The organism is Brevibacillus sp. B_LB10_24, from assembly GCF_046036945.1.
Taxonomy (GTDB): Bacteria; Bacillota; Bacilli; order Brevibacillales; family Brevibacillaceae; genus Brevibacillus_C.
The window spans coordinates 1-57,671 of record NZ_JBJQOQ010000009.1; the positions used below are offsets into that span (position 1 = coordinate 1).

The following is a 57,671-nucleotide window of genomic DNA, read 5'->3' on the forward strand; positions in this document are numbered from 1 at the left end:
ACATTTGATGCAGCAGCTCCGGTAGTCTTTCCCGCGTAATCATGGGTGGTAATTTCAACGTGCTGGACACTGCCAACCCCTCCTCAATTTACGTGTTTCACAATAGGGCCAAGGTATTTGGAAAAGAAAAAAGGATCAGAAGGGAATCATTCCACATCTGACCCATGGTCCAGAGTTTGGCAACACGTACCATTAATTTTTTCTGATCTGTTCGTATTCTTCTTTTGACAATTTCTCGATGGAGATAATAAAGACTTCATCTTTCCCTTCGCAGACCAGTTTTTCGTAGTCGAACAGCTTGTAAACCTTCGTTCCGGGAGTTACTTTTTCAAGTTGTTTCATCCTTGATCACCTCCGGATTCTTTACATTTGTTCAGTGTAGTTACATCTGTAACTAATTATAAATCATCCGAAATTTTTAATCAAGGCAACTCGCTTATTCCTCGCCAAACTTGCTGTCGATTAAATTGCTCAATGCTTCAATCGCTTCTGCTGCATCCGGGCCTTCCGCCTTCAGCGTCAATACGGTCCCCTTGGAAGCGGCCAACGACATGACGCCGATCACGCTTTTGGCGTTGATTACCTTTTCGCCTTTGATCAGCGTGATTTCCGCTTGAAACTTGGACGCCGTCTTGACAAACTCCGCTGCCGGGCGGGCGTGCAGGCCTGTTTGGTTTTGAATCGTCACTTGTTTTTCCATTGTAATACCTCCAGTAATGATGTAATGGTAGTTGTTTCCTGCTGCTGTGCGGACTGAATAAAATCGGGCCGGGTAATCCATTCGTACAGTTCTTCCACTGCCATTTGGCAGTTCTCGTCAATCGCCAGCATGAAGACGAAGCGGATCCAAACGCCAGCCTCCCATTCTACGGGTTGGCTCAATCGGGCGACCGCCACAGCCGGTTTGACCGTATAGGTCGGATCGGCATGCGGGATAGCGGCAATGCCGGCAATTTGGGTCGGGCCCATCCGCTCCCGCTCCCAAACTTTTTCTTTGTACTTCTGCTGGACGCATCCCGCTTGGACCAGTTTGTCCGCCAAGTATTCGATCACTTGTTCCTTGGAGACTGCCGGCAGGGAATCAAAGCTGAGCTCAGTGGAGAGCAAATCCTGCAGATGAAGCGGCTGATTCAGCGCCTGGCCCGTCTCAATGCCTCCTTGTACGAGCAACAGACGGTTCAGGAAGGCGAGCCCGCTTTCGTCGACGATCTCCTTGAACGAGACAAACGGGATCCCGTCCAGCATGGGGTCAACCGTACCGACGACGGCGAGGATGTCGTACTGCCTGGTCCACTCCTGGTACTTTTTGCGGATCGACAGGGAACTGCCGATTAAGTAGGTGAGCCGTTTCCCCTTTTCTCCGAGACTTTCCTGCAGCAGCGCCCCCAGTCTGCGGGCGGAGCCTTCACCCGTGAGGCAAACGGCGATGATCGCCTTGGGCTTTGCCTGTTTGGCCGGCCAATCCGCGGCCACAGCAGCTTCCCCCTCGGCGGCTGTCAACTGGTCGATCGGGATCTCGCTGTAGAGGCATTTGCGCAGCACTTCGACGACGAGCGTCGTCGTCAGAGAAGGGATTACCTTGACCCGGACGCCGTACAGCTCCTGCCACTTTACCTCCTGTAAAAACTGCGCACCCATGTCTGCCAAGAGAATGACACCCGCCCCCTGGTCCGCCTTTTGCACGGCTTCCCCGATGCGGCCGACCGTTTGTTGCACCTCGTCGTCCCAGTGAAGCTCAACCGCGATCGCATGCCTTTTCTCAAACAGGCGGTGGGCCACGTCAACCATGCTTTTGCCTACCAGGCCATAGGAGGCGGCCACGACGCCGATCAGCTTGCGCGGCTGCGTGTACGTCCGGCACTGGCTCAAGTACATCGCCAAAAAGCCGATTTCCTCATCCGACAGGTTTATCCCCCAGAATGCCTGAACGACTTTGCCCATCTCTTTGGCGACGGAGAATTCAACGGTGTCTTTGTTCAATACACCCTCGCCGCCTGCTGCCAAAGCCTCGCCGGACTGCTGCCGGTCAAGGATGCCCTTCAGGTGAATCGCCAGCGCATAGGATATTTTTTGGTGGTCCAGGGTGAGATGCTTTTCGGCAATCCACAGCATCTGTTCAACTGTCTGCACGATTTTTTCGCCGACCAGCCTGACCAGCTGCTGCAGTCTGGCCTCGTGCTGCTCGCTAACGGCTCCCAGGCGGGTCTCCAGTTCCTTATGGATGATGAGCTGGATCAGTTCTTCGTTTTGCCCCTGCTCCTTCAAGCTGCGATACCGCTCCACGATCCAGTCGTACAGCAGGGCGATCGGCTGTTCGGCTTGTCCTTCCGCCTCCATAGGGTTAGCCCGCTGCCCGGGGATAAATACGTACCATTCCTTTTTCAGCAGTGCCGAATCGAGCCCGGCAGCCTCGGAAGAATAGCTCCCCGCTACGCTTGGCGGCAGATCGTGGCGCTCTACCTCCACCTCTTCCTGCCTTTCAGTCCCCATGTTTTTCAGCAGGGCACGCGCCAGCAGCACGCGGATATCGCTGTGCAGCTGCCCCGTGTTGCCGGGACATTCATAGCGGACCAGGGCGCGGGCGACCTCTCTGTTCACTTTCAGACTGCGGCCAATCCGGGAAGCCTCTTCATTCAGGAAGTGGAAGACCAGCTCCAGCCGTTCGCCTTCTGACCATTCGGATAATGGCGGCAGCTCGATCATCATGGGAATTCTCCGGCGCAGCGTGAGGAGCAGGCTTGACTCGGGGCTCTCCGTGGTCGCGCCGATGATCAAGAGGTTGGCCCTGCGTTGAAAGTCCACTTCTCCCAACCGGCGGTACAGGTTTTTGTCGATCAGGTAAAACAGGTTTTCCTGTCCTTCCGGCGGCAGGCGATGAATTTCATCAAGGAACAAAACGCCGCCGTTCGCCCTGTCCACCAATCCGGCTTTTTCCTGATCTGCTCCGGTAAACGCGCCTTTTACATAGCCGAACAGCTGGGCCAGAAGGAGCTGCGGATTCTTGGCGTAATCGGCACAGTTGAATACCACGAACGGAGCGTATTTACTCATGATCTCCCGCTCAACGGCGAAGTGGTACATCGCTTCCGCCATTCGGCTCTTGCCCACGCCCGTCGGTCCAAACAACAAGGTATGCAGACCGCCCGGCGGGTATAAGACAGCGGCCCGAGCCTGCTGTATCGCTGCTTTTAATGTGCCGTCAGCGCCAATCATCCCCGCAAAGTTCAACGTCCGCTCCGCACCTTGCCCTCCGCTTGCCTGCGGCGGGCGAGAGGCATCGCCTGTTGGTGCGAGCGCTTGCAGTTCCTTCCTGATGTTCAAAACGGTAAAGCGGGAAACGTCTATCCCGCTGGACTGCAGCTGGCTGGTCAATTCCCTGTCGGAAATGTGCGGATGCTTTTTCAGCAGGGCGGCAATTTCAGCCCGCAGGATGGGCAATCGCCTTTTCCGCGAGTCGGGTATGTTTAATTGGTGGCGAAGTAAGGTTACTTCATCGCGCCTCAGGCCTAGCCGCTGGGCGATTTGTTCATCGGTGAGCGGATTCTTTTTATCCTCCTGCCCGATGATCTCTTTGACCTGATCCTTCACCGCACTCCCCCATTTCTACCGATGCAATATTGATGCCATTAGAAACAACCTGCCGATAAAACGTTTTCAGCCGCTATCTTTACAATACCACCTCTCCACAAAAAAATCACATCTTTTTGTACATGACATTTTTTGCGGGAATGGCTGTACAAATTCTACAACGGACTGAAAGGCATGGCTGGCATACACCTTTCATTCGGACAAAACGGGAAGAGCGCGGCGATTGCCGCGCGCAGCCACATGCTCTGACTCCTGCTGCAACGTATGGGTGACTTTCCTCGTCAAAGGGTTACATATTTAAATAGAAAGGAATCGGATCCATGAACCTGAAAGCACTTCTCCCTGCAGTCGTCATCTTGTTTGCGGCTGCAGGCTGCAGTCCGGCTCCCGATGTTGGCCATACGGGCACAGAGCAACATGCGCTGCAGGAAACAAAGGCCCCGGAATCTGCTTTCGACGAAACAGAAGCAGCCGAAGCAGTACTTCGCGATCACCCGGACTTCCCCCAGCCCGGGGAAGTCAAGGAGATCGAAACGACGACCGGCGGAGAGTACCCTGGAACCAAAGTAAAAGGCACATTATCGACAAAAGTGGAACCCAGCCAAGAGCCTGACACCTATATCGTTACCTTGACAAAACAGTGGAACTTCACGATCAACGATAAGGAGCTGATCGGTACCTGGCAGTACGAGGTGACACCGCATTCGGTCCAGTTGATAGACCATGAGGACAACACTGACCTCATCGAGATTGTAAAATAGTCTCGGAACGGAACAACTACATTCTTTACTGAAGGATTACGGTAAATTTGCCAGCAGAAACCTTTGCTTAAACCAACTTAACCGGTCTTACTGGCGAGAACATGTTCTCCGGCGCCGCTCATCGCCCAGTAGTCAGCGAGTGCCTGTGATGCCGTCTTCTCTCCCGACAATATCTCCTGCAGCCGGGCAAACAGCGGCAGATCCCGTTCGATAACCAGTTTTCCCTGCGCTTCGAGGCGCTTCGCCAGCGGCCACGCCTCACGTGCCGCGGCCAGTCCCTCCACCGTCTGCCCCTGCATCCGCTCCAGTGCTTCAGCGAGCGCATGACCGCTCCCGAGCAGGGCTCCCAGCGTCCGGTTGCGCCCTCCCTGTACGGTCACGTAGAGATCGCCGATCCCGGCATTGCCGGCAATGGTTGCCGGGTCACCCCCGTAGGCGGCCACGAACCGCTGCATCTCCGCAGCGATCCGGCCGAACAGGGCCGCCTTCGGGTTATCGACTCCGGGATACAGACTGTCAGCCATCCCAAATGCGATCGCGTAGGCGTTTTTCAGCGATGCGCACAGGTCTGTGCCAGCCACGTCGGCAGAGAGTTCGCAGCGAAACTGCGGGGAGAGGAAATGGTGCCGCAGCAGTCCGGCCGCTTCCGCTGAACGGCTGGCAAACACGGCTTCCGCCGGGTGTCCGTGAGCCAGTTCATTGGCTCTAAGCGGCCCGGCCAGCTTGACGACCGGGATGTCGCTCCGCCCTTCCCGCTCCAGCGTGCGCTCCATCAATTCGGCCATCGTCGTGAGCGTCTCGCTGTCGATGCCTTTCGTGATGCTGGCCATGATGGTACCGGCGGCGGCGTATCTGCTCCATTCCGCTGTCATCTGGCTCAAGCCTTGCGAAGTCACCGCCAGGATGATGACATCTGCTCCGGCGGCAGCCTGTTCCCGTTCGGACCAGCGGTACAGTTTCAGTCCGGCCGGCAGTGCCGCCTCAAGCCGGGGGCAGCGGCAATCCGCCTGCAACCGTTCGATCATCTGGTCGTCCCACTCGGTGCCGCAAAGACGGACACTGTTTTTTTGCGTCGTGTGCCCGGCCAGATGCACGGCCAGCGCCGTCCCCATTACCCCTGCGCCAACTACCGTAACAGACAGGGTTTTTTCCGTGTCAGACCCGCTCGTCATCCGCATCTCCACTCCTTCAACCAGTTATTCTGTCTTTAGCTTTGCAAGCGTTTGATGATATCGTCAATCGCCTGATCCATCCCCATCTTGGTCAAGAACGGCACTCCGCTGACTGTGGGAATCTCGGTTTGAAATTGGTTGACGCCCATCAAGACGATCAGATCGGGGGCAACCTGGTCAAGGTCAACCTCGTACAGGTTCTCCGCCACGACTTCTACCGCTACGCCGCGCGCTTCGCACATCGATTTAATCGTCCCGGCGACTCCGTTCATCTTGTTTTGCGACGTACCCGCCGCCACCAAAATCTTTTTCATCGTCACTCACCTCTGCCTTTCATCACTTTTGTCCAAATAGCCTCGACGTTGATCCCCCGTGCAATCATCAACTGTACGTCCGCCCTCCGTCGCAGATGAGCACTTGACCCTGGATGTACCCTGACGCCTCCGAGCTCAGGAACTGGACGATGTTGGAGACATCATCCACGGTTCCCAGGCGGCGCAGCGGAATGCTCTCTTTTAACCGTTCCAGATCGGCCGGGTTGGGGTAGAGCCGGGTGAGCATCTCCGACTCGATCACCCGTGGAGCGACGGTGTTGATGCGGATGCCGTACGGGCCGAGTTCGCTGACCAATGTGCGCATAAACCCGAATGCGCCCCCTTTGGATGCAGCGTAGTGAACCCCGCCGCCTGATCCGGTAATCGCCGAACCTGAACCGATAATCACGATTGCGCCGGAACGCTGTTGGATCATCGCCGGGGCGACTGCTTTGGCTGCGTGAAACAATCCGGTCAGATTGACCGCCAGCGTTCGCTTCCACTCGTCCCACTCCAGCTGCTCAAACGGCACCCGTCTGGTAATCCCGGCGGAATAAACCAGCACGTCGACGCCGCCCATGTCCCGGATGGCCTGCTCAATCGCCGATCGGGAATCGTCCCACGAACACACGTCCATGGTATAAAAGGATGCCTGTCCGCCGCTTTCCCGCAGCTGGGCGGCCAGCTCGCCGCCGGCTTCGGCATTTCGGTCGGCGATCGCGACGATATCCTGCTGCCGGCAAAAATCTTCCGTTATCTGCTTCCCGATGCCGGCTGCTCCTCCTACGATCAAAATTCTTCTGCCTGCCAACACTCTCACCTCATTACTCTCAGGTTTTACGCGAAGGTTCTGCCTCCGTCCATTACAATCGTCTCGCCGCTCAAATACCCGGCGAACGGTGAACACAACACAGCCGTCATACAGGCGACGTCTTCCGGTGTTCCCAACCGTCCGAGCGGGATCGAGGCAGCCAGCTTGCTTCGCTGCTGTTCATCAGGGTAGCGCTCCGCCAGGAAGTCGGATTCGATCATGGTAGGCGCCAGGCCGTTGACCCGAATCCCCTTAGCCGCGTACTCCCGGGCGAGCGCCCTGGTCATCGAATCGAGCGCGCTCTTCGAAGCGGCGTAATGTGCTCCGCCTCCGCCGCCGGTCAGCGCACCGGTAGACGAGATGTTGACGACCACCCCTTCTCCCGATGCAGCCATGTGCGGCAGCACCTCTTTGCAAGTGAGAAACGGACCGTCGAGGTTGACGTTCATCACCCTGTTCCATTCCTCCGTCGTTAATTCCAGCAGCGACTTGACAGATGTAATGCCCGCGTTGTTGATCAGAAAATCGATGCGGCCAGACTCGGCGATCACCGTTTCCACCATCCCGCGCACCTGTTCCGGCTGTGATATATCAGCTTGGATCGGGACAGCGACGCCGCCTGCTGCGCCAATCTCCCTGCACAACTGTTCGGCCCGCTCTCCGCTGTGGGCGTAATTGATCCAGACCACAGCACCCGCTTGGGCAAGCTTGGAGCTGATCGCTGCGCCAATGCCGCGCCCTCCTCCGGTGACCAGGGCCACTTTTCCGCGGAAATCGATTTGCAGCATCCCGCTACACCTCCTCGGGAGTAATGACCACTTTTAAGACTTCTTCATGTGGATTGTGGGCACACAAGATGGCTTCGTGAAGCCGCGCCAGCGGGAAGCGGTGCGTGACCATCGCTTCTACATCAATGACGCCGTTTTTGAGCAGCTCCAAAGCTGGCAGGTAGTCATAGGGCGTCGACGAGTAGGTGCCGACAACGCGGATCTCATCGGCAAAGAAGCGATGAGCAGGGATCGGCACCGGTTCTTCATGAAACGGAGCGAACACCAGCACGGTCCCGCCGCGTGCGGCACATTCCATCGCCTGCGGCAAAAGCGCGCCGACTCCGGCACAGATGATGACTTTATCCGCACCGCGGCCTCCTGTCAGCTCTTTGACCCGCTCCACGACGTTTTCCCGGGCGGCGTTGATCACCGTATCGGCGGCCAGTTCCCTTGCCTTAGCCAGCCGGTAGTCGTTTACATCGCTGACGATGACCGTCCCGGCCATGCGATGGCGGGCGATCTGGGCGTGAATGCATCCGATCTGGCCCGCTCCCATGATCAGCACGCTGTCACCGCTTTGCATGCCGAGGGCATCGAAGCCGTGCAGGCAGCAGGCGACCGGTTCCACCATCGCCCCCTGTTCATAGCTGAGCGAATCGGGGATCTTGCCCATGGTGTGTTTGACATGCAGCTCCGGAACGCGGATGTACTCGGAAAAACCGCCCGGGTCAAGGTTGGTCCGGGTAAACTGCGGACAGAGCGAGTAGTGGCCGCGCTGGCAGTGATGGCAGGTAAAGCAAGGAACGTGATGGGCGACGAACACCCGGTCGCCGGGCTTGTATTCCGTCACCTTGCTGCCTGTCTGAACCACTTCACCCGCTACTTCATGACCCAGAACAGTAGGTGTGGGCACGGTCTTTTCGATGGCCTTGTGAATATCTGTCCCGCACAATCCGCAGGCCTTCATTTTGAGCAGTACTTCCGTCTCCCCGATCTCCGGGATCTCCCTTTCCTCATAGCGAAAATCGTCAATGTCGTAAAAAACAGTCGATTTCACCAGATTCCCCTCCAGTCCTTTCCAAATTCTCTCTCAATACGAACGTATGTTTCATATAAGCGGTGAGGGAAAGACCACCGCAGATAGCTGACATGTGGTCTTTCCTTTAAATCGCTCTAGTTTAAGCCCAGTGTTTCGATGATTTTTTGCACATCTTGATCTACGCCCACACCGGACAGGAAAGAGACGGTGCGGATGACCGGCGTGCTGCCGACGTCGCCGACCGGAGTCGTGGTGACGATCAAGTCGAAGCTCGCCGCTTTGGAAGGAGCTTCCGCCGCCTTGCACTGTTCGATGACGACGTCGTATCCCCGCTGCTTCATTAATTCCTCGATCTTTTTCGCTACCACCGTCGAAGTTGCAATCGCTGTCCCGCAAGCTACCAAAATACGTTTTTTTGCCATTTTTCATTCCTCCTGTACTTGTAGAAGTATCTATTTGAATTCATTGGTGTTACCGAGAGGCAGTAGTGTTTTGAGCGGATTCTGTTTCCAGGCCCATCTCCTTGGCATACTGCTTGCGGATGTCATTGCGCACCCACAGCCAGAGCAGAGCGTACAAGATGGCGGCTCCAATCGCGGCGAAGAACATCGGATTGGTCGGATCGAGCAGGCGAACGATGATCCACGGGATGACGTGGGAACCTAAATCGATACCGGAAATTTGCGAAGCCCCCTCCGGGAATTGGAAGCCGACCGCTTTCCCCATCGTGGTAGCCAGCGGAGCCAGGTTAGTAGCCAGGAACAAAACGATGGCGACCGTGAAGATACTGTTGATCAAACCGCGGATGATGTTGCCGCGGGCTGCAGCGACGGCCCAGACGACAGTAAACGGCAGCACGGCCAGGTCGGCAAACGGCAGCATGCGGTTGTACGGCAAGATCACAGCCAGCAAAATGGTGATCGGCACCATCAGGAGAGCGACTGCCATGTTGGCCGGATTCCCGATGACGATAGCAGCGTCAAGGCCAATGTAGACATTTTTGCCGGGGAAGCGTTTGGAAATGAATTCGCGGGCTCCCTCGGAAATGGGGATCAAACCTTCCATCAGCAGGGCCACCATCCGCGGCATCAGCACGAGCACGGCAGACATCTGCACGCCAAGCGTCAAAATTCCCTTCAGGTCGTACTTGCCGAGCAGTCCGATCAAAATACCTAAAATAAGTCCCATCATCACAGGTTCGCCGAAAATCCCGAACCGGCGGCTGAGCGCTTCCGGACTGGCGTTCAACTTGTTCAAACCGGGAATTTTGTCTTGAATCTTGTTCAGCGCGTACGTGATTGGCGCAAAGTTGACGGTTTCCGCGTGAGCCAGCGACACGCCCGGCATGCCGAAGTGATGCTCGACCACAGGCGCCGTCCAGTCGGCCAGCTTCAGGGTGATCGCGATGACGACAGCTCCCACAAAGAGGGCCAGGAACATGTTGTGGTACGCGTAGTAGGTAACAGATGCAGCAAATATGAAGTGCCAGTAGTTCCAGATATCGACGTTGATCGTTTTCGTAAAGTTGACCGATACCAGCACGACGTTCAGCACCAGTCCGACGACGATCATCAAGGGGGCAACGACTGTTCCGAATGAAATCGCGGCTCCAATCGGCCAGCCGACGTCGATGATGTCAAATTTCAGTCCCCATGCCTCTACCATCGCTTTCGCTGCAGGGCCGAGAGAATTGGTCAACAGGTCGATGACCAAGCCAATGCCGACAAATCCGATCCCAATCGTAAGTCCGGCGCGGAACGACTTTTTAAAGCCCTGCCGCAGCAATAGGCCGAGGATAGTCATGATGATCGGCAGCATGACTGAGGCACCCAACCCAAGGATAAAATCGACAGCCTGTTTAATCATGTGAAAACCTCCCTTGTCATTTCTTTCAGATCAGGTAAAAGTGAAATGGTATGGAACTTTCATGATTTGCTCGCCTTCGCTGGACTCACCTCCCCGGGAGCGGACAGGCCGATCTCCCGCTTGATCAACAGCATGGCTTCCTGACGAGAGGTCGCGTGTTTCAACGTGTCCATCAGTTCATCGTTCTGGAACAGGTTCATCAAGCTCTCCAGCATAAAAATCTGCTCGCTCGGTTCCTTGACGGCGAGGACGAATACGATATCGGCCATGACATCCGTTTCCGGACTTCCCATCATCTGAAATTGAACCGGCTGATCCAGGATGGCGACGGCGATCGCCGGCTCGTTGACGTGCACGACGTCGGTATGGGGGATGGCCACTCCGTATTTCTTCAGCGGAAGTCCGGTCGAGTACACTTTTTCCCGCTCTAAGAGTGCGGCGAGAAAGCTGTCTTTGACGTACCCCTGTTCCTTCAAAAGATGTGCGAGCATCGTGATGACTTCTTCTTTTGTTTCCCGAACGACGTTTATCTCGACTAAGCGTTCTTCGAAGTGCAGCTGTCTTGTCATTTTTGTTTCTCTCCTTATTTAATCTCCTAAGCTGAACGGGCCCTCCCCGCCGCCAAGAATGCGAATCACCTGCTCCGGCGGCAGACCCATGTCCAACAGCTCTCTGACATCCTCGCGCTGCATGATCTCATACAGCTCTTGCACGGCGCGCTGGCAGTTTTCTTTCAGGGCGAGCATGAACACGTATCGCACCTTTTGCCCGTCAAACCATTCTACCGGCTCATCCAGGATCGCTGCAGCAATCCCCGCGTGCACGACACAGGTCGGGTCCGCATGCGGAATCGCGGTTTGCGGTTCAAAGACGGGGGAGGCTACCTTCTCTCTCTCAACCATCAGCGGGTAGTAGTCGTCGGTTACATACCCCCGCTGTTTCAGCTGGGTGTGCAAAAAGTCAAGCAGCTCCTCTTTGGTTCCAAACGAACTGCCGAAAAACACCAGTTGTTCATGCAACAGGTCGGACAGGGTAGGAATCGGTTCCAGCTCCTGTCCGTCCGGCTGGGGTTCCGGCAGGCGCTCTTTGCTCCAGAGAGGCTGGGCAGCTTCCGTCGACTCAGCCGCCTGGCTCCACTTCAGCAAACGCCTGAGGAAGTCTGCGCCTCTACCGGAGGTGATGTCGCCGAGAGAGATGAACGGCACGCCCAAGAGTCCCGGGTCGATCGTACCGACCGTAGCGATCACATCGTACGTGGCGCGGTATTGTTCCAGCTTGTCGCAGCCGTTTTCCACGATGGCCGAAACAGGCAGAATGCTTACCTGCTCCAACAGCTCCGGCATCCTCTCCTCCAGCATCTCTTTCAGCTTGACGGCAGAGCGCTGGCCGGTGATGCATACGGTCAAAATCGCTCGTGCCTGCCGCGCTTGGCGAACCTGGCCCGGTACGTGCACGGCGGCAAAGACCGTATCCGGGTCGAGCGAGTCGACCAGTTCATCAAGCGTGATGTCGGGCAGCATCGCCTTGCGCACGCTTTCGACGACGAGCACGGTGTTGGTGCGGTGGATTGTGCGGGTGGGAATTCCTGTCCGTTCGGTGATCAAGTCGCCAAACGTGACGAGCGATCCCATATCCACCAGCAGCACGACTCCTTTCCCTTCGTTCGCTTCCTTGACGGTTTCCAACGTTCGCTCAAACGCAGCCTTCGGACTTTCGTCAAGCGACATTTCCACCGCCCTGGCGTGCTGTACGCCGAGCAGCCGGTTCGCCACATCGGCCATCCCTTGGGCGACGCTGCCGTGGGAGACGATCACCACGCCCACCTTGCTGTCGTCCGCCTGGGTGCTGCTGGTGCTGCACAGGTACATCGCGATGAAACCGATTTCATTTTCAGATAACTCGACCTCAAAATGATGGTTGACGACGCTGACCATTTCCGCAGCCACCTTGTATTCCAGCGGATGGTTTTCCTTGACCCGCTCGAGGTGCGGATTGAAGACGGTCTTGCCCTGCTGCAGCCGCTCCAGCGACGTATGAATGTGGATCGCCAGTGCGTAGTACAGTCGGTCAAAATTTTTCTGCAGCCGCTGCTCGGCAATCCAGATCATCTTCTCTACCGTTTCCACGACACTGGCCCCGACGATCTTGACCAGCTCTTCACCTGCCATCGGCTTGGTGTGCAGCTCCAGGCGGCGCATCATCTGCTGAAAGCGGGATTCCAGCTCTTCGCCGAGGATGCGATTGATCGTCTCCTTGGTCCCTCCCTGCTGCTGCAGCTCAAAGTAGCGCTGTTCAATATGCTGGTATATCTCTGCCGGCAGGCTGTACAGCGTCTCGTACAGCGGCGAGTAGTAATCCGCCTGATTGGGCGAGAGCAAAACGTCCCTCGGCACCAGCTGCTGCAGTTCCATACGGCGGTGGCTGCGATGCAAGAGGCCCCTTTTGGCGTGTTCCGGCAAATCGGCCGCCACTACCTCCATCAGCTCCCGCTGTTCTGCCACGTAGCGGAGGAACGCGCGGGCGCAGGCGACCTGGATGTCGCTGCGAAGCTGGCCGATATTGCCGGGACAATCGTACAGCAGGAGTGAGCGAATCACTTCTGCGTGCACCTTGATCCGCGCCCCGGTGCGGTTGGCTTCCTTGAGGAAGAACTGCAGGATGACTTCGTGCCGCTCGGCCACCGGCCGTTCATTGATCGTCGGCAGTTCTATAATCATCGGGATACGCCGGCGGAAGGTAATCAACAGCGATGACTCGGCACTTTCCGAGGTGGCGGCGATGATCATCAGATGGGCCGTCCGCTGCGTGTCCGTTTCCCCCAGCCGCCGGAACCTGCCTTTATCGATAATCGTAAACAGCAGCTCCTGTCCTTCCGGGGGAAGGCGGTGAACTTCGTCGAGAAACAAAATCCCGCCGTTCGCCTTTTCGATCAGCCCGGGGCGGTCGCGATCCGCTCCGGTGTAGGCGCCTTTTACGCTTCCGAACAACTGGGCCATCAGCAATTGCGGGTTTTCCGCGTAGTCGGCGCAGTTGAAGACGACGAAGGAGGCATGGGGCGGGATCCGCTCCGAGTCGAGGGCGAAATAGTACATCGCCTCTGCCATCTGGCTCTTCCCCACCCCGGTGGCTCCCAAAATCAGCGTGTGCAACCCGTGAGGGGGATAGAGCACCGCCGCCTTCGCTTGCTGGATGTGCCTCCTGAGGCTGCCCCGCGAGCCAATAATTTCGTCAAACGCCAGCTTCACCGGTTTGTTCAGCCAGTTTTCCGCACGATTGGCGCTTGCCTCTGCTCCTTGTGATTCTGTTCGATCCGGAGCTTTGCCGAACCGTTGTTCCACTCGAGTGTGACCCACTCCCGCCCCTAATGTTGACAGTTGGGACAAACCCGCTGGCAGACCGGACACTTCGGCTGACGCCCGGTCCTGGTCAAACGTGAAAGGGGACTCCGCTTCCAGTTCCTTGAGAAACTGTGTCACCGTATACCGGGACACGTTGAATCCCAATTCGGTCAATTTTCGCGTCAGCTTACGGGAGGTCCAGGCCTCATCGTTGACCAGCAGGTTCCGCATCGCCTGCAGCAGAACCGGTTTTCGCCGCTTCCGCGAATCCGGAATGCGCAGTTGACTGCGAATGCTGGTTACCTCCTCCCGGCGAATCCCCAGCAGTTCGCTGATCTGTTCGTCGGTTAAGGCATTTTTGCGATCCTCCCGCTCAATTAAACCTTTTACCTGTTCCAGCATGAGTGTCACCCCACTTGGCCTATTATTTTAGCAAGAACGATGCCAACTTCTCTGGCTGGTTTTGTAACCGCCCCTGCGGGCAGTGCCAATCCCTTGAAACCGCTTACTATTTTGCCTATTTTAATTAGATTTTTATTAGTTTAATAATAACATAATCAGCCACTGTTTTATTCGTGGCAGGTTTTGTTAAGACTATTTCCCAAACAAAAAAAGCCACTTGCGGCGCAAGTGGCTTTTTTTGTCCAAAGGGAGTATTCATTATGATCCAAACGGCAAAAGCGCTGCCTGCTAATATCTCCTAAAGGCCAGTCAGATGGTTGGTATCGTTCATGTTCACAATCACAAATTCCCGGCTGTCGCCGCGAATCTGCTCGTAACGCAAGACGCTGACCCCTGTGTTGTCCAACTCCATCAGGCGGGAATGATCCAACGGCGCTCCAAGCACATCCGACAGAAACAGGCGAATACTTGTCTTGTGAGCCACGACCAGTACATGGCTGCCTGGCTGCGATTGGTTCACGATGTCCAGCATGCTCTGTTTGAAGCGCTGTGCTACCTGGGCATACGTCTCGCCGCCGGGAAGCAGCACCTCAGAGGGGCGGTCCCGCCACAGCTGGTAGCGCTCCGGGTCACGCTGCCGGATCTCTTCCCGGGTAAGCCCCTCCCACTCGCCAAAATGGCATTCGATCAGCCCTTTTACCTGCTCTACCCGGATGCCGCGGCCGGCGGCCACCGCCTGTGCCGTCTCCACTGCCCTCTTCAGCGGGGATGCGCAAATGCGGTCGAGCCGCACGCCCCGGAACCGCTCCGCCAGGCGTTTTAGCTGTTCCCTGCCCCGTTCGCTCAAGGAAACATCCGTCCAACCGCAGTACCGGTCGTGATCCGCATTCCACACCGTTTCCCCGTGACGGATGAGATAAATCGTCGTCGTCTCGCTCATCTTTTACCCTTCTCCTCCCCTGTAACCTGACGCTGCCTATCCAACAGCTGTGCCTCCATCTTACCTGAACAAGCCGGCAAATGAAAAACCCCATGTCACCCTGGACTTCGTTCACACTGGAAATGGAACGCACGGGTTTCATGGGGAAGTTTACTCGCAGGATTCTTCAAGAAAGCTTCAATCGAAGCTTTTCTTACTGCTTGCTTTTATCGCTATCTTTCTCTTCGTAGCAATCCATGCAAAGAGACTCTTTATGTTCTACCTCGTATTCAGTCAGGCGGGTTTTGCAATTTTTGCATGTCATCTCTGTCAAAACCAGGTTCATCTCGTCCTCTCCTTTCTTGTTGCCGGGTGGTACAACTCTATTGTAATCGATAAAACTATGTTTTTGCCTAGGTTTGTGTCAAGATTCTGTGAATTTTTTATTGAATGAAATTGAAATCGCGCCCATATATACCTGTTTATGGAAAATAGGACTATAAACATACCCAATGGCTAAACTAACCACACGTAAATCACCGATAATCCCGGAAAAAGGGCAGTTCCTTTACTCCGCACATGCGCAGGTAAACAAACAACTGGCCTTTGTGGTGGATCTCATGGTCGTACATCATCGTCAGGAACATCTTCCCCGTCCCCTCGAATCCCGACGAAAAGACCCGCTTCAACTCAAGTTCCGCATCGGTTATCGACACAAACGCCGCTTTTGTCCGCTCTGTCCGTTCCGCTACAATCTGGCGCAGGTCCGCCATCGTATTGAATTCGATCGGATCCGGTGGTGTAGAGTCCCCTGTTTTTACCAACTTAACGAATACCTCGTTCCACTGGACGAGGTGCAGCGTCAGTTCGGCGAGCGGCATGGCTCCGTCCCACGGTTTGAAATGAAGATGTTCGTCCCCGACCAGTCCCAGTATTTCCTGCAGTACACTTCGATGCCTCATCCACTCGATCATCATCTGTTCTGCCTGACTCATCTTCCATCCTCCTTCTCGTGATAACCTACCTGTATGATACACGCCTTTCCCTGACAATCCCTGTCAGCGAAAAAGTCTGCTCAGCTTGCGTGCAGTCCCATCAACGCCGCGATCCCAAAGCCCGCGATGATCAAACCGGAAACGCGGTTGATCCACTTGAGAAATGATGCCTCCAGGCGAGACCGCAGCAGTCCGACCGAAACACTGAGTACGATCCACCAGGCGGCCGAACCCAAAAACACCCCGGTGACCAGGGAAACGGCAGCATAGCTGTCCCCCGGCGAACTGCCGATCCCCAGCCCGGCAAAAATGCCGACAAACGCCATCATCGTCAGCGGATTGGCCAGCGTCAGCATCCGTCCGTTTCCTTTCGATCTGAAAATTTCAAATCATTATACCAGAAACGGCGGGAATCGGGATACAAAAAAATCCGGTCGTGGCGTAAAGAGCCGCGACCGGGGCTGCAGTCCGATCCTACACGTCAAACGAGAAGTCTTCGTCGCGCAGCGGTTCGACATGGATGGTGCGGACGTATCCATTTCCCTTCTTGGAAAAAAAGTCGTGCTGCTTGGTCTGCGTCCGGATGCCGTTCAAGACGATCGGGTTTACTTCTTCCTCGGGAAACACGGGGTCGAGGCCGAGGTTCATCATCGCTTTGTTGGCGTTGTAGCGGACGTACGCCTTTACTTCTTCGGCCAGCCCGACCGATGTGTACAGTTCGTCCGTATACGCTTCTTCGTTTTGATGCAGGCGCCGAAGAAGCTCGTGAATTTCGCGGAGCGCTTCATCCTGCTCGCCGGCGCTGAGTTGTTGGAACACCTCTTGCGCGAGTACGCCTACGTACAAGCCGTGAATGCTCTCGTCGCGCAGGATCAGGTCGATGATTTCCCCGCTGCTGGTCATTTTCCCCTGACCTGCCAGAAACAGGGGATAGAAAAACCCGCTGTAGAACAGATAGCTCTCCAGAAACACGGAAGCGCACATCGCCAGATACAAGTCTTTTGCCGTCCGAATCTGGTTGTAGTAGGCGGAGATGATCTCCGCTTTGGTCTGCAGGCGCTGATTTTCTTCCACCCAGCGGAAAATCCCGTCGATCTCCTCCGTCGTCGCCAAGGTCGTAAAGATGCTGCTGTAGGACTTGGCGTGGATCTGTTCCATCATCCCCATAAAACCCAGCACCGCTTTGCGCTGAAGGCCGTCGACGTGCTCAAGGATTTTCGGCATGCCGACGCCGCCCTGGACGGTATCGAGCAGGGTGAGTCCGCCCAGCACTTTTTTGTACGTCTCCCGCTCCTCTTCCGTCAACTCGATCCACGACATTTTGTCGTCCGACAGCGGGATTTCATCATCTGTCCAGAACTGCATGATGTTCTGGTTCCAAAACGTCAAGGTAAATTCGTCGTCCGGCCTGTTCCAATTGACTGCTTTCATCTCGTCGTCCTCTCTCCTGTTCGGTCGTTAAATCGCACAGCTGATGCACTCTTCTACGGTCAGATGCTTCGTCCGCGTGTAATAAAGCGACTTCAAGCCTTTCTTCGCCGCGTATATGTAGTACCGGGCCAGCTCTCTCGTAGACACGCTGCTGTTGATGTGCAGGACGGTCGAGATGCCTTGGTCGACATGCTCCTGGATCTCCGCGATCAGGTCGATCACCTTGAACTGGTCGAGCAGGTAGGCCGACTTGTAGTAAAAGTAATTGTCCGGCGACAAGTACGGCATCGGGTAGTACGTCGTGGAGTTGGCGTAGGTCCTGGTTTCGATGTGCTCGACGACCGGCATTACGCTGGAAGTCGCGTTCTGGATGTAGGAGATGCTCTGCGTGGGTGCGATTGCCAGCCGGTAGGCATGGTACAGCCCGTGGCGTTGTACAAGCTCCTTGAGCCTGGCCCAGTCTGCCGTCGAAGGGATCTGGATGCCGGCAAACAGCTGTTTCACCTTTTCCGTCCGCGGGTGGTAATCCGTCTCCAGGTACTTGTCAAAATAGGTCCCCTTGGCGTATTCGGAACGTTCGAAACCGGCAAAGGTGACGCCGCGGTCCCGCGCGATCTCCATGCTTTTCTCCAGTGAGTAATAGTTCATCATCATGAAAAAAGTTCTGGCAAAATCTTTGGCTTCCTCGCTCTCGTAGGCGATCTTCTGCTTCGCCAGGTAGCCGTTCAGATTCATCGCGCCAAGTCCGACGGAGTGCAGCTCGCGATTGGCTTTTTGCACCCCCGGCGCGTTTTCGATCCGGGTCGTGTCGCTCACTGCCGTCAATGCCTCGATGCCTTCGTGCACCGACTCCCGCAGCTTCTTTTGCTCCATCACATTGGCGATGTTGAGCGAGGCCAGGTTGCAGCTGATGTCGCGGCGGATGATGTCTTCCAGTCCGTAATCGTTGATCGTCGAGGTCTCCTGCAGTTGAAAGATTTCCGTGCAGAGGTTGGACATCTTGATCGACCCGATCTCTTTCAAGGCGTGTGCCTTGTTGGCGTTCGACTTGTTCATGATGTACGGGTAGCCCGATTCCAGCTGGATCATCGCGATCTTGGTCAGCATCTCGCGGGCGCTCATCACGGTTTTCTTCTTGACCCGCTCGTTGGCCAGCAGTTCATCGTACATCTGGTCGAGGTCAAGGTCGTCCAGGTGCTGTCCGTATTCCCGGTAGACAGAGTAAGGCGCAAACACGGTGAGCGGCTTGTCCTGCGCCGCCAGCTGGTAAAACTTGTCCGGCACGATCAGGCCGATCGACAGCGTCTTGATCCGCGATTTTTCGTCGGCGTTGATTTTTTTGCTGTCCAAAAACTCGATGACGTCCCAACCGAAGATGTTGTAATAGGCCGCCCCTGATCCCTTCCGCTGCCCCATCTGGTCGGCGTAGGAAAACGCGTCCTCCATCAGCTTGAGGACCGGCATAATCCCCTTCGCCGCGCCTTCCACCCCTTTGATCGGCTCGCCGCGGCCGCGCAGTTTGGAGAGGTTGACGGCGACGCCGCCGCCGATTTTGGAGAGCTGCATGCAGGTGCCTAATATGTAATTGATCGAGTTGAGCGAATCGTCCATCTCCAGCAGAAAGCACGATACCATCTCTCCCCGGCGGCTTTTCCCGGCGTTGAGAAACGTTGGCGTAGCCGGCTGGAGGCGCTGTTCGATCATCGCTTGAGCCAGACGTTTGGCCCGCTCAAAATCTCCCTCTCCGAGCGAAAGAGCGACGATCGCCACCCGGTCGGGGTACTGTTCCAGGTACATCGACTTGTCATCTGTCTTCAGCGCGTAGTCTTTGTAAAACTTCGACGCCGCCATGTAGGAGGAAAACTGGAACCCGTAGCTGTGAACGGTGCGGAAGATCTCTTCCACCTGCTCCGGGGTGTACCGCTCGTATACATTTTCGTAGTACTGATGGTCGATCATGTAGTCCATTCTCGCTTTGACGCTGTCAAACTGCATCGTGTTCGCGCGGACTTCCTCCATGAATACTTCGACCGCTTCCCGATCTTTGTCCAATTGGAAAAATCCGTCACTGCCACGCTGCATCAATTGGTTGTTCAGTTCAATGTGCCGCAATCCCTGCCACCTCTTTCACAAAATACTCCACATCGCGACTGGTCCCCGACAGTTCGAATTTGGAAATAACCGGAACCTTGTACTGATCGGCTATCGCATCCGCGCTCTTGGCAAAATTTCCGCCCCAGTTGCGGTTCCCGCTGGCCGAAACTCCCCGCAGCATGGCGTGATTTCGCTGCAAAAAAGCTTTTACCGTCTCCGGCACCTGGCCAAATCCCGTCGTATAGGTAATGAGTACGAACGGCTCTTCCAGCGTCATTTTGGCGTCGATTTGCACGCTTCGCACATTTGCCTTGGTTACAAATCTTCGCACGTTTCCCGTCTTCGAATCATAGGCGACCAGCATGTCCCTCAATCCTTCCCTTATGTACTGCTGTTTGTTGCAGAAAAAGCAAAGCGCATCCGACGACTAGCAGGAGGTCGGATGCGCGTAAAAATCCACAGGATGCACGGGCCTACGGCTTGCAGGCCAGCTGCGCGAACCCTTCCCTATCTCCCGTAGGTACCAGAGTGCAGACGAACAGGCAGGTCTCCTGGCTCAAGGGTCATCGCTCCGTCCGCCTTCCCGATCGCGGCGATCAGTGGCACCTTGGAACGGAACTTCCCTATTACAGTGGCGGGACCGCGCCGGAATCGCACCGTGCTTCCCTTTTTAAGTCTCTGCCAAATATTGTTGGCAAGACACCTGTCCGTATCAATATGTAGATGACTTTATTTACCTTACAACAAGATGTTGAGGGTGTCAATACTTGGCACGCTGTTTGGAGGGGAGGATTGCACTTTGGGAGAGAGATGATGCGTTCTTTGGCTTTGGTGAACATTGTGGTCCGGAAGAAAAAAATGGGCTCGCTCGTTCGCGGCACGCCAGCGGGGAAGCTGGGGGTGGCCGTCTCCACTACAAAAAGCGGCACGTCGACCAAAAAGGACTGTAGGTATTTCAACGTAGGATTTGGTCGACAAGCGTGTGCCGCTTTTTTCCGTTACGACTGGGTAGGCGTGCCAAGGCCTGCGCTCGCTCCATTTTTTTCTTCCGTCTCGTAGCCTTAGTGTTATAGATGCGTAAAGACGCCGCTTACTCCCGTTGGCAGATGTGGGAGATAAGCGGCGCTTGAGATATTGTTACGTAGATTCCACCTGGACCGCCGGGGTGATTGTGGCGGAGTCGGCGGGGTTTGCTTTCGGTTCGTACGCGATTTTGATCCCGAGAAAGCCGTAGATGATTGCGATGATGGGGCTGAGGATGCTGAAAAAGGCAAATGGCGCGTACGTGAAAGCGTGGACTCCTAGGGTGGCGAACATGAATGCTCCGCAGGTGTTCCAGGGGAACAGCGGTGAGGTGACGGAGCCGCCGTCTTCGACCGTTCGGGAGAGGTTTTTCAGCTGCAGTCCCCGTTTTTTGTATTCGGATGCGTACATGCGGGCGGGAAAAATGATCGCCAGGTAGGCATCGCATGCGAGGAAATTGGTCGTGACACTCGTCCCGACGGTCGTGGCGATCAGGCTGCCGGTCGACCTGACACGCTTTAGGATGGCGTTGACGATGGATTCCAGGATTCGCGTCGTTTCCAGGATTCCTCCGTAAGCCATGGCAATCATGATCAGGGCGATCGTCCAAAACATCGATTCAATGCCGCCGTTGTTTAACAGGCTGTCGATCATTTCAATTCCCGTCTCAGCGGTATGTCCGTAGTACAGGGTATTTAAGGCCTCCTTCAGGGAAGCGCCCTGCACGACCGCAGTACAGATCGTGCCGAGTACCGTTCCGATCACCAAGCCGGGAATCGCAGGCATTTTAAACACCAGCATGACGATGACCGTCAGAGGAACGAGCAAAATCCACGGGCTGATGACAAAAAGTTCGCGCAGCTGCCCTTGCAGGATCATCACTTGCTCGGCATTGTCGCTTGCATGGTCCAACGTAAATCCGATAATCGTGTACAGGATCAGCGCGATGGTAATCGCCGGAACGGTCGTAAACATCAGATGCTTGATATGTTCAAACAGGTCGATCCCGGTGACGCCCGCAGCCAGGTTCGTCATTTCCGACAGGGGAGACACCTTGTCGCCGAAATAGCAGCCGGACACGACGGCACCGGCGGCCAGGGCGATCGGAATCCCCAATCCTTCGGCCATGCCCATAATCGCGATCCCGATGGTTCCAGCCGAGGTCCAGGCATTCCCCGACGCCACCGATACCAGCATGCAGATGGCGCAGGCGGCGACGAGGAAATACGTCGGAGATAAGACCTCCAAACCGTAGTAGATCATGGTCGGCACGATCCCTCCGGCGGTCCAGGAGCCGATCAGGGCGCCGATGATCATCAGGATCAGAATCGCCTGCAGCGGCAGGGTGATCGTTTTCAGCATGCCTTTTTCAATCTCTTTCCACGAGTGTCCCAGACACAAGCCCACGATTGTCGCGACGATCGCACTCGCCAAAAGCGGAATATGCGGGTCCAGCTCCAGGACGAAGATGCCGACGAACAGCGATACGATCATAAACGCGATCGGGATCAGCCCCACCCATACCGGCGGGACTTTTCTGGGTTCAATGTCCTCCATCTCATCAACCCCCTTCGAATGTTATCGCTTGCAGTTCTCCTTGGCGTGACTAATCGAGCAGCGATTCTACGCTTTCGCGAAAGACCTTCGTGTGCGTATCGACGTCCTCCGCCTTGGTTTGCGATGAGATGAGGGCCATGTTGTGAAACGGCGTCATTAAAATCCCGCGATTGAGCGCATACAAGTGCATGTAACGATCCAGTTCGAAATCTACCGCTGCGGCTGCCTCTCCGCCGTTGCGCGGGGGCGTGCTGCGGAACCAGTACTCCGATCGGCAGCCCAGCCGTTTGACGATCCAGGGAAGCCCTTTTTCGGAAATGACCTCTTCCACCCCAGCGGCAAACCGTTCGGCCAGGGGGATGTTCCGGTCGAATGCCTCCTGTGTCAGCACGTTCTCCAGCGTGGAGCGCATCGCCGCCATCGACAGCGCGTTTCCGGCCAATGTGCCGCCGATGCCGCCCGTATCGGAATCTTCCAGCGAGATCGTCCCGCGTATCCGGTCTGCGACCTCTTCGCTAAATCCGTAGACTGCCGTCGGGATCCCTGCGCCAATCGCTTTGCCCACCGTCAGCATATCCGGCTTTAGACCATAGGCCCCCGTATACCCTCCCGGTCCGGCGCACATCGTATGGGTCTCGTCGTAGATGAGCAGCGTCCCTGTACGGCGGGTCAGCTCGCGAAGGGCGTCCAGATAACCGGGGTCGGGATGGATAATGCCGATGTTGGTCATGGCCGGTTCGGCCAGCACACAGGCGACATCACCTGGTGCGAGCGCCTTTTCCAGCGCATCGATGTCATTAAACTCGACGACCTTGGTGGTATGTACAGGATCTACCTGTGGGCCGATGTTGCCGCTGCGGCTGCCGGGAACTCCGCCGCGCAGCGTAATGAACGCCTCATCTACAGTGCCGTGGTAGCTGTAGTTGAAGACGAGGACGTACTTGCGCTTCGTGATATGACGGGCCAGCCGCAGGGAAAAGCGGTTCGCATCCGTCGCAGAGATGGCGACCTGCCAGTACGGCAGCCCAAAACGCCGGGCCAGTTCCTCTCCGACCCAGATCGCATCTTCTGTCGGCAGCATAAACGTCACGCCGTTTCGCACCCGTTCGACAATCCCGGGAACCGCTCCTTCCGGTGCATGTCCCGTCATCGAGCCGGTATCTCCCAGACAAAAATCGATGTAGCGATGCCCGTCTACATCGGTAAAATAAGCGCCGGAACCGCTTTCAACAAAAACCGGAAAGCTGCCCGCCCACTTGACCATCCAGTTCATCGGAACGCCGTCAATGTAGTTTGCCTTTGCCCGTTCAAACAGCGCTTTCGATTTGGGATGGGTCTCTTCAAATAGATGAAGCTCCTCTGCCAATCTCTGCTGTAAACGCTCTCTACTGATCATTCGTCAATAAGCCCCCAGTACCAATGGAATCTCGACACGGCCATGTCGATAAAGCTGAATTGCAAGTACCGTGCCATCAGTTTTAGGGCCCACTTTCTTGCCGTACCAAGGGCTTTTTCGCGGTCTCCGCCTGGAAATTTGTCAATTTTGACAAATCATCCGTTTACTATATGTCCGGAATGAATGAAGCGGCTGCCAGGCGGCAATCAGAGCATTTTTTTAATTCTGAATATGGAATTGTCAAATTTGACAAACTAAGATTGGCCTGGTTTCCGAATGTGCAGTTCGCGTATCCGGCGGTAGAGCGTAGACTCGCTGATGCCCAAGCGATGTGCCACTTTCTGCTTGCTTTCCACCGAGTATCCGTATTCATTGAGATACCGCTCGATGATCTGCTTCTCGTGGACGTCGAGCTGTTCTTTGAGCGTCTGGAGCGTGGTATCGGCATGGTGAACGCGCAAAATTCGCGCAGGAATGCTTTGCTTCGTAATCACCGTGCCCGTTTCGAGGTTGACTGCATACTCCACTGCATTTTCCAGCTCCCGGATATTTCCCGGCCAATGATAGCTGACGAGCAGGTCGGTTGTTTCCGGTGCAAAACCGGTGATATTCTTTCCGATCAGGCGATTGTATTTTTCCAAGGCAGCGTGAAGCAAAAGCCCGATGTCCTCCTTTCTTTCCCGCAGCGACGGGAGCTGGATGGGAATGACGTTCAAGCGGAAGTACAAATCCTCGCGAAATTCCCCGTCAAGCATCATCTGTTCCAGATTTTTGTTCGTCGCAGCAATTACTCTGACGTCCACGGGCAGGACCCGCGTTCCGCCGACCCGCTCGATTTCCCTGTGCTGGAGCACGTGCAGCAGCTTCACCTGCAGATGCAGCGGCATGTCGCCGACTTCGTCCAGAAAAATCGTCCCCTCGTGAGCCAGCTCAAACTTCCCCACCTTTCCCGACTTGTTGGCGCCGGTAAAGGCACCCGATTCGTAGCCGAACAGCTCCGTTTCCAATAGCGTATCCGGTATCGCGCCGCAGTTTATCGTGATAAACGGACCGTTCTGCCGCGGGCTGGCATAGTGAATCGCCTTCGCCAGCAGCCCCTTGCCTGTGCCGCTTTCCCCCGTGATCAATATCGTGGAGCTGCTGTGAGCCACCTTTTCGGCGTAGGCCTTTACCTCCTGGATGCTGCTGCTCGTCCCGAGGATTTCCCGGAAAGAAGAGTGTTCGTTCTGTTCGGTCATGTCGTACACCAGCTTGCGGACATCGGCAATATCGCGAAACGAAATGACGGCTCCCGCCGTTCGCCGCTTTGTCTCCAGCTGGCTGCCGAATACCGGACTGACTGTTGTGAAAAAATGCACGGCTTTGCCTGACGTAAGCTTGTACATCTCTTCTCTGTCCTTGTACCCTGCCCCTGACGAGATCGCTTCCATCACGGGCGAACCGGGCCAAATGGCGGTCAGCTTGCTGCCGATCAAGTCCTCACGCCTGATGCCGATCAGTGTTTCCGCCGTTTTATTGCACGCGGTAATCACGCCGCTCTTGTCAACGGCGATGATCCCGTCGCGAATCGTCTCGATGATAATCTTCAGTTCGTTGGCCATCTGGGTCTCCGACACCTTGCTGGAGAGCAAATCGGCCATCCTGTTGGTGAACACCAGCAAATTCCGTTTATTCTGCAGCAAAGCCATCCGCTGCTCTTCCGTGAAGGCGATCAGCCCGATGATGCCGATAATCCGCTGTCCCAGTCGGATCGGACAGCAGACCTCTGCCAGTTCATCTTCACACGCGTGATAAAATGGATCGTTTTTCGCGTCTTCGACGACGTACTCGCTTCCCGTTTGCAAGACGTGGCTGTAGATGTATCCTGACTGGATGTCGCCGTCTTCCTCTTTCTGGCCGATCTTCCCGGTATACCGTCCCGTGCCGGCCACGATCGATAATTGGTCGTCGATGATTTCCACTTCGATCCCGACAGCAGCGGTAATCGCTTCGGCAATCTCTTGGGTCGTCGCTTGGATTTCGAGTAAATGTGGCATGCGTCCACCTTCCTTTCATGCATACAGCCGCGAAAAGAGCCGCAGGGAAAATCAAATACTGCCAGAGAACCTCAGTTCTACTGACAGTATTTGGCTACTATTTCTTCATACTCCGCGAGCAGCTTTGCGCGATGCTCCTGCGGCTCAAGCAATTCGGCATCTTTTCCGTACTGCTTCATCCACCGGAGGAATTCTTCTGTTCCGCGAGTGGTGACGATCAACAGCAGTGATCCATCCTGTTCATCGATAAATTCCGGCCTGAAATCGTACCTGTGCTCTTTGATATAGCGAGCCACGTCCCTGGAGAAGCGAACCTTAAACGTTACCTCCTCGGTCTCCGCTTTGATCCCCCATACCTTATCCAAAAATTGATCGATCTGAAAATCGTCTCCGATGCGAAACTTCTTGTCCGTCAATGCGATGGAATGAAACCGGCTCAGGCGGAAGGTCAGCACATCCTCACGCAGGTGGCAGTAACCGATCAGGTACAGGTAGCCTCCGCGGGGTACCAGGTAATAGGGGTCGATCGTGCGCGCGGTCAAGTCTTCCCGGGACATGGTGTAGTATTCGCATGAGATGGCGACGCCTTGAATGATCGCCTCAATCACTCTTTGCATGATCATGTCCTGTTCGGGATTCATCTGCTCTGTACGAATTCTGATGCGCTTCCCCAACTGCAGGAGGTTATCGTTTACCCGAAAACGGGTGAGGATCTTCTCCATCGCGGATTGAAAGGAACTTTGAAACGGATGTCCTTTTAACCTTGTCTGCCCCGAAAGGATCGGGTAGAGCGAAATCGCCAGGTACTCTTCGGCTCCAAGCTGCCCGGGGGTCTGTATATAACGGTCGATCAGGCAATACCCCTTGTTTCCTTCCAGCATGATTTGGATCCCGCATTCATCCAGTTGTTTGATGTCACGGTAGATGCTTCTCACCGACGCCCCGGCCAGCTTCGCCAGCTCAGGGGCGGTAATTCCCGGCCGCTGCTGGATCGTCGTCAGGATGAAAAACAAGCGTTGTACCTTGTCCAAGTCGTCACCTCGTCAATGGGAAATACCTCCCATATAGTATTCTTGAAACCAGTCCCATTTCCTCTCTGCGCTGCGGCGTTTCAGTCCTGCCAGCAGGCAATCCGGTTTCTGCCGTCTCTCTTGGCTTGATAGAGCGCCTTGTCCGCACAAATGAGGAGCTCCTTCTTGGTGATGCAGCGATTGGAGTCCACGGTGGCAATGCCCATGCTGACGGTGACATGCCTGCCGGCAGCGGGACTCGGATGGGGGATGGAGAGTTCTTCCATCCCGGCCTGAATTCTCTTCGCGACTTGCAGCGCCCCCTTCAATTCCGTATCGGGAAGCACGACGCAAAACTCCTCGCCGCCATATCGAGCCGCGATATCGCCCGTGCGGTACAACAGTTGGCTGATTTTTTGCGCAACCTGTTTCAGGCAGGTATCTCCTGCCATATGGCCCATATGATCGTTGTACTCTTTGAAAAAATCTACATCTATCAAAATCAGCGATACCGGTCTGTTGCGCCTGATCTCTTCGGACAGGTATTCATCCATGAACCGGCGATTGTAGATTCCGGTAAGGTCATCCGTCAATGCCAGCCGCTGCAGGATCCTGTTTTGCCGCTGAAGCTGAATCTCCCGCTCAACGGAATCGCTGATAACTTCCAATGTCGTCATGTGAAAGGGAGTCGTGTGGGCAAGCGTGGTCATCAAACCGATGGTCCCCAATAGGTTCCCGTGTTCCCGGTCGTAAAACGGCACCGAATAACAGGCTGTATCTGACAAAATATCCAAAAAATGTTCTTTTCCAATCAGCTTGTATTGTCTGCCCAGCCTCAAAGCCAGATTGATCGAGGAGAGCTCGTCCAGAATTTTTTTCCCTGTCCCGAGGCCCAATTTACGCATCTTCGCCAAAATCGATTCGTCACCCAGAAGTTCAAGGAAATATCCCTCTTTGTCCGTTACGGTAAAGGCAATAGGGACGCCTGGCACCGTATCGAGAATGCGCCGCAAACACGATCTGACCATCTCCAGATAAGAACGGTATTCCTTGAGCCTTTTTTCTAAATCGCTCTTTTCCAAGGAGTGAACAACCGGCAGCGATAAAGGGTCTCTGTTTGCTTCCAACTGTCTCCTCCTGATCTCCTGGATACGAAATAGCTCTTCGGTCATATCGATTCCCCCCTGTAGCAGCATGTAATCGATCTTCTCCATCTCTCCTCGCTATGTATGAGTATACATCTAGATATGACAGATATTGTCAGGGAACAACAGTTCTAAGGAATCGCTTGTTGTTCTTGTCATGAGTCTATTTTCCTATTTTCAACTAGAACCATCGTAATTCCTTTTTCACAAATGACAAAACCTGCCAGAGAACAAAATGTTCTGCTGACAGGCATCTTCGCCATAGATGTATTTAAGCCTTGCCATCGCTTCCCCAAACCTGAATCTTTTCTTCTACGATTGCTTGTACGCTGGAACGGATGCCGCCCAATACTCTTGTGATATGGGCCGTATCCGGATCTTCCGCCAGTTGTTTGCGGATCGCATTCACCGCCGCCTTCGACAGCTCGGCGTAGTAGTTGATTTTGCACATGCCGCTTTCGACCAACTCCCGGTAGGTATCTGTCGACAATCCCGAACCTCCGTGAATCACCAGCGGTACGTGGGCGGCATCGCGAATCTCCCGCAGCCGCTGAAAGTCGATGCGCGGTTCCCCCTTCAGCAGTCCGTGTACGGTCCCGACGGAAACCGCCAGACAATCCACTCCTGTCGCTTCCGTAAAGCGGGCCGCTTCGCCCGGTTCCGTATAGATCGGTTCTTCACTGGTGTAGCGGGAGCCATGATCTCCCTCATGGCCTGCCACATACCCCAGCTCGCCTTCTACGGAAACGCCGACGGCATGGCAGATTTTCACGACCTCCCGGGTTAAGCGGATATTCTCTTCCAACGGCAGGTGGGCGGTGTCGATCTGGACGCTGCTAAACCCCAGCCGGATGGCCCGAAGCGCCATCTCCACGTCTGTCCCGTGATCCAGATGCAGGGCGACCGGTATCGGGGCTGCTTCCGCCAGATTGACCAGGCTGGGGGCAAGGGCCTCCATGTTCACGTAGTCAAAATGGACAGCTGCCGTGCTCAGGATGACGGGAGCGGACTGGGCTGCAGCACCCGCGAGTATCGCTTCGGCAAATTCCAGGTTGATCAAATCAAAAGATCCGATTGCATACGCGCCGCGACGGGCTTGCGCCAGCATCTCATTCATATTGACAAGTGCCATCATTTCCCTCCTGAACGCTGAATTGCCGGATTTTCCACTTCGACGTAATCCCGTTCTGTCACGTGCGGCGCTTTGACAAATACGGCCTTGAAGTCGGCATCGTAGGGATTGATCAGATAGTGCGCTTCCCGCTTGTCGCAGCGCAGCAGATCGCCTTTTTCCAACGTATGCAGGCTGCCGTCGACGTAAAAGTCCACTTTCCCCTCCAGGACAAAGAAATTTTCTTCGTAATGCTCGTGGTAGTGATTCTGGAATTCCTGTCCCGGCTTTAACACGACGATGCCAAACTCGATTTGCGAACCCCGCATGAGGTATTTAGGCCCGTGGTCCCCAAAACGGTACTCCGATTCCGATTCATGTACCTTGTACAAGAGCAATCCCTCCACTGTTGTTTCATTTTTTATAGACCAGGCGCTTTCCACATGTGGGTGGTAACGCCTCTGTCAGCGAGCGGCAGCTGTGCGGAATAAACCTCCCGCCAAGTGGCGAACAGTCCCGCATACGTCTGGTGATGCGCCATGTTGGGCTCGTGAACCCGCTCCCAACGCACCAGCCTGGTTGCGGCTTCGTCAATCGAGGCGTACAATCCGGCCCCGACTCCGGCAATGATCGCCGTGCCTAAAGCGGCCGCTTCCTTGACCACTGGCACCTTTACCGGGACGCCCAGCACATCGGCCAATATCTGACTCCACAGCACGCCCTTGGCCGCTCCCCCGGCAAAAATCACTTCCTGCGGAAAATACCCGGTTGCATGTTCAATAATTTTCAGATTTCCGAGGGTAACATAGGCCGCATTCTCCTGCAGAGCCCGGAACAGCTCTTTTTTCCCGCATACGGCAGGGTCGAGACTCAGATTGATGAAGGAAGGCGAGGCGTGCCGCCAGGAAATGTAATTCATCACGTCGGAGAATATCGGCATGATGCCATGGGAGCCGACTGGCACCTGTCTCGCCTGCTGTTCCAGCAATTCGTAGGCGTCGACGCCAGTCCTTTCGGCCATCCACTTTTCCAGCTCGCAAAACGCATCGCGAAACCAGCGCATGACCAGGCCGGGGAAAAACGCGATCGCTTCCATTTGCCATAAATTCGCAATTGCGTGGCAATTGACGCGGATGCGGTTTCCGCTGTCCACCACCGGCGCAGCTACATTTACTTCCTGCTGCCAGAAGCTGCCCCCGCAGACAAAGGTTTGTCCTGCTTTCACCGCCCCCACGCCAACGGACGCCATTTGGGCATCGCCGCCGCCGCTTGCGACCGGCGTCCCTTCCGCCAGTCCGGTCAACTCCGCAATTTCCCTGCTGATATGCCCGATAATCGTTCCGCCTTCATTGACAACGGGAAAAATCGTATCCTTCAGCCCGCATGATGCCGCTATATCCGGATTCCAGCTTCGCGACTCCAGGTCGAAAATCCCGGTGGTGCAGCCATTGGACGGGTCGGTCGACAGCTGGTTGGTCAGCTTGTACAGGATCCAATCATTGATCATCGAGATGCAGGCAATCTGCTGATACATCTCCGGCTCCCTGTTTTTCAGCCAGAGAAGCCGCGGCAGCGCTCCCAGGGCGAAGGTTTGCCCAGAGAGCCTGTAGATCCGCTGCTCCAGCTCCGCATCCAATGCCCGTAATTGGCTGACTTCCTCCGCCGCTCTGGCATCGACATTGGCACAAGCCCACAATTCCTTTCCATGGGAATCGTAGAGGACAAATCCTTCGCGAAAGCTGGTTGCGCTGATCGCTTTGATGTCTCCCGGGCGGATCCCCGACTTGCTCATGACGCCTGCGATACACTGCTTGACCCTCTCCCAGTTCAATTCCGTGTCAAAGTTCATCGATCCCGGATAACGCGGATCTGCTAGATGGGTCCATTCCTGCTGGACCGATGCGATTTGGTTGCCGTCAAGGTCGAACAATACCGCCCGAATGCTGCCTGTGCCTGCATCCAGCGCCAATAAGTAGGCCATTATTCGCTCACCTCCTGTTTTAATAGCTCCAACGCCGTTTGCTCATCCGTGATCAACGTATCGAGATACCCTCCCCTCAGCGCCCCGAAAATGGCGGCGATTTTGTGCTGGCCTCCCGCTACGCCAATGACATTTTGCATGTTTTTCAAGCGGTCCAGCTGAACGCCGACGATCCGGCGGTGATGGGGCAAATCAAGGACGGTGCCGTTTTTATCGTAAAACTGCCCCAGGATATCCCCTACAGCGTTCTGCTTCTGGATGTAGGCCAGCTCATTGAGCGTCATTTTTTCTTCTTTTATAATCGTAGATTCGGAGGACAGGCCGCCGATCCCGATTACAGCGTAGCTGATGATATTGCCCAATTCCAAAATCTCCTTCACAGCCGGCTCGGACAGGATATTGGCACACATCTCCTCCGTGGAGGCCAACAGGGGCGAGGGAATCACGAACAGCCGGCCGTTGAATTTATCCAGCTTGACATCGTACTGGTCGTATTTGTTGTGAAAATAATAGTAATTCACCCCGCCAGTCAGGGTAACGACAGAGATGTTGTCATCGGGATTGATCGACAGGTGTTGAATCGTCCGGGCGACCGCATCCCCCCAGCCGAACCCGATAAAGTCATTCGGCTGCAGCCTTTCCTCCAAGTACTGCGCGGCTGCCTTTGCCAATGAATCGCTCATGTTCTCGCGCGGCGTCGGGATGATGAACGCATCTTTCAGCTGAAATCTCTGCTTGAATTCGTGTTCAATCTCCAGGCAATTTGCTGTCTGGCCTTTAATGTGGAACTGAACGATGCCCTCCGTCCGCACCTTTTCCAAGATGCGCACAATTTTATTGCGGGAGATGTTCAACTTGGCAGCGATCTGATCCTGTGTGAGATTTTCTTTATAGTAATACCAGGCGACCCGGACAAGCATGCTTTCTGAGTAGATGTTTTTATCCTGCAACTGTATCAACCTTTCAACAAAAAAATAAATACAAAACAATTGTTCAATTTAATTCAGAGTATAAATGGCCGATATGTGATAGTCAATTGAAAATTTTTTGATTATTTCTAAAATAATTATTGACTGTACTATTCCTCCCCACTATATTATTAGCTAAATCTCATTTTTCCACTTTTCAAAAAATGAACAAAAAATCACTTCGACAACAAATATGCAAAAGTAGGTGATCAAATTATATGGCTATCCCGCTTCCAGATTCCGCATGCCTGATTTCCTTGCAAGGGATCTGCAAACAGTTTTCCGGCAATGCGGTGTTAAAGGGCGTCGATCTGAAACTGCATCCGGGAGAAATCTTTGCTCTGGTAGGAGGCAATGGAGCAGGAAAATCCACTCTGATGAAAATCATTACCGGATTGTACCAGCCGGATTCCGGCACCATTGCGATGCACGGCCGCAGCGTCCGCATCGCCAATCCGAAAGAGGCGCACGAGCTCGGGATCTATCTGGTGCCGCAAGAACCGTTGATCTTTCCCAACATGACAGTAGAAGAAAACATCCTGATCGGCATGTCCGAAAAGACGGCGGACTTGCAGCGCAAACTGCAGGGAATCATGGCCCACTTAAGCTGGAATCTGCGTCTCGATCAGGTGGCCGGAACCTTGTCCATCGCGGAGCAGCAGTTGGTGGAAATTCTGCGGGGACTGATTCGGGAAGCGAAAATCCTCATTTTAGATGAGCCTACCTCCACGCTGACGTTCGGAGAAATTGCGTCTCTGTTTCAAACCCTGCGCCGCTTGTGCGACCAGAGCATGGGCATATTCTACATTACCCACAGGTTCTCGGAAATCTTTCAGTTGGCCCATACCGTTGCGGTCCTGCGCGATGGCATGATCACCGCTGCGGGACCCGTGCAAAACTTCACCCATCAGATGCTGCTCGAAGGGTTATTGCCTCCTCAGGCGGCACAACCGTCGAAGGCGGCGGATCAGCCGACAGCACCGCAAGCAATCGAGCCTTCCCGTCACACGTCTGCTGACGTTCCGCTGCTTGCTGTCCATGGCTTGAGTGGAAAGGGATTTCATGAGCTCTCGTTTCAGGTACACCACGGCGAAGTGTTCGGGATTGCCGGCGTCGTCGGCGCCGGACGAACCGAGTTGGCGGAAGCGATCTTCGGAGTTGCCGAATGGGATCGCGGCGACGTGCTGTTGGATGGAGCGTCGCTAAAACGCCGATCGATCCGCCAGCGCATCAAGGACGGCCTGGTTTACGTCCCGGAAGACCGCCATGCACACGGGATTTTTTCCATCGCCGGCATCAGCCAGAACATGACCTCAACCATTCTGCATCGCCTCACCCGCTGGTTTCTGCCGCATCGCAAAGAACGCGAGGTCGCCCAGGAGTTTATCGGCAAGCTGCAGATCAACTGCACCGGCGAGCGGCAGCAGGCAGGCTCTTTGTCCGGCGGAAATCAGCAAAAGGTGGTGCTGGCGAAATACCTGGCGGCTGCACCAAAGCTGATGATACTGGATGAACCGACGCGGGGTATCGACGCCAGCGCCCGCTCGGATATCTACCGGATCATCTCGGAAATCCGTCAGCACGGGATGGGGGTTATCCTGATCTCTTCCGATCTGGAGGAAATCGTCCAGTTGAGCGACAGGGTCATGGTCATGTTCGAGGGGAAAATGACCGCGATGATGGAAAAACCTCAGATTACGGTAGACAGCATCACCACGGCTGCTTTTGGTGTAAGCAAGGAGGTTGCGGCTGTATGCCATTAATTTCCAGATTATTCCGCATTCGGGAACTGTCAATCCTGTTCTTCCTGTTTGCTTATCTGATCATTGTCGGACTGATAAATCCTGACTTTCTCACAGGCGATACACTTGCTTCCATCTTGAACAACAGCATGATCCTGTTAGTCCTGGCGATCGGCCAAACCTTTGTTCTGCTGACGAAAGAGATCGATGTCTCGGTCGGCTCAATCATGGGCTTGTCCGCTGTGCTGTGCGGCATGCTGCTGGTCAGCGGCACGCCCATCTGGGTGATGATCCCCCTTGTTCTGGCTGGCGGCGCCTTGACCGGGCTGATCAATGGAATCGGCGTGGCAAAGCTCCGCATCCCTTCGATCATCATGACACTGGGCATGCTGGGGACGGCAAAAGGGGTGATGCTGGTACTGACGGACGGAAAGTGGATCGAAGACATCCCCAACGCCTACAAGCAGTTGGCAGGGATAAAACTGCTCGGCATCAATCTGGTTGTCTGGATCGTGCTTTTCCTGATGCTCATCTCCCATTTCCTGCTTGCACGCACCCGGCCTGGACGGTTTTTTTACGCTGTCGGCGACAACCAGGGCGGCGCTCATTTGCTCGGAATCCCTGTCAGCCGGGTAAAGCTGGCTGCCTTCGCCATTTCGGGAATCGCTTCCGCCATCGCCGGTTTGATCTACGTGATGAACATCGGATTTGTCCCCAATCAAACAGGCAGCGGCATGGAGCTGCGGGCTATTGCTGCCGCCGTCCTGGGAGGTGTCAGCCTGGCCGGCGGGGTCGGCACGACATTGGGGGCGGGAATCGGAGCGGTGTTTCTTACCTTGATCAGCAGTTCGCTGATTTTCCTAAAGATGGAGGCTTATTGGAATAACGCCATTCTCGGCTTATTGCTGCTCGTGATCGTCATCGGCGATAACCGGCTGCAGCAATATGCCAAAAGGCGGGCATCCAAACAGACAACAGCTCAGAGTGCAGCCATACCGGCGGCCCATCAGCAAATCCCGGCAGATGAGAAAGGAGGACGTCCATGATGAACATCTCAAGGATCGTGAGATGGGAGTTTTGGCTATGCGTGCTGCTGGCAGCCGAGATCCTTTGTTTTGGCCTGCTGAATCCCGGTTTTTGGGACGTCAGCTCGATTCTGTACAGCATGAATGACTTCATCTACATCGGACTTGCCGCTGTGCCGATGACATTCGTGATCATCACCGGGGGAATTGACGTCTCCGTCGGGTCGGTCATGGGCCTCACCTCGATCACGGTCGGGATGCTCTGGAGCTCAGGCGTAAACATCTGGGTCGCGGTGGCTCTCGCCTTGCTGGTCGGGATCGCGGCAGGGGCTGTCAACGGTTCACTCGTCGCATGGACGAATGTTCAGCCTCTCGTTATAACGCTTGGCGGCATGTTTCTGTTTTCGGGGATTGCGCTCGTCGTCTCTGGCGGCTCCAATGCCCAGGGATATGAAGGCATCAGCGGCTTTCCCGATTCCTTCGTCCAGTTGGCCAATGACAGCATACTTGGTCTGCCAAACCTGCTGCTGCTGTTTCTTGGCTCAACCGTCTGCTTTGGGGTCTTGCTCCATCTGACCCGGTATGGACGAAACGTCTATCTGGTCGGCATTAACGCAAAGACGGCCCGCTACAGCGGAGTGATGACCCGCTGGACAGTCCTTGGCACCTACATGCTGTCCGGGCTGGGCGCCGCCATCGGGGGAATCGTCCTCTCCTCCTACTTCGGCTCAGCCCGCTCCGACCTCGGCGCGGAAGCCGTCCTGCCCGTCATTACGGCCGTCGTCCTGGGGGGAACCAGCATTACCGGAGGGCGGGGAACCGTTTTTGGCACAGCCGTTGCCAGCATTCTGATCGGCTTGATGCAGTACGGCTTGCAGATGATCGATCTCTCCAGCCAGCAGACGACGATCGTCATCGGTCTCATGCTGATTCTGACCGTAGCCATCAGGCAGTTTCAGTGGGACAAGTGGAAAAGCGCGTTGCGCAAATACCGCCAGGCAAACACATAAAGGATTGAAATCGTGAATGAATAAAAGAAAAGGGGTTGAATGTCATGTACTGCCAAAGAACAAAAAGATTTCTGTTCCCGCTGCTGCTGTTGATCGTCTTGGCCCTGATTTCCGCCGGCTGCAGCAGTGCGCCGGCCAATTCCGGAAGCACAGCGGAACAACCGAAAGCCGTAAACGATAATGCAGGCTCACCTGGCGGCTCCCAACCAGCCGCTGCCAATCCGACTGAGAAGAAAAACGTCAAGCTTGCCTTTATCCCCAAACTGGTCGGTGTCGGCTTCTTCACCTCCGGCGGGGAAGGAGCGAAGGAGATGGCGGACCAATTGGGCGTGCAGCTCAAGTACGACGGCCCAACCGAGGCATCCGTTTCCGGACAGGTGCAGTTCATCAACAGCTTCGCCAATCAGAAGTACGACGCGATCATGATCTCCTCTACTTCCGTAGACGGCCTCAATCAGGCCTTGGCCCGGGCCAAGGAGCGCGGTACGAAGATCATCACCTGGGATTCTGACGTCAATCCGGAATACCGCTCTTTTTACATTAATCAAGGCACGCCCGAGCAGCTTGGCGACATGCTGATCCAGATGACGGCCGATCAGATCGGCGACAAGGGGAAAGTGGCCTTCTTCTACTCCAGCCCTACAGTTACCGACCAGAACCAATGGGTCGATCACGCCAAAAAAGTGATCGCGGAAAAATACCCGGGATGGGAAATCGTGACGACCCAATACGGCGAAAACGACGCGCAAAAATCGCTGTCTGTCGGCGAGGGCATCCTGAAGGCCCACCCGGACATCAACGCCGTCATCTGCCCGGATGCGACAGCCCTGCCGGCCATGGCACAGGCCGCCGAAAATCTGAACAAGAACGGCAAAGTCGTCATTACCGGTTTCTCCACTCCCAACGTCATGCGCGATTTTGTCAAACGCGGAACAGTTGACCGCTTTGGGTTGTGGGACGTGAAAAAGCAAGGGGCCTTGGCAGCGTATGTCGCCTACCTGATGACAGTGGAAAACAAGCAGTTGAAAGTGGGAGATTCGTTTGACGTGCCCGGTGTCGGTACAGTGAAAATTGAACCGAACACGATCCAGGGGTACACATACACGGCTGATGACAGCGGAATCATCCTGCTGCCGGAGAGGGTTATCTTCAATAAAGACAACATCGATAACTACAACTTCTAAGGAGGGTTGATGCCGCTGGCCGACCGGGGGCGTCCCGACACCTGTCAAGTCGGCGGGACGTCCCCGGACATTTTACAACAAGAGAGATTGCTTGCTTGTTGCGGAAAATTTCTCCTGCGACGATATCTACCGGGTATATGGCAACGTTTTTGATTCGAATCGGTACCTTGTACTCTTTCAGGCACCATCGCCCCAGTATATCAGCCGGTGTCGTGTACAAATGAAAGACAGGCAGCCCCAACTTATGGATGTTATCCACGTCGCGGACTCCGCCGTAAATAACGGCTCCCGCTCCGCCGCGGGCCTTGATCGCCGCAGCAGAAAGTTCCCCCAAATGCGAGCAAGTATCGTCATGCGGTTGGGTGATGACGACGTCGTTCTTTTTCACATCGCCCAATATTTTTAGCATGGGAACAAACACGACCTCGGGATCTTCCGAGTGGGTCGCCTCTCCCCTTACGGTCAATGCCGTTCCGTACAGATTCGCGTCCGGAGTCAATCCCTTTAGTTCTTTGGGAAGAACCTGGTTTTTGTATCCCAATTGGTCCAATGAATCTGAGATGGCTCCTGTGTATATCTTCGCAAACCGTGCAAGTAATTCGTCAGTACCGATCGTCTCTTTCATTGACATCCTTCCTCCTCGTCCGATTGGTTTCCAAATTTCAGATCATTGTCAGATCACATCGCAAGCCCAGCCCGGCTTATACGGAATGGAATACTCCCTATGCCCCAGAACCTCCGCTCTGGTCTGTTAGCCCCCCGCAACCTGCCAGACGTAATCGGCATGCCTGCCTTATCCAAAAGATAAAGTCCTGGATTTTCCGGTTTCTGGGATGTTTTTAAAATTCCGTCAATTGTCTTGCTGCCACAATATCTCTCACCCGGGCTCATTTTACACTTGTTTTTTTTACGAATTCCATCGCTCTTACACATTTGCCTAGTAGAATCATAGGTGTCGACGACATGGACATCACCTATCTACCCTCTGTGCTGCACCTCCATTTTAGGAGGTGCTTTTTTTGTCCTGTAACCGGTCCGGTTCTGAAACTGGCTGCCGGAAAATATTGCAACTTTTGATCTTTGTGAACTATAATGTGGGAAAATCTTCGACATTTTTTCAACAGAGAAAACGCAAAAAATGTCGATCCGGGCAATGGACAAGAAACTCATATACAGAGAGGATGGAGAGCAATCGTGCAAATCAAACTGCGGTGGATCGCGCTGTCTCTAGCAATCCCCATACTGCTGATCATGGGTTACTACGGCTATGCCTTTTTTCATTTTGCGATACAGATTAGCAATCCTGATGTGAGAAATGTAATCGATCTCCAGCCAGCGGAAAAGGAACCTCTGACGAATCAAATTCCAGAGTGGGAAGGCGACGAAAGAGTGAATATCTTACTTCTCGGCGGGGACGGCAGAAGCGATGACGACCCGGGCCGTACGGATACGATGCTGCTCGTTTCCATCGACCCGGTGACAAAAAAAATCCATGTCTTCTCGATCCTGCGAGATACCTACGTAAATATTCCAGACCACGGCAGCCAAAAGATCAATGCTGCCTTTGCCTACGGCGGGCCGGAGTTGTCTATGAAGACCGTCAGCGAGCTGGTAGGCCTTCCTATCCATTATTACTTTTACGTCGATCTTGAGAGTTTCATCAAACTGGTGGATTCCATCGGCGGTGTGGACCTGTACGTCGAGAAAAACATGAAGTATACAGACCCGAGCGACAAGCCGGAATATCAGATCAATTTAAAAGAAGGCATGCAGCATCTGGACGGCAATAAAGCCCTGCAGTACGTCAGATTTCGCCATGATGCCATGTCGGATTATACCCGAACCGAGCGCCAGCGGAAGTTTCTCATGGCCGTAGGGAAAAAGCTGCAGACGACATCCAGTTTGGTCGCACTTCCGAACATTTTGAATGAAATCGCTCCCTACATCGAAACGAACCTGGATCTAAAGAATATGCTCAAATTGGCCGTCCTTTGCTACAAAGTACAAACGGATTCCATCGTGACCGCCCAGCTCCCGCCCATGGAATTATTAAAAGAAGAGACCATCAAAGGTGCTGCCGTCCTTGTAGCCGATCCCGGCAAGCTCAAGGAATACGTCGCCAAACAACTGGCCGGCAGCAGTGAATGATCTGCCTGTTCACAGATACAGGAACCCTGGACAAAGCGTGACTGCTCGACCGGGGTTCATTTCATTTTTCACATATTTCTATACGAATTCCATCGCTGTTCCACATTTGTTTACTAGAATGATCAGTGTCGACGAAAGAATAAACCTTTCTCCCCCTCTAGCTGCACCTCCCCTTTGGAGGTGTTTTTGCTGAAAATAAACAGGAGCGGCGATCTTTCGCAAGACCGCCGCTCCCGTTGACCCTTCTCTTACTCTGCCGCCTTTTTTTCGGCCTCCGCCTTGTCCAACCGCTCCTGGAACAGGTTGCCCAGTTGGCCGATATCCACGTCCCATTTGTCATCCTTGTAGTACACCGTGGCTTTGGACTCTCCTTTTTTGCCGACGATCCGAATACTGTTCGTCTTCACCTCGTAATTGCCGTCGGGTTGGAACGAGATGTCTGCGTCTTTCAATTCGGCATCCAGCACCGGCTTGATCGTCTTCTGCACCACTTCCTGCGTCGCTTGCACCGCTGTGCGCCCCATGTTGAGAACCTCTTCCGGGCTAAACTGGAAAAACAGCACCAGCACCACTCCAATCGCCACCAAAACCGAGAGCAATCGAAACAGGCTGCGTATGATCCACTGGAAGGCCACAACGACCACCAGGAGAATAACCGCAATCGGCCAGTAATCTTTCACCAGTTGAAGCAGTTGTTCCACGTTCATCACTCCTCTACGATCCATTCTGCCACGGTCTGCTATGGTTAAACCTCTGACCAAATTTCTCCACTTATATAAGGACGAATGACTGCTTGCTTTGGTTACTCCCTTACGTGCAGCTGTCTTTTCTCGTAAACTCTATTATATGTCGAACGGAAACAGAATCACAACATGCGGACTATGGTTCTGCCTGATGGCTCTTCCTGCCGAACGCCAAAAAGAAACCTGCTCGGCTTACACAGTGCTTGAAGATCATAACTACCTGAGCACTTGTTTTGCTATAATGAACGTTCAATTGAACCCCCTTATAAAATTCATAAGGTGAACAAGTTGTGAAAACATAACATTTGTATATGAGACTTTCAATGGAGCGGAGGGATGGAAGCATGATCATTTTGGGGATGGATGAAATACGCGAAGAGGGGTCATGCGATTTATGCATAGAAATAGTTGCGAATTATTCGCAACTATTAATTTTTGTTCTATAATTGATCCTCGTTACATCAGCAAGCAAATTTTATATCATATCGCAAGGTTCTCTCCTTTAATGGGGAACCAGCGCAAAAAACCTATAGACTATTAAATAACTTTATTTAATTCAACACGCTTAATTTCACCAACAACGAGGAGATAACAAATTACCGCCACCAGCGCATTCACTCCTACAAAAACGAGAGCTCCATTGAATGATCCCGTTCCTTGTACAATGTAACCGATAATGATCGGTGTGGTAATTCCGGCAATATTACCGAACGTGTTGAATATCCCTCCACTTAAACCAGCCATCTCCTTTGGTGCAGTATCTGACATAACCGCCCAACCAAGTGCACCGATGCCTTTTCCAAAGAAAGCGAGTGACATAACAGCCACTACTACCCAATTTGTTTCCACATAGTTGGCAATGATCAAGCTCATCGATAATAACATTCCTAAAACAATCGGGATTTTTCTTGCTGACGTTAAGGAGTATCCTTTTTTTAGTAAAAAGTCTGAAAATATACCACCCAAAACCCCACCAACAAATCCGCATATCGCAGGGAGCGACGCGACAAAACCTGCTTTTAGAATTGACATGCCTCGTTCCTGAACCAAATAGACCGGAAACCATGTTAAAAAGAAATAAGTTAGAGTTGTTATGCAATATTGTGCTATATAAACGCCCATCAACATCCGATTCTTCAGTAGGCGTTTAAAATTTTCTGCTTTAACCGGTCTGTTGTTTGTGCTCTGTTCCATATTCACCAGAGCACCGCCTTTTTCAATATACTCTAGCTCAGACTGGTTCACCCAAGGATGTTCCTTTGGCCCATAGATCACTTTTAACCAAACCAAAGTCAACAACATACCAAGAACACCCATAACCCCGAAGTTAACCTGCCAACCAAATGAGTGGGTGAGCCAACCCAAAATGGGAGCAAAGAGTACAGTTGCAAAGTACTGTGCGGAATTAAAAATCGCCGCAGCTCGCCCACGTTCGTTGGATGGAAACCATGTTGCTGTGATTCGGCTGTTTGCGGGAAATGAGGGTGCCTCAGCAGCCCCAACAAGCAAACGTAAAATGAAAAGAAGTACAACAGCCGTACCCGCACTAAAAAAGCCGACAAATCCTTGCAATAAGGTAAAGAAAGACCATAGAAAGAGAGCTGCTGCATATACCATTTTCGAACCAAATCGATCCAGCAGCCACCCCCCGGGAAGTTGTGCAACCACATAGGACCAACCGAACGCTGAAAACACATACCCCATTGACACAGCATTCAAACCCAGATCTTTCTGTAATGCCGGTCCTGCAATGGATATGGTTGAACGATCGGCATAATTGATCGTGGTTACAATGAATAACATGAAAACGATAAACCACCGAATCCGGGTTGTTTTTGTTTCTGTGTTTGTTACACCCCTAGGACTTGTTTCTAACATATTTAATCCTCCCTTTTACATGTTTGATGAATGATTCGTCACCCTGATTGAATCAACTGACCAAAAGTCGGTGGTTTTGATCACTTTCTATCACTGTCTTACTCGATCTCTTAATTCATCAATCGTCTTCCCTACAGATACTCGTTCGGGGTCTACTCGAACTTCAATGACGGAAGGTTTTCCTGATTCTACGGCACGCAGCAGGGCAGACTTGAAGTCTTCATTTTTCTCTACAAGTTGCCCGTATCCGCCAATTTGTTTCATCCATTCCGAAAAATTGGGATTGGTCAATTCGGTAGCAACGATCCTTTTAGGGAAATGTTTTTCCTGGTGCATTCGAATGGTACCGAACATGTTGTTATTAGATACGATGGCGATCACAGGGATATTATGGCGAACCGCCGTTTCAAGCTCCTGTACCGTCATCATAAAACCACCGTCTCCAGAGAAGGATACAACCGTTTTATCAGGCTGAGCGACTTTTACACCAATGGCTGCAGGTAATCCGTAACCCATAGCTCCAGATGTAGGGCCAACGAAAGTGCCTTGTTCTTTAAATGAGTAGTATTTAGCCATCCACCCAAAGAAATTGCCAGCATCGCTTACATAGATGGTGTCGCTTGGGAGGTATTGCTGCAAATCCTGAATTACTGTTTCCAGCTGGACGAATTCACTCTTGTCCAATTTAGGAATCGTCGAGAATTCCTCGTACTTCTTTCTCGCTTGACGGACATATTCCTTACGGTCAAGTACTGGCGGTTTAGAGCCGAGGATAGCAAGAAGATCAACCATAAAATGCTTTACGTCAGACACTATACCGAGTGTGGGGCGATAAACTTTACCAATCTCGTCCACTGAAATGTCTACATGGATGATCTTATTTCTGGCACTAAACAGTGAATAATCTTGACTCGTAATCTGGGAAAATCGGGTACCGACCGCCAGTATGATATCTGCTTCCTGAACCAAGTCCACAAGATATTTAGGAGCACCGATTCCTAACGAACCCGCATAATTGGGGTGATCGTTGGGGAATGCATCAAATCGGCGGAAGGCAGTGGCTACGGGTATATCTAATTGTTCTGCAAGGGCAACTAAATGGGGCGTTGATTTGGTGCTGGTCACTCCACCTCCTGCAATAATGACAGGACGTTTCGCAGACTCAAGCAGTTCCCTTGCTTTTTCAACAGCAGCATAGTCCGGACGCGGCTTGGCATAAAAGGCAGATTCACCGAATTCAAACTCAGCCATTTCATCCAAAACATCCTGCGGCAGTGAAACCACCACGGGTCCCGGTCTCCCTGATCTAGCCATATGGAATGCACGGTGAACCAATTCAGGTACTCTAGCAGCATTGTTGATTTCTACTGTCCATTTCACGAGATAACTGAAATATTCAGCAAGGTCGATTTCTTGGAATCCTTCTCTACCGCGAAACTCTTTCTCCACTTGACCAATAAAAGCAACAACCGGTGTTGAATCTTGTTTAGCCGTATGCAAACCAATGGATAAATTAGTTGCACCCGGTCCTCTCGTAGCGAAGCATACGCCTACTTTTCCACTTGCCTTTGCGTACCCTTCTGTCATGAAGGAAACACCTCCTTCATGACGTCCGGTGATCAATTCGATCGTTGGGTGTTGGTACATTACGTTTAATACGCTTAAATAGCTTTCACCCGGTACGCAGAAAACTTTCTCTACTCCTTCTCTAACCATCACCTCCACTATGGCCTGAGCAGCAGTTAACTTTACCTTCGTCATATAATCCTCCTGTACGATTTTTTCTATGTAGCACATCTTCACAGAATTTTGGTGAATTCCGCACGATCATTTTGATCCAGTGGGTCAACCGGTCTTCTATAAATATTTTGTTTATTCGTAAAATTAGAATTGCCCTTTTCTTACGCTAGGCATATGTGTTCCAGGAACCGTTAAGATTGCTCCTTTATCCGCAGATGACACCATCGATGCATAGCGTGCCAGTACTCCGTGCTGAATCTTAGGCGGCTTCGGTACCCAATTCTCTTTTCTTTTTTGCAAGGTTGTTTCATCAACTAGCAAGTCAACACTGCGGTTTTCGATATCTATGGAAATGAGATCTCCTTCTTGCACAAAAGCAATCGGCCCACCCGCAGCAGCTTCAGGTGAAACGTGTCCAATGCAAGGTCCTCTCGTTGAGCCGGAGAATCGTCCATCCGTTACCAGGGCAACACTTTCACCGAGTCCAGTACCCATCAATACCGCAGTTGCTGCAAGCATTTCACGCATTCCCGGTCCACCCTTGGGTCCTTCGTAGCGAATGATAATCACATCGCCTTCCTTGATGTTATTTTTCTTCATGATCGCGTCAACTGCTTCTTCTTGGCTTTCGAATACTCTGGCAGGCCCTGTATGTTTTCGCATCTTACCGACCACGGCACCTTGTTTGACCACGCACCCATCTGGAGAAAGACTGCCTTTTAGGATTGCTAGACTTCCTTGATCTGAATACGCATTGGTCAACGGACGAATCACATTCGAATCCAGGTTTATGGTGTTCGCAACCGAGTCAGCAATTGTGATTCCGTATGCGGTTTTTTCTTCCATGTGAAGCAATGGTGAAAGCTCTTTTAGAATTGTGGGTACCCCACCAGCCTGCTCTACATCCCAAAGCGTATGTTTTCCAGATGGTTTGGCTTTGATTAATAACGGAGTGGTTCGGCTGATTCTCTCAAAATCATCTGGTGTGACGGAAATTCCTTGTTCTATAGCAATCGCTGGTAAATGCAACAGTGTGTTTGTCGATCCGCCGATGGCCATACATACGCGGATCGCATTTTCAAAAGCGCGCTCGGTCATTAAATCAGATGGTTTCAAGTCTTCTCTTACCATTTCTACGATCCGTTTCCCGCTTTGTTTAGCAATAAATGCCTTATTTTGTTCGATAGCATGAGAGGTTCCACAGCCTGGAAGGGATGCACCCATCACCTCTGCCAAAATGGACATCGTATTAGCCGTACCCATCATGGAACAAGAACCTGGCCCGCGAGTCACGTTGTCTTCCATTTCGTCGAACGCTTGCTGTGTCATTTCCCCTCTTTGCAGTTTCCCTGCTGCTTCACGAATTTCATAGATTGCTCGGCTTTCACCATCATACTTGCCTGGCATCATAGCTCCACCGGTAACGAGTAGAGAAGGAATGTTTAAACGGTACATGGCCATTAGCATCCCTGGAACGATCTTATCGCAACTGCCAAGCATGACTAACCCATCCAGACGTTGCGCCTCCGCTGTAATTTCGACGGAGTCAGCGATCGCTTCACGGCTGGGGAGTACGTAGTACATTCCGTCGTGACCTTGGGCAATTCCATCACACAACGCAATGACCCCGAACTCAAAAGGCAAACCGCCGGCTTCTTCGATTCCTTCCATGACGAGTTTGGAAAGACCATTTAAATGCACGTGTCCAGCATGCATGCCATTATAGGAATTTACCACTCCGATAAAAGGTCGGGACAATCTGTTCTTATGAACACCCGCTGCTTTTAGCAGGGCGCGTTGACCGCCTCGTTCCGGACCTTCCACTACTTCTCTGCTTCTTAAAATCCTCTCCATTTCATTTGCCTCCCTCATCTCAAGTATCAAGTAACAACATTCAAGCTCAACTCCAAAGTTTAACCCTGTTCTTGCGAATGCTCTGCTCTCGCTCCTTTTATATTGGATCGTTAACACAATGCCTGGGCTTGTCTCCATGAAGAACTCGTATAATCTCCTCGGCTGCACCAGTGGCCATATTCACTAACGCTTCCTTGGAATGAGCCGCCATATGAGGAGTAACGACAACCTGATCACACTGCCATAATGGGTGTTTTACTGGGGTGGGCTCCTCTTCGAATACGTCTAAAGCTGCACCTGCTATTTCACCTTCTGTGAGGGCCTTATATAGAGCCTTTTCATCTACCAATCCTCCGCGCGCACAGTTAATGAGGAATGCTGATTTTTTCATCTTTGAAAAGCTTTCCTCGTTGATGAAATGGTGCAAAGAAGCAAGGTACGGAAGATGAAGCGAAATGAAATCAGATTCTTTGTATAGTTCATCTACCTTGTCCACAAATTGAACATCCCTGAAATCCTCTTTGTTTTTGGCATAGGGGTCATACACCACGATTTGCATGCCGAAACCATCAAAACACTTTTTCGCCACAAGTTTACCAATGTTCCCGAAACCAATGAGGCCCAGTGTTCTCCCCTTTAGTTCTGTACCGATGAAAGTGTAACGTGCCTCATAATGTCCTTGACGAACCGCTTTATCCGCCCGATTGATGTTGTGAGCAAGAGAAAGAATCAATCCCACTGTATGCTCTGCGACCGAGTTGGTATTTGAATTCGGTGCATTACAAACATAGATGCCCTTTTCGTTTGCGAATTCCACATCAATGTTGTCCGTTCCAATCCCATGCTTTGCAATCACTCTCAGTTTGGTTCCTTTTTCCATTAATTCTCTAGAAATGGGAGCAGTTCTAACTAACATGGCATCACAATCCACGATGTATTTACATAAAGTTTCATGAGATGCATTTTCAGCGAACATAACTTCCATACCCGCATTGATTAACAATTCTGTGCCCTCCTGTGCAATGGGCTGTACAATTAGTACTCTAGGTTTTTGCATAACATCCCTCTTTCGATCAGTATCATAAAGTCTGGTTTTAAGTCTCCTTCTGTAATCGCTTCAAGGAACAGAATCGAAAACGACAACTTTAAAGCTTTACTGATATTTCATATATCAATCTCTGTTTAAATTTAAATAATTTTCTGAATTTTGTCAACAAATTAATATCTCCTATTCTAATTTGGTGCGATCACCCCGCAAAAATGTAAAATCCGTGGTATTCACCCTATTTCATCTCTTGTATAAGCAATCCCCAACTTCTCAGAATTTTGGTCACTTCTGCACGATCGATATCATCCAATGGATCTACCGGTTCCCTTGTCACACCTGCCGTAAGTCCGAGCTGATTCATGGCTTCCTTTACAACCACAACATTGTTGCCATTGTTATACTTGGCGCGCAGGTCTTCAAATGGCAGAGTATCCTCCCAAGCTTTCCAGGCTGTTTCGTGGTCCCCTTGCTGAAGGGCCGTGAGTATTTCAAAGGACTTCTCAGGGTATACATTGATTAAGCCAGATGTAAAGCCTTTGGCGCCGGAGTGAAAATAGAATGGTGCCCACTTTTCTGCAGTACCGCAGATCCAGGTGACATTGTGTTCCCTAGGTATCTCTCGAACCAGTTTAGTAAAACGCTGTAAATCGTTAACGGCGTACTTAACGGCCACCAATTTTTCTAAGGGAGCGAGTTCTTTAAGTACCTCGTCGCTAAGATTCGGATCCTTAAAGTAGATCACGCTAGGTATATCAAGAGCATCCATAATCTTTTTAAAATAAGAAATGGCACCGCGGTTCGTAATATAAGGGTGAATTGGTTGATGAATCATCACCGCGTCCGCCCCCACATCTTGGGCGTATTTTCCGAGTTCAATCGCCGTATCTGCGCCATAACCAATTCCTGCTAAAACAAGAGCCCCGCCATTCACGATTTCTACTACTCTTTTGATTTGTGCTTTTGCCTCGTCTAAAGTGAGAGAGTAAAATTCGCTCGTATTGCCACAAGGAACAATCACTTTCACCCCGTTCTCGAGAAGAAAACAAATGTTTTGTTCCAGTGCATCCCAGTCAATTTCCTTCGTATCGGGATAAAAAGGAGTCATACTGATAGCCGAAATCGTCTCAAATCGTTTGGCATACTCCGCATAGTTCCGTGCCATTATTTACTCACTCCTTGATTAATAATTTTCCCTTTTGCGGTATGGATATATTGTGAGAATGCATCGTTCATGAGGGAAGTTACGGTTAGACAAACGTAGTCCGCTCCCCATTCGCTGCGCATTCTCGCTCCTTTTCCATCCTTTGTGTGGATTCCGACAGATACACCTCGTTGTTTGGCTGATTGATAGATATCATCAATGGCTTTAAGTACCTCTGGATGATCCATTCTCCCGCCAAAGCCTAAAGAAACCGATAGATCCGTCGGGCCAATATAAACCATATCAATGCCTGGCACACTGAGAATCTCCTTTACATTATGTAAGGCTTTAGCGCTTTCAATATGAATGCAGACCAGTGTTTCGCGGTTAGCTTGGTCTAAATATTCATGTACAGGTATGGTTCCATACTTCGCAGCACGCATGGAAAAGGCAGCTCCCCTTTTTCCCGCCGGAGGGTACTTCACTGCTTCTACGACTCTTTGTGCTTCTTCTTTCGTATCGATTTGCGGAACATGAACACCATGAGCCCCACGATCCAAGGCTTTTAAAATTTCACCCGGCTCACTGGAAACGACCCGAACAAGCGGGGTGATACCAGCCAGCTCCGCAGCGATAACCATATGCTCCACATTTTCAGCGCTAAGAAGTCCGTGTTCGTTGTCGATCACAACCGTATCAAATCCGTTATAGGCCGCCATTTCTACCAACTGTGTCGAGGGAAAGCCTATAAAAACACCAAAAACCGTTCCTTGCTGATGATTGTTTGATTGCGCTTTCATCTTATTGTGAAACATGTTCATTTACCTCCCTCATTAGATGAAGAAACCGTTCGATCTCTACTCCATAGCGTAACCCTGTTCGTTCCAATTCCTTGTGGGTCATTCAACCTTCCATTTTTTCAAAACGTTTTCAGCCGTTCGTATAATGTGATTTTTCATCTGTATTTCTGCCAGCTCCGGGTTCCGATTTTTGATGGCCTCAAATACTTTCTTGTGTTCCGATAATCCTTCTTCAACCTCGTTGCCGTATTTGAGCGCCCGTTTACGGAATGCACGGTCAAAGGCGTTAACATTCATAAGCATTTGGAAAATAAAAGTATTTTTTGCAAAGGTGTTGATCAACGTGTGGAAACGGCTATTTTCCTCCGCAAGACGGTTCGTATCCTGTTGCTTTGAGAGTTCCTCCATCCGTTCCACTTGTTTACTTAGTTCGGCTATTTCTTCATCCGTAATCTTCGTTGCTGCAAGCTTAGCCATCAAACCCTCTAGATTTGCTTTTAATAGAAGCATTTCTTCAATGGAGGAATCCACCACAGGAGAAACGTAAGTGCCTTTTCGCGGCAAAGTTTCTACTAACCCTTCATGACTTAACATTCTTAGGGCTTCTTTTATAGGCGTTGTACTAATACCCATCATCTTGGCTAGTTCCCTTTCTTTTAGGTGAGAACCAGGTTTTAAGACTCCGCCTATAATCGCTTCACGAAGGGAATCCAAAGCAATATCTCGCAATGATTTAACATCCTGTGTATTTATCGCCAAATTCAGATCGGACTCGTTTAGCATGACATTCTCCTTACGATAAAATTGATATATGATATTTGGGATATCAGATTTTTATATCATTAATCTAGTTAAAAAACCGTTATTTGTCAATGTATTCTTAAAATTTTGTAAACTATCGTTTTGGGACACCCTCGTTTTTGTTTCTAATGCAAATTGGACTGCAATGGATAGATCCAATTGGTTATTTCAAAATGAAAAGAGCGTGTTATCATGATAATAATATTTTTTAGATAGGCGGTAAAACGGGGAGGGTAGCTATGCGTGTAACGATCAATAAGAACATCTCATTGCCCATATACATCCAGATCATCAATAGCATCAAAGAACAGATTCTTTCCGGGCTGCTTCCTCCCGGATTTGTGCTCCCTCCGGAACGAAAGCTGGCTGCCTCCAACGGTGTCAGCCGGAGTACGGTTATCAAGGCTTATGATGAATTAAAAGCCTTGGGGTTGGTCGAGTCGCACAGAGGAAAAGGGACCGTTGTCACAGAAAAAATCGAGCCTCATCCGCCAAGCAAAAAACAACAGGTATTTCCTTTGTCCTGGCATCCTTTATTCGATAAAAAGCTGGGTAATGTAAATGATACCATCAGTGATCTGATGAACGCGGGAAGCAGGCAAGACGCTGTTTCATTTGATGCCGGCATATGCGATCCAAGACTTTATCCGCTGCATCAGCTGCAAGCCATCCTGAAAGAATATCCGCTACAGAGCGAAATGCTTGGCCTATGTGCTGTGGAAGGCTATTACCCGCTCAGAGAGGAGCTTTCCCGTCTCATGGAGGAGCGAAGTCTCTCCGTATCTCCACATGAAGTGATGCTTCTCTCCGGATCGATGCAGGGAATTGACTTTGCCGCCCACACCTTTCTTTCTCCGGGAGATGCCGTCATTGTTGAGGAGCCGACCTTTCTGCAAGCCATTCAGCGTTTCCGGGCGGCTGGGGCCAAGATTATCGGCATTCCGCTTGACCGTGAAGGCATCCGTACCGATGTGCTGGAGGCACAGCTTGCGCGATACAAGCCTAAATTCATCTATACGATCCCGACCTTCCATAATCCCACAGGTGTCGTGATGAGCATGAGGCGCAGGAAGGAATTGCTGGACCTAGCCCACAAGTATCAAGTCCCTATTCTGGAAGACGATCCTTACGGTGAGATTCATTTTACCAAGCACAAATATCCTCCGCTGAAGGCACTCGATCAACATGGATACGTGATCTACATAAGCACGTTTTCGAAGGTGCTGTTCACGGGGTTCCGCGCAGGCTGGGTCATCGCACCAGAACCTGTGATGAAAAAATTCGTCATCTTGAAGCAGATAACCGATCTTCACGTGAACACACCGGGGCAGTTTATACTGAGCCGTTTCCTTCGGGAAGGATATTATGAAGATCATCTGCATCAACAGGTAACTGCGTTTCAACAAAAGAGGGATCTCACGGTATCCGCCCTGCACAAGGCAGAAGGTCTCCTCACTTTTGATGTACCGGACGGCGGGATTTATATTTGGTGTAAATTTCCGGAAAACATCCCGCAAAGGGCACTCCTCTCTCTTTGTGCAGCAAAAGGAGTAAACTACCTGCCAGGCAATCTGTTCTATCCGCAAGAAAGCGACGGAGAACATTTTTTGAGGCTGAACTATTCGTATGAAATACCGGATCGGATTGAAAAAGGAATCTCTCTCCTGCTGGAAGCTGTTGGAGAGTTGAATAGTCGGAATAAATCGCCAAATGTAAAAAGAGAATATAACCCAATTATTTAGCACCTGACGAAAGATAAAATGGAGGATGATGAGAATGCTGGAACAAAAATTTTCAAAGCGCTCGAAATACGCAACCGCTTCGCAAACCCGCGAAATCCTGAAAGTAACGGAGAAGCCGGAGATCATCTCTTTTGCCGGCGGTCTTCCCGCGCCCGAGTTGTTTCCGGTGGAAGAGATCAAAGCCGCTTGTGAAGCCGTATTACATGAAACCGGTGCACAAGCTTTGCAATACAGCACGACCGAAGGCTTCCCCCCTCTCCGGCTGGCAATCGCAGACCGGTTGAAAAAGATCGGGATCAATACGACCGCAGAGAACCTCCTGATAACCGGGGGATCGCAGCAAGGACTTGATTTGACGGGCAAGCTGTTTCTCGATGACGGCGATACGGTCATCTGCGAGAGCCCGACGTATCTTGCCGCCATTCAGGCATTTAAGATATACAATGCGAACTTTGTGGAAGTTCCCATGGACGAAGACGGCATGATCATGGAAGAGCTGGAAAAGGTGCTGCAGGAACATCCCCAGGCAAAATTCATCTACACCATTCCCGATTTTCAAAATCCAACAGGCCGAACCATGAACCTGGAAAGACGAAAAAAAATCATGGAGCTTGCAAACCGGTACAATACGATCATCGTAGAGGACAATCCGTATGGTGCCGTTCGCTTTGCCGGAGAAGCCCTGCCTCCCATTAAATCCTTTGATCATGAAGGCCGCGTGATTTACCTTAGCACGTTTTCGAAGATTTTTGCGCCGGGACTCCGCCTTGGCTGGATCTGCGCGAACCAGGCGTTCATGGAGAAATTTGTGGCATTCAAACAAGCCTCTGACTTGCATACCGACATCTTCGCCCAGAGGGTTACGGCGAAGTATATGGAGCTCTTTGACCTCGATGCCCATATTGAAAAGATCAAAGCTGTCTATCTTGGCAGGCGCGAGAAAATGATCGCGTGCATTCAAGAATTTTTCCCCAAACAGACCAAGTACAGCGCTCCCGAAGGCGGCCTGTTCATTTGGGTCGAGCTGCCGGAAAATATCGATACAAAAGAAATTTTTGCAGAGTGTTTAGAAAATCAAGTAGCCTTTGTGCCGGGAGAATCCTTCTTTCCAACGATTGCAAAGAAAAACACATTCAGGCTCAACTACTCGAACATGCCTGAGGATCGTATTGTTGAAGGGATGAGACGGTTAGGGGAGGTTTTGGGACGGGTAGCGGTTGAAGCGTGATAAGAGAGAATGCTTTATTTCCAGATATGGAAGACCCGTCTTTAAGTGCTTAGGGGTAGCGGCTTCCCGTTAACTTAGTCGGATATTTTACCGGCCATGCTTCCTTGCTCATTTCAAAATGGCCATGCTTACAGCCTTGGCCATTTTGTTTGTTTACTGCATGTTTTGTACCGTTTTATTAATCACAAAAAAATTCCACCTGCCCGTCATCGTTATAGGCAAGAGTAGTTACTAATATTGGCTTGGCTGACGGGTACCCAATATTTTATATTTTATGATTTTCGTTTGATACGACGTCCGTTGCAATCTGATTCTCAGGATCATCCTTTAAAATATCTTTAGCCAAGGGTATATGAGCATTTACGGCCCCAATCTATTTCAATCCACGCATTCGTGTAGGATGCGACTTTTTTTGTGCCCATTTTTGCCAATCACGACATACATTTCAATCCACGCATCCGTGTAGGATGCGACCAACATCACTCTTACAATTGTGTATGAAAGTAAGATTTCAATCCACGCATCCGTGTAGGATGCGACCTTCCCGCCCGATCAGTCTACGTCTGCGCTCCAGAAATTTCAATCCACGCATCCGTGTAGGATGCGACGGTGTACTCCCTACATCAAACGATTCGACTCAGCATTTCAATCCACGCATCCGTGTAGGATGCGACCCGATTCTCCATCTGCAAGTTATCCAGATAGCTATATTTCAATCCACGCATCCGTGTAGGATGCGACATTGTCACACAATTTTACCCAACGGGACAAACGACATTTCAATCCACGCATCCGTGTAGGATGCGACGCAGAACTGGCTGCCGATGGTCGAGAGAGTATCATATTTCAATCCACGCATCCGTGTAGGATGCGACTGACTACGACTACAAGCTACCTGCGGGACACACAATTTCAATCCACGCATCCGTGTAGGATGCGACTTATTGACTCGGGGATTGATTCCCGATCGTTTAATATTTCAATCCACGCATCCGTGTAGGATGCGACCATATGGTCCATTGTGTTCGGTGTGGCCCACAATATTTCAATCCACGCATCCGTGTAGGATGCGACTTTATTACATTAGGCGCGTTAGGCGTATTAGAGAGATTTCAATCCACGCATCCGTGTAGGATGCGACATTTTACGAAAGGAGACTTTGTTGTCTTTAAAGTATTTCAATCCACGCATCCGTGTAGGATGCGACCTATTTTCAATGTTCCTGTGAACTCAGTTAGGTATTTCAATCCACGCATCCGTGTAGGATGCGACTTTGACTGAAAATAGAATTGATCGTCTAGTCATGATTTCAATCCACGCATCCGTGTAGGATGCGACGTAAATGTCACTTGGAGATAGGGTTTCAAAGAGCGATTTCAATCCACGCATCCGTGTAGGATGCGACGTGGACTATCGAACATTAAAGGTCACAGTAATAATGATTTCAATCCACGCATCCGTGTAGGATGCGACGAATGGATTTGCCAGCTTTGGTACAAAGATGAGATTTCAATCCACGCATCCGTGTAGGATGCGACAGGTGGCTTTACGGGAGCCGGAAACTCTATTAGCATTTCAATCCACGCATCCGTGTAGGATGCGACCATGAAATTCGGCATGAGGAAGCCGAGTCTAAAATTTCAATCCACGCATCCGTGTAGGATGCGACTAAACCCACACTTTGAAGATTTCCTTTTCGACTGATTTCAATCCACGCATCCGTGTAGGATGCGACGCTGAATTAGCGGAAAAGTACGGTGTTACATTCTGATTTCAATCCACGCATCCGTGTAGGATGCGACTCGATTCTCTTCGCTGCATATCCACCTGTTGGAATTTCAATCCACGCATCCGTGTAGGATGCGACACCTAGCCGGTGGGTAATACCGAACTCAGTAGCGAAATTTCAATCCACGCATCCGTGTAGGATGCGACCTGGATACGGACAAGATTCTTTTCGGCGAGTTTTCATTTCAATCCACGCATCCGTGTAGGATGCGACCTTTTATTTGCATGACTTCCTCGATATCTGACACTAATTTCAATCCACGCATCCGTGTAGGATGCGACGTCCCGCTGGCGCGGTTTAGGTGTTTGGCCAGAAAGAATTTCAATCCACGCATCCGTGTAGGATGCGACTCCAACTCAAAGACGATCTTGTCCTCAAAACGGGTATTTCAATCCACGCATCCGTGTAGGATGCGACAATATCTTCGATTTTAGAAGTAAACAGGGTTTTATATTTCAATCCACGCATCCGTGTAGGATGCGACCACTATGAAACGGGGGACTTTGTTTTAAAGGACGATTTCAATCCACGCATCCGTGTAGGATGCGACTCCGATTTTTCAACAAAACAAAATGAAAAACCGTTTTTTAAATCAAAAATTATCAAGATTAACCTAAATACAGCAATTCATTTTCCATATTTTAACATAACCCATAAAAATAGGTGATTTTTTTGGTGCGAATCTCCCTGAAAATCGATGTTCGCTTTATTTTCGCACTATAAAATTAAAGGACCTTCTAAATCGATAGACTCTTTTATTCCAATATGCTCCACCTTATTCCTATAATGATTCCCGAGCTGATAAAACCGAAGACTATCCTGATTTTGATCGATAACATCCAAAAGCTTCATTTTTAAAACAGCAAATTGAGTTGTATCCACAATGCATTCAAATACAGAATTTTGGACACGCTGACCGTAATCTTGGCATATTTTTGAGACTTTGCGCAACCTCTTTTGTCCTTCGCTATTCATTGTGCTTACATCATATGTGATTAATACTAACATTGACTACACCTACTTCCATAGGAACGGAGGGTACTCATCTAGGTCATTACGCAAATGGCGGGCTAATAATAGGGCTTGAACATGCGGAACCAATCCCCAAGGGATTTTTTCTCCCAGATATGGATGTGTAATCTTCTCTTGTTTCTTATTTTGCCAGGCAGTAAGGAACTTTTTCCTTGCTTCATCCGTCATGATAACAGCGCCATTTTCCTTGCGAAGAAAGTCTGCCGAATTGACAACCTTTTTATTAATTAACGATAAGACAAACCTGTCTGCATAGACACCACGTAATTCTTCCATAACATCTAAAGCCAAGGAGGCACGTCCGGGGCGGTCTCGATGCATAAATCCGATATACGCATCAAGCCCAACCCCTTCCAGTGCAGACGTCATATCATTAGCCAGCAATGTATAGGAAAGGGATAGCATTGCATTCACATTATCCAGCGGGGGTCTGCGAGAACGGGAGTGAAAAAAGAAATCCTCTTTTTGCTGCAATATCATTTGATCAAACAGCTTATTATAGGATAGCGCCGCCTGTCCTTCCAATCCCCTAATCCGTTCCAAATCTTCACATTCCCTGACGGCTGCCATAATAGATGATAGATGTCGGGATGCTTCCTTAAACACTTCCACATCTATACGTAAAGGATAATCCCTAGTCATTCTCTCAATCATCCATTTATGATTGTAAATTTTACCCACAATAAAATTCCGGGCAATTCTTGCCGCCATGACTTCATCTTCTGATACAAGGCATTGCCTTTTTCTCAATACGACGTTGCCCTTGGTAGCCCCTATAACTCTTGCAAGGAACCTGCCATTCATCGTCAGAAAAACGATAGAGATATTCCTTTCGGCACAATACCCCATTAATGCCGGACTAGCTCCGGTATACCCAAAGGCTACAACAGATTCCAAATTATGAAGCGGAAGTCTGCCCAACCGCTCCTGTTCCTTGAGAAGAACAATGTTATCCCCATCCAACGATAAATACACATCCGGTTGTGTGATAAACAGCGTATTCAAAAGTTTTTTCATTCCTTGATTTTCCCTTCGATATAACTTTTTATACTACGTTTATTCATCACTTCCGGCAGACAAATCGATTGAAGAGAGCAACTCCGGCAAAAAGAGCCAGTCTTAACTTTCGGCGTATATCTACGCCGAAAGTAATCATGCATTTCGGAGAAAATCGACTTGACCTTATTTTTCATATCTGCTGTCAGAGGGACCTCGACCCTATGCCTGATCTCATGATAAAACATATACCCGACGTAGATATCACATTGCAGCATTTCTTCCAAACAGATGGCTTGCGCCGTTAACTGCAACAGATCAGCATCGTCCGTCTTTGGTTTTCCTCGTTTGTACTCAACCGGATAAGCGGCATATTTCCCCTCTGCACCGTTAATTTCAACTCCGGTATCATCACGAATAAACTCTACCACATCGCAAATACCCGTAATTTTAAGTTCCTCGGATTTCACAGGCATTCCACGGACGGTAAGCTTATCACCCCGCTTCTCCCTGACAAACGGCTGATCCACCTTCCGATGAAGATATTGCCCCTCTACTGTTTTGACATTCTCTTCCCATTGCTGCTCAACATGAATTAGCGCCCATTGCCGCTTGCAAAATTGGAAATGCTGTATCCCTGATAACATCAGGTAATCGTCGTCATCATTAAAGACCATTTATTACCTCAACCTTTAATCCTTCCAGCTCATATAATTCGATAGAATAATCATCAAAGACTTTTGGTTCTTCCACCTTAGGTTTCACCGTTAATGAGCGATGCACTTTAGCGGAAGAATATTGGCCCAGTTTAGAGGAATGCTCCCACCAGTAAACCTGATGAACCTCCATACTTCCGTCCGGTCTGGCGGCAGAGGCATCATTTTCAAACAACGTGACAAGCGCTTGCTTCAATTTTTCTGCATCTTCGTTTGTAAATCCGGTTTTTTCAGCCAACTGGGTGTTGATACTACCATAAAAAACATAAAGTCCGTAGTCTACCCGATGCTTCATTCCCATCGTATCCGAGCCTCTATCTTTACCTGGCTCAGAATTAACGCTCTTCGTAATCTGCATGCTTGTAATATCAATCGGAGCCACACTGGTTGCCGGGTGAATCGATACGGGACCTCTTATCCCTACCGATACACCATCGCCTTTGTTCCCTGATCCTTTAAAAGCAAAAACTTGACCAAAACTGCGAACATCAAGCCATTCCTGACAGGCAACTCTAGAAAACTCATCGCTTGAAACGGTCTTTGCCTTTAAAATTTTCCCCAGTTCATCATTCGCTTCAGCTCGCTCTCTTAAACTGGTAAACGAGTCTACTTTGCGATCATTGGATTGAACAAAAATCGATTCGCCCATATCTTGCAGTCGGTTTCTTATTTTCCGTTTAATAGCGACATCCGAAATTTCGCCATAGCCGTCATAATTTTGCCTCGGTCGGTTACCATTTAATGGATCCCCATTCGGATTCGCATTTTTAACTGATAAGACAACAGCAAAATCAATTTTATGATCCAAAACTGGCATATGAATCACTCCTCGTTATTAGATGCATCCTCTGCACCTTCATTATTTTCTTTCCTTTGATAAAGTTCATGTCGTTGACTGTAAAAGCCTAATAGGTACTTTCCGGTTAACGGTTTATTATTAAAATCTTCTAATTTAAATTTGGATGCGATCTCATCGATAATTTTGGTTAAGTATGTTGCTTTCGTGCCTAGCCGGGCTTGGTACGGCTGCAAACTCTTTTGAATCGTCATCCAGGTACGTTCCGGATGCATCGAAAAAGAATTCATGTAACGGATCGCGTTGCTGGAACGTGTTTCATCCCCTAATGCTCGTCTTTCCAATACATCCGCAACGGCCAATAAACGGCCAAATAAATAATTGCGATCATCATTTTCCTTATCTAGCGCCAACTGTAATCCCTCCTCCCTATTGATCAAAGCGCACGCAATGCTTAACGTCTTCTCCCATTCCCACTTCTCCATCGAGACGGGATTGGATGCCCGGTGAAAGGCGCTGGTTACGATATCT

At 51.5% G+C, this 57,671-nt stretch carries 49 protein-coding genes, 1 pseudogene, 1 CRISPR repeat array and 1 riboswitch (1 of these 52 running past the window's edge); of the genes and pseudogenes, 9 read left to right on the plus strand and 41 right to left on the minus strand.

The genetic code is table 11. The annotated features are described in order from the left end of the window. Positions 1 to 192 precede the first annotated feature (192 nt). From ACI7RC_RS10415 to ACI7RC_RS10425, 3 genes are all read right to left on the minus strand, one after another. Complete coding sequence (locus tag ACI7RC_RS10415) at positions 193 to 342, minus strand: hypothetical protein (protein WP_408108178.1); 150 nt, start codon at positions 340 to 342, stop codon at positions 193 to 195. Positions 343 to 436: 94 nt separating this feature from the next. Further along, positions 437 to 700: an HPr family phosphocarrier protein gene (locus ACI7RC_RS10420; RefSeq protein ID WP_019123655.1), complete on the minus strand. Its 264-nt coding sequence runs from the start codon at positions 698 to 700 to the stop codon at positions 437 to 439. Further along, positions 685 to 3,588 carry a sigma 54-interacting transcriptional regulator gene (locus ACI7RC_RS10425; protein ID WP_408108179.1) on the minus strand — a complete coding sequence of 968 codons (2,904 nt, stop codon included), beginning with the start codon at positions 3,586 to 3,588 and terminating at the stop codon, positions 685 to 687. Before ACI7RC_RS10425 ends, ACI7RC_RS10420 begins: the two co-directional genes overlap by 16 nt. Positions 3,589 to 3,908: 320 nt before the next feature. On the opposite strand from ACI7RC_RS10425, the gene ACI7RC_RS10430 reads away from it, so the two are divergent. After that, on the plus strand, positions 3,909 to 4,349 hold the full coding sequence (locus ACI7RC_RS10430) for a hypothetical protein (RefSeq protein ID WP_408108180.1): 441 nt from the start codon (positions 3,909 to 3,911) through the stop codon (positions 4,347 to 4,349). Positions 4,350 to 4,426: 77 nt separating this feature from the next. Here the strand turns inward: ACI7RC_RS10430 and ACI7RC_RS10435 are convergent, their stop codons facing one another. From ACI7RC_RS10435 to nrdI, 15 genes are all read right to left on the minus strand, one after another. Further along, entirely contained in the window at positions 4,427 to 5,521 is a 1,095-nt protein-coding gene (locus tag ACI7RC_RS10435; protein ID WP_408108181.1) for an NAD(P)H-dependent glycerol-3-phosphate dehydrogenase, read from the minus strand. A 35-nt stretch (positions 5,522 to 5,556) separates the two neighbouring features. Beyond that, positions 5,557 to 5,835: a PTS sugar transporter subunit IIB gene (locus ACI7RC_RS10440; RefSeq protein ID WP_408108182.1), complete on the minus strand. Its 279-nt coding sequence runs from the start codon at positions 5,833 to 5,835 to the stop codon at positions 5,557 to 5,559. Between the two features lie 67 nt (positions 5,836 to 5,902). Further along, positions 5,903 to 6,646, minus strand: a complete 744-nt coding sequence (locus ACI7RC_RS10445) for an SDR family NAD(P)-dependent oxidoreductase (protein WP_408108183.1) — start codon at positions 6,644 to 6,646, stop codon at positions 5,903 to 5,905. 26 nt (positions 6,647 to 6,672) lie between these two features. Beyond that, a complete protein-coding gene (locus tag ACI7RC_RS10450; protein WP_408108184.1) occupies positions 6,673 to 7,434 on the minus strand; it encodes an SDR family NAD(P)-dependent oxidoreductase in 762 nt (253 codons plus the stop codon). A gap of 4 nt (positions 7,435 to 7,438) precedes the next feature. Beyond that, positions 7,439 to 8,473, minus strand: a complete 1,035-nt coding sequence (locus ACI7RC_RS10455) for a zinc-dependent dehydrogenase (protein ID WP_408108185.1) — start codon at positions 8,471 to 8,473, stop codon at positions 7,439 to 7,441. Between the two features lie 116 nt (positions 8,474 to 8,589). Then, on the minus strand, positions 8,590 to 8,877 hold the full coding sequence (locus ACI7RC_RS10460; protein WP_019123664.1) for a PTS sugar transporter subunit IIB: 288 nt from the start codon (positions 8,875 to 8,877) through the stop codon (positions 8,590 to 8,592). A gap of 49 nt (positions 8,878 to 8,926) precedes the next feature. Beyond that, positions 8,927 to 10,321 (minus strand): PTS galactitol transporter subunit IIC, encoded by a 1,395-nt coding sequence (locus ACI7RC_RS10465; RefSeq protein WP_408108186.1) that lies wholly within the window; start codon positions 10,319 to 10,321, stop codon positions 8,927 to 8,929. Between the two features lie 59 nt (positions 10,322 to 10,380). Beyond that, positions 10,381 to 10,890 carry a PTS sugar transporter subunit IIA gene (locus tag ACI7RC_RS10470; RefSeq protein ID WP_408108187.1) on the minus strand — a complete coding sequence of 170 codons (510 nt, stop codon included), beginning with the start codon at positions 10,888 to 10,890 and terminating at the stop codon, positions 10,381 to 10,383. Positions 10,891 to 10,908: 18 nt separating this feature from the next. Continuing rightward, a complete protein-coding gene (locus ACI7RC_RS10475) occupies positions 10,909 to 14,061 on the minus strand; it encodes a sigma 54-interacting transcriptional regulator (RefSeq protein WP_408108188.1) in 3,153 nt (1,050 codons plus the stop codon). 298 nt (positions 14,062 to 14,359) lie between these two features. Then, positions 14,360 to 15,001 carry a histidine phosphatase family protein gene (locus ACI7RC_RS10480; protein WP_408108189.1) on the minus strand — a complete coding sequence of 214 codons (642 nt, stop codon included), beginning with the start codon at positions 14,999 to 15,001 and terminating at the stop codon, positions 14,360 to 14,362. 515 nt (positions 15,002 to 15,516) lie between these two features. Further along, positions 15,517 to 15,975 (minus strand): DinB family protein, encoded by a 459-nt coding sequence (locus ACI7RC_RS10485; RefSeq protein WP_408108190.1) that lies wholly within the window; start codon positions 15,973 to 15,975, stop codon positions 15,517 to 15,519. Between the two features lie 80 nt (positions 15,976 to 16,055). Then, positions 16,056 to 16,331, minus strand: a complete 276-nt coding sequence (locus tag ACI7RC_RS10490; RefSeq protein WP_408108191.1) for a LysE family transporter — start codon at positions 16,329 to 16,331, stop codon at positions 16,056 to 16,058. Between the two features lie 118 nt (positions 16,332 to 16,449). Then, entirely contained in the window at positions 16,450 to 17,406 is a 957-nt protein-coding gene (gene nrdF / locus ACI7RC_RS10495) for a class 1b ribonucleoside-diphosphate reductase subunit beta (protein WP_408108192.1), read from the minus strand. A gap of 27 nt (positions 17,407 to 17,433) precedes the next feature. After that, positions 17,434 to 19,518 (minus strand): class 1b ribonucleoside-diphosphate reductase subunit alpha, encoded by a 2,085-nt coding sequence (gene nrdE / locus ACI7RC_RS10500; RefSeq protein WP_408108193.1) that lies wholly within the window; start codon positions 19,516 to 19,518, stop codon positions 17,434 to 17,436. Beyond that, entirely contained in the window at positions 19,505 to 19,864 is a 360-nt protein-coding gene (gene nrdI / locus ACI7RC_RS10505; RefSeq protein ID WP_408108194.1) for a class Ib ribonucleoside-diphosphate reductase assembly flavoprotein NrdI, read from the minus strand. The genes nrdE and nrdI overlap by 14 nt, the downstream gene beginning before the upstream one ends. 160 nt (positions 19,865 to 20,024) lie before the next feature. Beyond that, positions 20,025 to 20,222: riboswitch (cobalamin riboswitch) on the minus strand. 91 nt (positions 20,223 to 20,313) lie between these two features. Here nrdI and ACI7RC_RS10510 point away from each other — a divergent pair. After that, positions 20,314 to 20,559: a hypothetical protein gene (locus ACI7RC_RS10510; RefSeq protein ID WP_408108195.1), complete on the plus strand. Its 246-nt coding sequence runs from the start codon at positions 20,314 to 20,316 to the stop codon at positions 20,557 to 20,559. A 78-nt stretch (positions 20,560 to 20,637) separates the two neighbouring features. Here the strand turns inward: ACI7RC_RS10510 and nhaC are convergent, their stop codons facing one another. The 9 genes from nhaC to ACI7RC_RS10555 form a co-directional block, all read right to left on the minus strand. Then, positions 20,638 to 22,080, minus strand: coding sequence for a Na+/H+ antiporter NhaC (gene nhaC / locus ACI7RC_RS10515; RefSeq protein WP_408108196.1), 1,443 nt, complete (start codon positions 22,078 to 22,080; stop codon positions 20,638 to 20,640). Positions 22,081 to 22,129: 49 nt separating this feature from the next. Further along, positions 22,130 to 23,476, minus strand: coding sequence for an aspartate aminotransferase family protein (locus tag ACI7RC_RS10520; RefSeq protein WP_408108197.1), 1,347 nt, complete (start codon positions 23,474 to 23,476; stop codon positions 22,130 to 22,132). A gap of 254 nt (positions 23,477 to 23,730) precedes the next feature. Then, positions 23,731 to 25,512, minus strand: a complete 1,782-nt coding sequence (locus ACI7RC_RS10525; protein WP_408108198.1) for a sigma-54 interaction domain-containing protein — start codon at positions 25,510 to 25,512, stop codon at positions 23,731 to 23,733. A 77-nt stretch (positions 25,513 to 25,589) separates the two neighbouring features. Then, a complete protein-coding gene (locus tag ACI7RC_RS10530; protein WP_408108199.1) occupies positions 25,590 to 26,543 on the minus strand; it encodes a helix-turn-helix transcriptional regulator in 954 nt (317 codons plus the stop codon). 80 nt (positions 26,544 to 26,623) lie between these two features. Then, a complete protein-coding gene (locus ACI7RC_RS10535) occupies positions 26,624 to 27,736 on the minus strand; it encodes a GGDEF domain-containing protein (RefSeq protein ID WP_408108200.1) in 1,113 nt (370 codons plus the stop codon). A gap of 202 nt (positions 27,737 to 27,938) precedes the next feature. After that, positions 27,939 to 28,799: a class II fructose-bisphosphate aldolase gene (locus tag ACI7RC_RS10540; RefSeq protein ID WP_408108201.1), complete on the minus strand. Its 861-nt coding sequence runs from the start codon at positions 28,797 to 28,799 to the stop codon at positions 27,939 to 27,941. After that, positions 28,799 to 29,170, minus strand: a complete 372-nt coding sequence (locus tag ACI7RC_RS10545; protein WP_408108202.1) for a cupin domain-containing protein — start codon at positions 29,168 to 29,170, stop codon at positions 28,799 to 28,801. Before ACI7RC_RS10545 ends, ACI7RC_RS10540 begins: the two co-directional genes overlap by 1 nt. 29 nt (positions 29,171 to 29,199) lie before the next feature. Continuing rightward, positions 29,200 to 30,759, minus strand: a complete 1,560-nt coding sequence (lsrK, locus tag ACI7RC_RS10550) for an autoinducer-2 kinase (protein ID WP_408108203.1) — start codon at positions 30,757 to 30,759, stop codon at positions 29,200 to 29,202. Continuing rightward, positions 30,759 to 31,679, minus strand: a complete 921-nt coding sequence (locus ACI7RC_RS10555; RefSeq protein WP_408108335.1) for a sugar-binding transcriptional regulator — start codon at positions 31,677 to 31,679, stop codon at positions 30,759 to 30,761. The genes lsrK and ACI7RC_RS10555 overlap by 1 nt, the downstream gene beginning before the upstream one ends. Positions 31,680 to 31,945: 266 nt before the next feature. On the opposite strand from ACI7RC_RS10555, the gene lsrA reads away from it, so the two are divergent. From lsrA to lsrB, 4 genes and pseudogenes are all read left to right on the plus strand, one after another. Further along, positions 31,946 to 33,490: an autoinducer 2 ABC transporter ATP-binding protein LsrA gene (gene lsrA / locus ACI7RC_RS10560; RefSeq protein WP_408108204.1), complete on the plus strand. Its 1,545-nt coding sequence runs from the start codon at positions 31,946 to 31,948 to the stop codon at positions 33,488 to 33,490. Beyond that, positions 33,490 to 34,428: pseudogene (locus ACI7RC_RS10565) on the plus strand (ABC transporter permease subunit); the annotation flags it as partial. The gene lsrA and the pseudogene ACI7RC_RS10565, both read left to right, overlap by 1 nt. 92 nt (positions 34,429 to 34,520) lie before the next feature. Continuing rightward, complete coding sequence (locus ACI7RC_RS10570; RefSeq protein WP_408108336.1) at positions 34,521 to 35,504, plus strand: ABC transporter permease; 984 nt, start codon at positions 34,521 to 34,523, stop codon at positions 35,502 to 35,504. A 44-nt stretch (positions 35,505 to 35,548) separates the two neighbouring features. Then, complete coding sequence (gene lsrB / locus ACI7RC_RS10575; RefSeq protein WP_408108205.1) at positions 35,549 to 36,688, plus strand: autoinducer 2 ABC transporter substrate-binding protein LsrB; 1,140 nt, start codon at positions 35,549 to 35,551, stop codon at positions 36,686 to 36,688. Here lsrB and ACI7RC_RS10580 read toward each other — a convergent pair. Beyond that, entirely contained in the window at positions 36,654 to 37,313 is a 660-nt protein-coding gene (locus ACI7RC_RS10580) for an RraA family protein (RefSeq protein WP_408108206.1), read from the minus strand. The two genes, lsrB and ACI7RC_RS10580, sit on opposite strands and share 35 nt — an antisense overlap. 569 nt (positions 37,314 to 37,882) lie before the next feature. Here ACI7RC_RS10580 and ACI7RC_RS10585 point away from each other — a divergent pair. Then, positions 37,883 to 38,836 carry an LCP family protein gene (locus ACI7RC_RS10585; protein ID WP_408108207.1) on the plus strand — a complete coding sequence of 318 codons (954 nt, stop codon included), beginning with the start codon at positions 37,883 to 37,885 and terminating at the stop codon, positions 38,834 to 38,836. Between the two features lie 248 nt (positions 38,837 to 39,084). Here the strand turns inward: ACI7RC_RS10585 and ACI7RC_RS10590 are convergent, their stop codons facing one another. The 8 genes from ACI7RC_RS10590 to ACI7RC_RS10625 form a co-directional block, all read right to left on the minus strand. Then, positions 39,085 to 39,537 (minus strand): hypothetical protein, encoded by a 453-nt coding sequence (locus ACI7RC_RS10590; RefSeq protein ID WP_408108208.1) that lies wholly within the window; start codon positions 39,535 to 39,537, stop codon positions 39,085 to 39,087. A 579-nt stretch (positions 39,538 to 40,116) separates the two neighbouring features. Further along, positions 40,117 to 41,457: an MFS transporter gene (locus ACI7RC_RS10595; protein ID WP_408108209.1), complete on the minus strand. Its 1,341-nt coding sequence runs from the start codon at positions 41,455 to 41,457 to the stop codon at positions 40,117 to 40,119. A 90-nt stretch (positions 41,458 to 41,547) separates the two neighbouring features. Further along, entirely contained in the window at positions 41,548 to 43,218 is a 1,671-nt protein-coding gene (locus tag ACI7RC_RS10600) for a thiamine pyrophosphate-dependent enzyme (protein ID WP_408108210.1), read from the minus strand. A 123-nt stretch (positions 43,219 to 43,341) separates the two neighbouring features. Next, entirely contained in the window at positions 43,342 to 45,051 is a 1,710-nt protein-coding gene (gene ilvD / locus ACI7RC_RS10605; RefSeq protein WP_408108211.1) for a dihydroxy-acid dehydratase, read from the minus strand. 97 nt (positions 45,052 to 45,148) lie between these two features. After that, a complete protein-coding gene (locus tag ACI7RC_RS10610; protein WP_408108212.1) occupies positions 45,149 to 46,108 on the minus strand; it encodes a hydroxyacid dehydrogenase in 960 nt (319 codons plus the stop codon). Between the two features lie 226 nt (positions 46,109 to 46,334). Continuing rightward, positions 46,335 to 47,261, minus strand: a complete 927-nt coding sequence (locus tag ACI7RC_RS10615) for a dihydrodipicolinate synthase family protein (protein WP_408108213.1) — start codon at positions 47,259 to 47,261, stop codon at positions 46,335 to 46,337. Next, the gene (locus tag ACI7RC_RS10620) at positions 47,261 to 48,055 is read right to left on the minus strand and encodes an HpcH/HpaI aldolase family protein (RefSeq protein ID WP_408108214.1); all 795 of its coding nucleotides are present in this window, start codon (positions 48,053 to 48,055) and stop codon (positions 47,261 to 47,263) included. The genes ACI7RC_RS10615 and ACI7RC_RS10620 overlap by 1 nt, the downstream gene beginning before the upstream one ends. Before the next feature lie 84 nt (positions 48,056 to 48,139). After that, positions 48,140 to 48,823 (minus strand): GntR family transcriptional regulator, encoded by a 684-nt coding sequence (locus ACI7RC_RS10625; RefSeq protein ID WP_408108215.1) that lies wholly within the window; start codon positions 48,821 to 48,823, stop codon positions 48,140 to 48,142. 257 nt (positions 48,824 to 49,080) lie between these two features. Here ACI7RC_RS10625 and pdxR point away from each other — a divergent pair, with 257 nt between their 5' ends. Together pdxR and ACI7RC_RS10635 are read left to right on the plus strand one after the other, a co-directional pair. Continuing rightward, the gene (gene pdxR, locus ACI7RC_RS10630; protein WP_408108216.1) at positions 49,081 to 50,583 is read left to right on the plus strand and encodes a MocR-like pyridoxine biosynthesis transcription factor PdxR; all 1,503 of its coding nucleotides are present in this window, start codon (positions 49,081 to 49,083) and stop codon (positions 50,581 to 50,583) included. A gap of 34 nt (positions 50,584 to 50,617) precedes the next feature. Continuing rightward, positions 50,618 to 51,811 (plus strand): aminotransferase-like domain-containing protein, encoded by a 1,194-nt coding sequence (locus ACI7RC_RS10635; protein ID WP_408108217.1) that lies wholly within the window; start codon positions 50,618 to 50,620, stop codon positions 51,809 to 51,811. 375 nt (positions 51,812 to 52,186) lie between these two features. Then, a CRISPR array of direct repeats spans positions 52,187 to 54,150; the repeat unit is 32 nt; unit sequence ATTTCAATCCACGCATCCGTGTAGGATGCGAC. 167 nt (positions 54,151 to 54,317) lie between these two features. Here the strand turns inward: ACI7RC_RS10635 and cas2 are convergent. The 5 genes in view from cas2 to cas8c are tightly spaced (at most 9 nt apart) and all read right to left on the minus strand, a layout consistent with a single transcriptional unit that may run on beyond the window. Continuing rightward, positions 54,318 to 54,608, minus strand: a complete 291-nt coding sequence (gene cas2, locus ACI7RC_RS10640; protein ID WP_408108218.1) for a CRISPR-associated endonuclease Cas2 — start codon at positions 54,606 to 54,608, stop codon at positions 54,318 to 54,320. Positions 54,609 to 54,617: 9 nt separating this feature from the next. Beyond that, entirely contained in the window at positions 54,618 to 55,649 is a 1,032-nt protein-coding gene (gene cas1c / locus ACI7RC_RS10645; RefSeq protein ID WP_408108219.1) for a type I-C CRISPR-associated endonuclease Cas1c, read from the minus strand. After that, positions 55,646 to 56,305 carry a CRISPR-associated protein Cas4 gene (cas4, locus tag ACI7RC_RS10650; RefSeq protein ID WP_408108220.1) on the minus strand — a complete coding sequence of 220 codons (660 nt, stop codon included), beginning with the start codon at positions 56,303 to 56,305 and terminating at the stop codon, positions 55,646 to 55,648. The genes cas1c and cas4 overlap by 4 nt, the downstream gene beginning before the upstream one ends. After that, on the minus strand, positions 56,295 to 57,161 hold the full coding sequence (gene cas7c / locus ACI7RC_RS10655) for a type I-C CRISPR-associated protein Cas7/Csd2 (protein WP_408108221.1): 867 nt from the start codon (positions 57,159 to 57,161) through the stop codon (positions 56,295 to 56,297). The genes cas4 and cas7c overlap by 11 nt, the downstream gene beginning before the upstream one ends. A 5-nt stretch (positions 57,162 to 57,166) precedes the next feature. Then, positions 57,167 to 57,671, minus strand: the final stretch of a protein-coding gene (cas8c, locus tag ACI7RC_RS10660) for a type I-C CRISPR-associated protein Cas8c/Csd1 (protein WP_408108222.1). 1,388 nt of this gene lie beyond the right edge of the window; the window shows 505 of its 1,893 coding nt (coding positions 1,389–1,893); its start codon lies off the right edge, out of view — the gene reads right to left on this strand; its stop codon occupies positions 57,167 to 57,169.

Bases quoted from the DNA above. Each gene is read 5' to 3' on its own strand.
- ACI7RC_RS10415 (WP_408108178.1), bottom strand. From the start codon at position 342: ATGAAACAACTTGAAAAAGTAACTCCCGGAACGAAGGTTTACAAGCTG.
- ACI7RC_RS10420 (WP_019123655.1), bottom strand. From the start codon at position 700: ATGGAAAAACAAGTGACGATTCAAAACCAAACAGGCCTGCACGCCCGC.
- ACI7RC_RS10430 (WP_408108180.1), top strand. From the start codon at position 3,909: ATGAACCTGAAAGCACTTCTCCCTGCAGTCGTCATCTTGTTTGCGGCT.
- ACI7RC_RS10435 (WP_408108181.1), bottom strand. From the start codon at position 5,521: ATGACGAGCGGGTCTGACACGGAAAAAACCCTGTCTGTTACGGTAGTT.
- ACI7RC_RS10440 (WP_408108182.1), bottom strand. From the start codon at position 5,835: ATGAAAAAGATTTTGGTGGCGGCGGGTACGTCGCAAAACAAGATGAAC.
- ACI7RC_RS10450 (WP_408108184.1), bottom strand. From the start codon at position 7,434: ATGCTGCAAATCGATTTCCGCGGAAAAGTGGCCCTGGTCACCGGAGGA.
- ACI7RC_RS10460 (WP_019123664.1), bottom strand. From the start codon at position 8,877: ATGGCAAAAAAACGTATTTTGGTAGCTTGCGGGACAGCGATTGCAACT.
- ACI7RC_RS10465 (WP_408108186.1), bottom strand. From the start codon at position 10,321: ATGATTAAACAGGCTGTCGATTTTATCCTTGGGTTGGGTGCCTCAGTC.
- ACI7RC_RS10470 (WP_408108187.1), bottom strand. From the start codon at position 10,890: ATGACAAGACAGCTGCACTTCGAAGAACGCTTAGTCGAGATAAACGTC.
- ACI7RC_RS10475 (WP_408108188.1), bottom strand. From the start codon at position 14,061: ATGCTGGAACAGGTAAAAGGTTTAATTGAGCGGGAGGATCGCAAAAAT.
- ACI7RC_RS10480 (WP_408108189.1), bottom strand. From the start codon at position 15,001: ATGAGCGAGACGACGACGATTTATCTCATCCGTCACGGGGAAACGGTG.
- ACI7RC_RS10485 (WP_408108190.1), bottom strand. From the start codon at position 15,975: ATGAGTCAGGCAGAACAGATGATGATCGAGTGGATGAGGCATCGAAGT.
- ACI7RC_RS10490 (WP_408108191.1), bottom strand. From the start codon at position 16,331: ATGCTGACGCTGGCCAATCCGCTGACGATGATGGCGTTTGTCGGCATT.
- nrdF (WP_408108192.1), bottom strand. From the start codon at position 17,406: ATGAAAGCAGTCAATTGGAACAGGCCGGACGACGAATTTACCTTGACG.
- nrdI (WP_408108194.1), bottom strand. From the start codon at position 19,864: ATGCTGGTCGCCTATGATTCGAAGACGGGAAACGTGCGAAGATTTGTA.
- ACI7RC_RS10510 (WP_408108195.1), top strand. From the start codon at position 20,314: ATGCGTTCTTTGGCTTTGGTGAACATTGTGGTCCGGAAGAAAAAAATG.
- nhaC (WP_408108196.1), bottom strand. From the start codon at position 22,080: ATGGAGGACATTGAACCCAGAAAAGTCCCGCCGGTATGGGTGGGGCTG.
- ACI7RC_RS10520 (WP_408108197.1), bottom strand. From the start codon at position 23,476: ATGATCAGTAGAGAGCGTTTACAGCAGAGATTGGCAGAGGAGCTTCAT.
- ACI7RC_RS10525 (WP_408108198.1), bottom strand. From the start codon at position 25,512: ATGCCACATTTACTCGAAATCCAAGCGACGACCCAAGAGATTGCCGAA.
- ACI7RC_RS10535 (WP_408108200.1), bottom strand. From the start codon at position 27,736: ATGGAGAAGATCGATTACATGCTGCTACAGGGGGGAATCGATATGACC.
- ACI7RC_RS10540 (WP_408108201.1), bottom strand. From the start codon at position 28,799: ATGGCACTTGTCAATATGAATGAGATGCTGGCGCAAGCCCGTCGCGGC.
- lsrK (WP_408108203.1), bottom strand. From the start codon at position 30,759: ATGGCCTACTTATTGGCGCTGGATGCAGGCACAGGCAGCATTCGGGCG.
- ACI7RC_RS10555 (WP_408108335.1), bottom strand. From the start codon at position 31,679: ATGCTTGTCCGGGTCGCCTGGTATTACTATAAAGAAAATCTCACACAG.
- lsrA (WP_408108204.1), top strand. From the start codon at position 31,946: ATGGCTATCCCGCTTCCAGATTCCGCATGCCTGATTTCCTTGCAAGGG.
- lsrB (WP_408108205.1), top strand. From the start codon at position 35,549: ATGTACTGCCAAAGAACAAAAAGATTTCTGTTCCCGCTGCTGCTGTTG.
- ACI7RC_RS10580 (WP_408108206.1), bottom strand. From the start codon at position 37,313: ATGAAAGAGACGATCGGTACTGACGAATTACTTGCACGGTTTGCGAAG.
- ACI7RC_RS10595 (WP_408108209.1), bottom strand. From the start codon at position 41,457: ATGTTAGAAACAAGTCCTAGGGGTGTAACAAACACAGAAACAAAAACA.
- ACI7RC_RS10600 (WP_408108210.1), bottom strand. From the start codon at position 43,218: ATGACGAAGGTAAAGTTAACTGCTGCTCAGGCCATAGTGGAGGTGATG.
- ilvD (WP_408108211.1), bottom strand. From the start codon at position 45,051: ATGGAGAGGATTTTAAGAAGCAGAGAAGTAGTGGAAGGTCCGGAACGA.
- ACI7RC_RS10610 (WP_408108212.1), bottom strand. From the start codon at position 46,108: ATGCAAAAACCTAGAGTACTAATTGTACAGCCCATTGCACAGGAGGGC.
- ACI7RC_RS10615 (WP_408108213.1), bottom strand. From the start codon at position 47,261: ATGGCACGGAACTATGCGGAGTATGCCAAACGATTTGAGACGATTTCG.
- ACI7RC_RS10620 (WP_408108214.1), bottom strand. From the start codon at position 48,055: ATGTTTCACAATAAGATGAAAGCGCAATCAAACAATCATCAGCAAGGA.
- ACI7RC_RS10625 (WP_408108215.1), bottom strand. From the start codon at position 48,823: ATGCTAAACGAGTCCGATCTGAATTTGGCGATAAATACACAGGATGTT.
- pdxR (WP_408108216.1), top strand. From the start codon at position 49,081: ATGCGTGTAACGATCAATAAGAACATCTCATTGCCCATATACATCCAG.
- ACI7RC_RS10635 (WP_408108217.1), top strand. From the start codon at position 50,618: ATGCTGGAACAAAAATTTTCAAAGCGCTCGAAATACGCAACCGCTTCG.
- cas2 (WP_408108218.1), bottom strand. From the start codon at position 54,608: ATGTTAGTATTAATCACATATGATGTAAGCACAATGAATAGCGAAGGA.
- cas1c (WP_408108219.1), bottom strand. From the start codon at position 55,649: ATGAAAAAACTTTTGAATACGCTGTTTATCACACAACCGGATGTGTAT.
- cas4 (WP_408108220.1), bottom strand. From the start codon at position 56,305: ATGGTCTTTAATGATGACGACGATTACCTGATGTTATCAGGGATACAG.
- cas7c (WP_408108221.1), bottom strand. From the start codon at position 57,161: ATGCCAGTTTTGGATCATAAAATTGATTTTGCTGTTGTCTTATCAGTT.